A 57,671-nucleotide genomic window follows, 5' to 3' on the forward strand; every position below is an offset into this window, starting at 1 on the left:
GCCTGCACGCCGATCACGAGGGGCCGACCCTCATCTTCAATAAAGCATCGCAGCGGCCGATACTTCGGCTTTTGCGTTCTTGACACACGGCGGCAGATAGTGGAGTTAGAAGACCGGTGCCAATGGAGAAATGCCGGCAGCCCTCGAAGGGGCTCCCCGCTACCGCCGCCCGCTGAAGGCGCAACAGTAGACACACGAACCGCATTGCGCGGTTTGTGTGCATTGGCATCCAGGCTTCTAAACCTTATCCCTGATTTTTGTTCTCAGGGACGGAAGCGACTATAGACGCTATCGAACGCTATGGCAATTATTAGCGTCCTGCTATTTTTAGATGTGCTGCGGGAAACCGATTTGATCCCGTTGAATATAAAAAAACCCAGCGCAAGGCTGGGTTGTGGTTAGGTGCCCCGAATCGGTACGTTTGGCTGTAACTAGGCGACGTTATCCCGATTCTTGGGTTACGTAAGAGCACGGCAGCCGTGCAACTTCAAAGTAATCCGTGATGTCTCCGCGTCAGTTAGCAGCGCTTCGTTACGAACCAGGCAGACACCCATTGCCAACAATAGATAAACGAAGAGCCGCAAATCGCAGCCCTTCTGTTTATTGCCAATACTTATTTTCCTTTACGTAGCTTTCCTTAGCCACCGTATAAAACAGTCCTGAGGTTGTTTTGAATACCTTCTGTGCTCTCATCGAAGAAGCCGTGCTCAGAGGCGACCACATAAATAACTCCGTTCCCCTCAGATCGCACATCAAGCCAGTCAGAAGAAAGCAAAGTGTCTTTTCGAGTTTCGCCAACATACTTCCAGAATGGCATGCCAAGCCACATAGTTGAACCGATGGCCTCTACATAGCCCGAATGCAGCGACCAGCGACCAGGATTATTGGATGTATCAATTTCAATCTGTTCTAGAGGCGGGGGCAAGCCATTTGATTTTGTCGGCAAATGCGAAAAACTGCGCCCAACTGCTTCATATTGAAGCGGGTCCTTCGCATTTTGCCAATAGTCATACTCGACGTCCGATACCCACGCTTGAACAAATCCATCTTCAGTTAGAAACGGGGTAACCCAATCTGCCCAAGACGTTATCGAGCCAGCATTAATTTCCTCAATCGAGATGAAGCAATGTTTGAGGGCGGGTACTGAGCCAGCGCGAAATGAAAATCCTCCAGCCTCTGCCGTTCTACCCCACGTACCACGCTTTTCAACTAATTTTAGGAATGATTCGGCGGAGTACTTTTTCTCACGCTCAATGAACTCCATAGGCATATGCAAGTGCCGCATGATGCCAATAATCATCCGTAATGCCTGAATCTCGCTGAAGCCACCTGCGGTAATAAGTCGGCCCAATTTGTTAATGCCGATCTGAATTTCCTCAACGTCAAATTCGCAATCTAGCTCAAAGACTATATCCAGCTTCTGTCGCCTGTGTTCGCTCATTTGAATTCTTTAATAATTACAGTCACATTGTTCTTGGCACCGTATTGGATTAACGACTGTAAAAAAACCCAATATCCTACTGAATAAACTCAACGAAATATCACAGAGCCAAGTAGCTGGCGGAACGTATTCTTATTACGAATCTGGCGGGTTGATAAAGTCATGTCATTAATCAAGTAAATTAATTAATGACGAAACATCATATGAAAAATCAAGAAAATTCATTCAACATCATGACGATAACGGAATCAGTCGATCAAAAATATTTTGAGTAGAATGTTGGATCTTCATTATAATGATTGCAAAATCTTTTGCGCTTCTCGAAGAATGACTTTAGCTTCGAATACCGGCATTTCACTACTTGTTTCACTGAACTTTAATGCACTCTCATTGGGAAGTAACTCATCGATTTCCCTTATAAAATCAGCAGCATCAGCATTCTGAAAATAGTAAGAAATTACCAAATCATACCAAGGCCGACTCTCTTCAATCTGATGGTTAAGGACAAGCTTACCAAGTACTCTTGTTTTATCTTCAGACAATGAAGATATTAAATCACCGACAACAATATCCAATTTTTCAATTCATTACGCTTTTGATCATGAGAACCGTTGATAAAAAATACGATCCTCCCAATCGTCCGAATACGCGTCTATGATATGTGCCATCACTGTTGCCATTCGTTGTGAATAGAACTCTTTATTTTCCGAATTAGCAAATGTAAGCACTTCGGGCCATCGCAATTCATGCATGGCGTATGAAATCGCAGTACCAGGCAATAGCCGTCCCTTGGTTTCACGCGCTGTTCGATACTTTTGCATAATGCCGACAATAAGTTCTATAAGCTCTTGTCGACATTCTGCATTGTTCTTAAGAAATTCTAGAAATTCCACATATAGCGGCTCAAGCTGATCTTCACCAAATGTCGGGTCCGAACAAGCAGTTACGATCTTTTGTGAAATAAATTCAAATTCGCCGATAATAGATTCATTCATTTCTTCACCCATCTTCCCGCGCTAAAGTCATATATTTTTTCAATATATGCATTTTCCGGAACATTAAATCCAGCATTTCTAAATGCATTAATAGCAGCCTCCTGCGCCGACGCTCCTTGCGGGAGATAATGACCAGACGCATTATCAAGAGACTTTACTTGACCTGAAAAAATCCTACCCTCCCCACCCGCGATAATATTCTCACCTTTTGCCAAATCAAAATGTCCAAATAAATTGTCATTTGTCATCCGACCTATTATTAAGGAGCCGTCCTCCTTCACCACATAGAGAATTTTTCCAGGTGTGCGAAGAGCTTGCTCTGCGTTAAGCAACGGGACAGGCTCGATACTGGATATCTCATCTGGAAAATGATTAGCAAAAGACGTATATGATTTACCTCCAATAACAACAGTAGTTTCTCCAGCTGTTTTTGCAACCGCACCAGCTTCAGCAAGCCCCGTTATTGCCTTCACTGCCCCAACCAGTCTCCCCACCCCTCCGAGGAGACCCGAATAAATATTGAAATCCCTCTCTTGCTGACGAGCCAGCGCCTCCTGATAAGCCTTCGTCCCCGGATCGGCAATCGCATAAGCAATCGAATCGCCATTGGTGCAACTGGCCGCCGGGCAATCGGCGGCTAACGGGAAGTAGGCATATCCGTTGACCGTGGTGGATACTCGATGCGTTCCTTGCGGCGCCGCTGGCAGGTCGCTACTGTAGCTGGTTTGGGTTTGCTTCGGTGCGTTGAAGAAATAAGGACTGTTCTTGCCGCCGGTCTGCGCAACAATAAAATCCATCAAGTCTTGCGATGGTGGTGTCATTGGCAAACGCTCTATCGTGGTCGTGGAATCGATTCTATCCACGCCAAACGGCGCGTTTTGCCGCTGGTTATCCGCCAACGACAAATCCGATGTCGGATTGATTGGTCGGCCATTGACATATGTTTCTACCGTACCGGCCGGGATAATCACATTGCCATTCTGGTCTTTCAAGCCGCTATACCGCAGCGCGTCGCGAATTTCTTGCTCGCTATAGCGGCCCTTGGCGGCAAGCGTCTTGGCGGTCGACCGATCCACCGTATGCAACATCCGATTGTTCGTCACCGCATTCGCCGCAATACCCGCCCCGACACTGGCATCCAGCATCGAACCGCCTGTCGCGCCCGCCACCAGCGCACCGACGCCGGCCGACAGCGCCACCACGGTTTGTATCTGGTTAGCGTTTAACCGTTCCGGATGGAAGCTGCCATCGGCATCGTAAGCTTGTGGATACAGCTCGCGGCTCAGCACTTGCGCGGCGAGTTCGCCCGATGCAACGGCACCGACACCGGCTGCGGCACTGCTGCCATTGGCGACGGCGAGGACAGCGCCCAGCACCGCGTGGGTTAAGAGTTGCGCCGTCTGATTCTCATGACCGGCTTGCGAGAAATAATCGCCAATCGCTTCCGCCGCATACGGCGCGCCGGCATTAGCCGCAATCTGCCCCACGCCTTGGCCGACACCGCCGCCAACCAAGACTCCGGTCACGACTTTCACCGCACGGGTGTAGTCGCCGGTCGGTCCCCAGTTCTTGGCTGTTGCTTGGGCATCGCTGGCGGCTTGCTGCGCGTTGTCGCGGGCTTGGGTGGCAAGGGTCAGGGCTTGCTGGGCTTTATTTCTGTCATCTAGCGTGCTGTTGCTGTCTTTGTTCAGAGCATCCACGGCCTCTTGCGCCCGCGTTACGTCGCTATTGGCCATTTTGAGGTCGTGGTTCGCTTGCTCCCCTTTCAGTTGCGCTAGCTTGCCTAAATCACCGGCGATTTGCGTGGCGGTCGCAATCACGGTGCTGGCCGCCGCCGCCATCGCCTGCTGATTGTGCATCACGTTTTTCAGATCGGGCAGGCGCGCAATCGCGGTATTGGCCGTAGCTAAATCGGTATGCGCGCCCAGTCCGGCGGCGCTCGTCATATGTTGGCCGCTGATGTTGATATGGCCGTCGGTCAGCGTGCCGTAGGTGGTCGAGCTGGCGCTGCCGCTCTCCTGCAACGCCAAGCCGGGGGTGAAATTGGGGTTGGCTGCGCCGCTGCTGGTTTGCGCCGGCGCTTCGCCGCCGGCTTGTGTCGGCGCGTCGCCTTTGCTGCTATTGCCGCCACCGCTCACGCCGCCCGACAAACTCACCGAATTGGCCTCGTACTCCATCCGGTTCGCAATGTTCTCGACAGTGAGCGCCTTGGCCGTCAACTCCGACTTGCCGGCATTACTGCTGGCAATCGCACCGCCTTTCAAGTCCACCGTATCGGCCGTGACGTGATAGCCGCCATCGCCGGCAAACAGGCCCGACTGTTGATTGACCACATGGCTGGTGCCGTTGGCCGTCGATTGCGACAAGCTACCCGAGGCTTCCCACGCGGTGCCGATGGAGACCTGGACTCGGCCGCCGATACTGCTCTGTTCGTTGTGCTGGGTCAGCACATCTTGCACCGATTCGATCGCAAGTCGGCCGCCGACGTTGGCGTTGATCGTGTCGGCTTTGACATCCGCGCCTTTTAACGTGGTGTCGCCCTTCGATTGCAACGTGACGGTGTCGCCGCTCAAATGCGTGTTGCTATTGGTCGTCGCGCTATTGTTGTAATTGCCGTTGCCGACGTTGGCCGAGATATAGGCGTACACGCCGGTTTGCGCGCCGATCGAATAGCCGACGCCGACTTCGAGGCCCGCGTTATGGTTGCTGCCGCTGATCGCGGCGCTGCTCTGGCCGGCGTCGAGCAGGATGTTTTTAGCCGAGTCCAGCGTCAAGGTTTTACCGGCCGCGATAGATGCGCCGGTAGCGTGGATATCGCCGTCGGTGCTGGTCAAGTTGACGTTGCCGCCGCCCTGGATCGTGCTGCCCTGGGCCTGGCTGCTGCTGCCCCGGTCCTGGCTATTGGCGCTGGCAAAGCCGATCCCGACTTCGCCCTTGATCAACGCGCCGCTCATGCCGGTGGCGGCACTGACCGCTTGGTAGGCGTTCGATGCCGCCGCCAAGCCTTGCATCGCTTGCAGGCGTCCGTCGGATTTCTTCGCGTTCTCGATATTGTTGGCCAGGTCGATCAGCGGCGAACTGATTCTGGCAAACGCGCCCACTTTGAGACTGGCGCTGCTTTGCTCGTTGCTGCCGGTACTGGCGGCGTTGGTCAGGTCTATCGATTTGGCGACGATGTCGATATCGTTCTTGGCCAGCACGGTGCTGGCGCTCTGCGTGTATTTGTCGCCGGCGCTGAGGCTGACATTGCCTTGCAGGCTGGCGACGTTGCTGCCGACCTGGGTGACGCCGAGATCGCTGTCATGGCTTTTCTCGGTGTGGTAGCCGGCAAAGCGCTCGGTGTCCGAGATCACCACTTTACCGATCGCCTGGTTGTTGCTCTGGTTGGCGTTGTCGAACGTGTTCTGGCCGCTTTGGATCGTCAGGTTTTTGGCGGCGCTGATGTTCAGGTCGTTGTTGACCGCCAGATTGCTGGCCGTCAGCGTGATGTCGCCGGTGGTCGTCGCCAGCGACGCCTTGCCGCCCACCGACAGGCTGGTGCCGCGGACGGTGTCGGTCGTGCCGTCGCCATTGCCTTGGCCGTGGAACACCCCCATCGGCAGGCTGCCGCGGTTGTCCATGCTCCAGCCTTTGCTGGAGTTGGTTTGACCCTGGCTTTCCAGCGTGTGCGCGACATCCAGGTTGATGTTGTCGCGGGCGATCAGCAGCGCATCGCCTTCGGCGCTGAGGCTCGCGCCCTGGCTGGTGATGCTGCCGCCGGTGGCCAGGATCGTCAGCTTGTTGCCGGCAGTGAGCGTGCTGACCTGGGCGCTGCTGCTGGCGTGGTCCTGGTTGCCGCTGGCGCTGCGCGAGCCGGCTTGCACCACCACCGGCGTCATCGCCGCCAGCGAGCCGTCGGCCATCGCATCGGCATGCTTGCTGCTGCGGCCCAGGAAACTGGTGCTCTTGTTGTTGCTGGCGCTTTGTTGATAGGCGTCCTTGAAGGCAGCGAGAGGGTTGAACGTCGCCCCGACCGATAGTCCGCTCGAGCTTGATTGTTGCGCCCCGTATTCGACGCTGGTGTTTTGCGCGGCGCTGAGGTCGACGTTTTGCGCGATCAGCGTCAGATCCTTGCCGGCGCCGAGGTCGGAGGCGACCACGCGCAATTGCTGGCCGGCCTGGATCCGCGTGCTGCCGTTCTGCGAGGCGACGCTGGAGCCGTGTTGCGTCACAGTGTCCTCGCTATGCTGACTGTTGCCGCTGGCTTTGCCGAAGCCGACGCTGGCGACCCCGGCCGAGAAGCCCCCGGTGATGCCGGATTTGCTCTCTGCCCGGCTCGCTTCCGTGTGACTGGTGTCTTGCGCCGAGACGATCGCGACATTGCCCTTAGTGGCGGTCAGCGTCACATCGTTCGTACCGGCGATATTGCTGCCGGTCACACCAATATCTCGACCGGCCTGAACCACCACCGAATCGCCCGACAAGGTGCTGCCGATGGCGGTCGTGGTGTGCACCGTGTCTTGCGAGCGGCTGGATGACGACGACAGCATCCCATGCGACGTCGTGTGGATCGCTTGATCGAGGCTGGTGCTTTGGTCCACGCTGCCGAGCTTGACGTCGCGCCCGGCCGCCGCTACCAACTGGCCGCCGGCGCTGGCGTAGGCCGCCGCGGCGTTGATGTCTTGCCCGGCGTTTAACACCAGTTTGCCGCCGGCTTGGACGGTGCTGCCATTGACCTGGGTCTGGCCTTCGTTCAGGTGGTTGTCGCTGTTGTAGCGGACGTTGGAGACGCTTTGCGTGGTCGCGGCCGTCAGGTTGAGGTCGCGCCCGGCGACCAATGCCGCGTCGCCGGTGGTCGTGACCGCTGCCGCTGCCAGGTTGAGGTCGCGCCCGGCTTGTACCGATAACTGATCGGCGTTGATGCTGGCGACCGGACCCAGTCCGATGTTGGTGCCGTTTTTGCTGGATGCCGAGACGGTATTGGTGTTCATCGTGACATCCCGTCCAGCCAGGATGCCGACGCGGTGGCCTGAAATGTTGCCGCCGTTGTTCAGGATGTCGTTTTGCGCGACCAAGACCGTATTGCCGTCTTTGGCGGTGCTACGGATGTTGCCGCTGTTGGCGATGTCGTCGGCATGCACGATCAGGTTATTCGAGGCTTGCAGCGTGCCGCCGTTGTTCAGGCTGCCGTTGAGCTTGAGGTCAATGTCCTTGCCCGAGATCAAAGCGCCGGTCGGCGCGATGTCGCCGGCATCGGCGCGGGTCAGGTAGACCACCGGCGCCAATACCTGGGTATGGCTGCCGTCCGGCAGGGTCACGTCTTGCGCCACCAGCCACACGATGTCCGAGGTCAATGCCGCCATTTGCGCGGCGCTCAGCGCAATGCCGGGGCTGAGCTGGAATTGCGCGGCGCTGGCGATGCCGGCATCCATCAATGCTTTGTACTGTTCTTCGTTGCTGGCGTAGCTGCCGAGGTAGCGTTTGCCGGTCAGTTGCGTGATCTGGTCGTTGATCAGCTTTTGTTCATAGAAACCGTCGCCCAGGCGCTTTTGCGTCTTTTGCGGATCGATCGCCAGGCGGCCCAATAGGTAGTCGCTGGAGATGAAGTGTTGGTAGTTGGTGAACTTGGGATCGGTTTCGACCAGGTAAGGCTGGTTCGGCTGGGCGTGCACGATGAACAGCTGGTTGTTCGGCAGCACCAGGTTCGGCAATGGCGATCCGGCGCTACCTATGGTTTGACGGCTGCCGCTGATGGCGGTATTGGCGCCGGCGCTGCCGCTTGCTGCGCCGACTGCATTGGCGTTGGCGCTGCCTACTGTATGACCTGACTGATTGGCGCTCAAGGCGCTGCCGGCTACGCTCGCCAGCGCGCTGGTGCCGACGGTGTTGCCGACTGCCTGGTTGGGGCCGGTCACGGGCCGGGTGTTGTCTTGCGTGCTCCAGACTTGCAGCGCCAGCGGGCTCGACGGCAACGGCACATCGTAGGCGGCGCCGTTGTTGTCTTTGATGTAGTGGTTTTGATGGGGATGGCCGTCGACCCAGTGATAGTAGTTCTCGCCGGCCGTCATCTGCTGGGTGGTGTCGATTTCGCCGGTGGCGCCGATGTTGTTGATGGCGCCGGTACTGCCGCTGATAGTGCCGCCGGCAATGATCGTGCTCTTGTCGTTGGTGACCGTGCCCGACAACAGCATGCTGCCGCCGGCGCTGATCTTGCCGGGGTCGCTGCTCTTGACCACGGTTTGCTGGACGATCTGGTTGTAGTCGCGTTTGTAGAATTTTTCGAAGCGGCTGCCGTCCGGCAGTATCAGGACCCTGCCGCCGTCGCCGCTATCGCCCCAGGTGACTTGGTCCGGGGTGTACCAGGTGCCGTCTATCCACGAGCGGTATTGCGTCACGTGTTTGGTTTGCGTCGGGTCGACTTGCAGCTCGGTCGCAAAGTGATTGTTCTGGTTGGTCAGCGCCGCCGTTTGCAGCCGCAGCGCGCCGCCGGCGTCGATGGTGGCGGAGGCGTTGAGAATATTGGCGGCGTTGCCGATGGCTTGATTATTCGCATCCAGCGCCCCGCCCAGGGCCATGTCGCCCAGGCTTTGCAGCAGCGCGTGTTCGCGGTTGGTGATTTGCTGTGCGCCGATTTGCAGCGTGTTGCGCGCGGCGATGACGGCATCGGCGTCGTTGGTCAACGTCTGCGCGCCCAGTGCGATGTCGTTGCCGTAAATCCGGCCGCTGTTGGCGATGCCGTTGGCGGCGTGGATCACGGTCGCACCATTGCCGGCATTGATCAGGCCGCCGCTTTGATTGGCGACATTGACGGCGTTCAAGGTCAGGTTGCGCACCGCTGAGAAATTGCCGGTATTGCTGAAGTTGCCGCTGATAGCAAAGTTCAGGTCGCGGTTGGCGCTGATCGCGTTGCCCGCCGTGTTGGTGTAGTCGCCTTGCAAATTGATGGTCGCATCTTGCCCGGCAATCACCGCGCCGTCGCCGGCCAGTGTATTGGCGGTGAGGCTCAGATTGCGCTTGCTGGCGATGCTGCCCAAGGTGTTGGTCAGGATGCCGCTGGTCGATAGGCCGAGGTCGCCGCCTGCGCCAGCGGTGCTGCCGATCAGGCCGGCGGTATTGTCGAGGCTGGCGGCGTTCAGATTGAGGTTGCCGGCGGCGCCGATATTGCCGCCGACGTTGGTCAGCACGGCTGCGGCTTGATTGAGCTGTAGATTGTTAGCGGCGTACAGTTTGCCGCCGTTGTTGTTGAGGCCGTTGCTGGTATTGAGCGTCAGGTTGCCGGCGGCGACGACTTGGCCGTGCTGGCTGTTGTCCAGGTTGGCAGCGGTCAGCGCTACGTCGCCATTGCCGCCTATCGTGCCGCGATCAGCTGTGTTGGCGGCATTGGTGTTGATGATCCGGCTGCCGCCGTTGACCTGAGTCAGACCGCTGCCGTTGTTGGCGATGCGGCCCGCTGTATTGTCCAGACTGCTGCCGGAGACCGTCAGCGTCGCGGCGCTGCCATTGGCTTCGATGCGGCCATTGTTGTTCAGCAGCGCGCCGCTGGCGCTGGCGCTGAGGTCGGCGACGCTCTGGATGACGCCGCCGGTATTGGTCAATTGACCGTTGGCTTGCAAGGTCAACGCGTCCTTGGCGTAGAACGTGCCGCCGCTGTTGTCGACTGCGCCGGCGTTGATGTTGACGGCGCCGGCACTGCCGATAAAGCCGCCTATGCCGTTGGCAACGCCATTGTTGATGCCTTGTGCGGTGGTGATGGACAGCGGCGCTGCGCCGACGCTTTGCACGGTGCCGGCAGTGTTGGTCAGGCTGTTGGCGTTGATCGCGAGACCGGTTTGCGTGCCTTCGATTTTGCCGGCGCTGTTGTTGACGTTGCCTGCGGCTTGCACCGTCAGGTGACTGCCGCCCAGGTAGCCGCCGGCGCTGTTGTCGAGGTCGCCGCGGGTTGCGGTGACGGTGCTGGGCAGTTGCCCGGAGATGCTGCCGCCTTGGTTGTTGATGCTGGCGGCGCTGATGTTGGCCGCGCCGTTGCTGCCTATGTTGCCCTTGTGATTGCTCAGCGTGCCGCTGCCGTTGCCGGCATTGACGGTCAAAGTGCCGCTGCCGGCATGGGCGATCGTGCCGCCGTCGTTGTTCAAGGTTTGCGGGGTCAGCGACAGGTCGTTGCTATTGGTTTGAATCAGGCCGCCGCTGCTGTTGTCCAGTGCATTGGCCACCGCGATGGTGCTGGCGGCGCTGCCCAGTTGCAGCAGTTGACCGGATTGATTGCTCAGGTTGCTGCTGTTGACGGTGAGTTGATCGGCGCTGATTTTGCCGTGGCTGTTATCGAGTTGGGGAATGCCCAGCGCGACGCTGGCGGCATCGACCACGCCACCGTTGTTTTTGAAATTGGCGGCATTGGCTTGCAGCGTTTTACCAGCAGCCAGACGGCCGTTGCTGTTGTCTAGCGTATTGCCGACATTGGCCGTCAGATTGTTGCTGGCGGTGATTTTGCCGCCGTTGCTGGCGTTGACCGCATTGATCGTGACATCACCGTTGCCGCCGATGATGCCGCCGGCATCGCCGTTGGCAGTCGTTCCGGCAACGTTGGTCAATTGGCCGCTGCTGGTCAGGGTCAAGCCGTCGGCGCTGAGTGAAACGATGCGGCCGGCGTGGTTGTCGATGTCGCCGCCGCTCACGGTCAGCGCGGCGCCGGATTGCAGCGTGCCTTGCTGGTTGCCTATGGCGCCGGTGGCGTGGACCGTGCTGCTGCCGACTGAGCTCAGCATGCCGCCTTGATTGTCGACGCTGGCGGTGGTGATGCTGAGCTGGCCGTTGCCGGCGATGCTGCCGCCGTGGTTGACCAGCGCGCCGGTGTTGATCGCGAGTTGCCCTGCGCCGGCATGGTTGATGTGGCCCTGGTTGTTGCTCAGGCTGCCGGTTTGCAGGGTCAGGTTTTGGGCGTTGACGGTCAGGGTGCCGCCGCTGTTGTCGAGCAGGCCGCTGGTGGCGATGGTGGTATTGCCCGCGCCGGATTGGGTCAGGGTGCCGCCGGCATTGCTGAGGCTGGCGGTATGGCTGGCCAGTTGCGCGCTGTTGACGACGCCTTGATTGTTGTTGAGCGCGCCGCTAGCGTTAAAGCTGGCGGTCCCTGCGGTCTGCAGATTGCCGCCAGTCAGAACGATGTCGCCGCCGCTGGCGGTCAGCGTGGCATTGCCGGCGACATTGGTGCTGGCTTGCGCCAGGCTGAGGCTGGCCCCCGTCATCTGCAAGTTGCCGCCTGCGGTGTTGCGGCCGGTGGCGGCCAGCGCGCCGCTGGCGCTCAGGTTCAGGTTGGCGGCCTGGGTGGCTTTGCCGCTGCTGTCGACGCCGGCGCCCAAGGTGCCGCTGGAATTGACGCTGCCGCCGTTCAGGCTCAAGTCGTTTTGCGCGGCCAGCATGCCGCTGTTGCTGATCTGTCCGGCGCTGCTGATTTGCACCGCTTGCTGGCCGTACAGGGTGCCGCTGTTGGCGACGCCGTCGCTGCCGCGGATCGCGATCTGGCCGCTGGCGTTGGTGTTGCCGTTGAGCGTGACTTTGCCCTGGCTGTCGATGTTGACATCGCCGGCTTGGGCGGCGATGTTGCCCAGGCTGGCGACGCCGACCCCGGCTTCGGTGCCGATCAGGCGGATCTTGTTGGCATACATCCCGCCCAGTTGGGCGACGTCGATGCCGACTGTCGGCTTGCTGCCGTCGCCCTGGATCACTTGCACGCCGAGATCGGCGTAGTTGACCTGGTTGCTGCCGGTGACGACGTTAAGCTGGCTGCCCCACAGCTGGCCGTTGACTTGCACGCTGCGCGCGATCAGGTCGAGTTGATCGAGGTTGTTGCCGTTCAGGCCGCCGGCGCCGATCTGGATGTCGCCACGCGTGACGCGGAACGCGGCCAGGCTACCGTCGCCGCCGAACACCGGGGTGCCGGTAGTCAGCACGCCGCGGCTGGTATTGATAAAACCGCAGCCGTCGCAGCTGATGCCGTTGGGGTTGGCGATGATGACCTGGGCGCGCTGTCCCGCCACTTCGGTGTAACCGCTCAACTGGCTGCGGCCGCTGCCGGTGACTTCGTTCAGGATGATGCGGGCGGCGCCGTTGGCGAGGTTGGCATTGCCGTCTATCAGTCCGCCCAGCTGGGTTTGGGTGATGGTGCGGGAGTTGTTGAGGATCGCGCCGTTGCGATCGACGTTGTAGGCGTTGAATTGATTGTGCGAGACGCCGGCGGCATTCGGCGCGGCGATCTGCACCAGCGGCCGGCCGTTGGCGGTTTGATCGACGGTCGGGCGTTTGCTGCCGGCGTTCGGATTGGCGACGATCTGGGCCTGAACGATGGTGACGCCGCCGAACAAGGCGGCAATCGCGACGCTCAGGTGGACCAGGCGCATCAGGGGCGCGCTGTCGCCGTTTGAAACGCTGCCGGACTGACTGGCTTTACCCTGGCTCGCAACATTTTCTGAAACAGCCATCAATGCGCCGCGCTTTTTGTTGAAGATGACGCGATAGGTATGTTTGTTCATGTTGTTTGTCCTGGGTAAAGAAGGGTGTTGCGCGTTGTGCTGCGCTTTGTCGAACGCTTAATACTGGTAGCTCAGGCTGAAGCCGACGGCCGGGGTTTGGGTGCCGAAGTGCTGCGGCTTGTACAGCGCCCAGCTGGCGAACAGGTCGTAAGTCATGCCCAGCGCGCCGCCGCGCATGCCGAGCGTGGCCCCGGCCAATTTATCGCCCAGTTGTTCGTGATCGCCGGGGGCGTGGCCGACGACTTTGCCGAAGTCGATGCCGGCATACGCCGACTGCGCGCTGCCGGCCAGCGGCAGGTCGAGTTCATTGCGCATGAAGAAGCCGCGTTCGCCGGCCAAGGTCAGTTCGCCATCGAAGCCGCGCACCGTGTAGCGACTGCCAATCGAGATTTGATCGGCCAGATAGAGCTGCGAGCGGCTGGTCTGGCCGTGCAGCGTGCCGCTGTAGGTCAGCGCCTGTTCGGCCAGCTTGAACGGGACGGTCAGCGTGGCGTCGATGGTTTGCAAGGTGTAGCGATGGGTGGCGGCGCTGCCCGGCTGGTCGCCCTGGCCGTTGAACCACGACACGCCCCAGCGATTGGCCAGGGTCAGGTCGAGTTGGGCGGCGCCCAGGTAATGCTTGTGGACCCAGGCCAGTTCGGCCGATGTGGTGTTGAGCGCGTTGTTGCCGATTTCGGTGTCTTCGATAAAGGCTCGGCTCCAGCGCTTGCCGAGCTTGAACTGCCAGCTATCTTTTTGCGTTTGGTCGCGATAGAACAGATGCTGGAGGTTGAATTCGAGGTTTTTGGATTTACCGCTGGAGACGACGCTCTGGTTGGGCGCGGCCACCGTTTGGTGATAGTCGTAGCTGCTGGCGGACAAGGCGAAAGTCGAATAGCCGTACGGGATCGCATAGTAAATGCTGTTGCCGGTGGTGCCGCGCTGGTCGCCTTTGCGATCGGCGTCGGTGTTCAGGCCGAGGTTAAATTGATCGTTCAGGCCAAGCGGGTTGTCGACGGCGAGCTTGACCCCGGATTGCAATTTGCCGGTACCTTTGGCGCCGCTATCGTCCAGGTTGACGGTCAAGGTCCACGGCTTGCTGCGCTTGACGTCGATCACAACATCGCTCTCGCCCGGCACCTCGCCGGGGACGATTTGCATGTCGACTTCCTGGCTGGCGACCCGCTTCATTTGCTCCAGGCCCTGCTCCAGGTCGCGCAGGTTCAGCAAGTCGCCCGGGCTGGCGGGGAACGCGGTTTTCCAGGTGCCGACCAGGCCGGGATCGGCAAAGCGAATGGCGCGGATCACGCCGGGCACCAAGGTCAGGATCAGCGTGCCGGTCGCCAAATCTTGCTCCGGGATGCCCAGGCGGGTGGTGGTATAGCCCTTGGCCAGCATGCGGTTGGTCAGGCGCTTGACGATCAGGTTGATGCCTTCGCGGCCGACGCACTGGCCGGCGTATTGGCGCAGATAGTCTTGCGCAAAGCGGAACGGGTCCAGCGGCAAGTCGCTGGCGCCGGCGGCGCGGTTGCGGGCCGGCAGCTGGCTGGGCACCTCGAGTACAAATTGCTGCAGCGTGAAACACGGAGTTTCCGCGGGCAGCGTCAGCGTGTCGGCTTCTGCGGCGGCTGGGGCCTGCCCTTGCAAGTCGACGTTCGGCTCTTGCTGCTGCCGTTGTCGCTGTTCCGCTTCAGCCTGGTTGCGGCGGCGTTGTTCTTCGCTGGCGGGAGTCTGGACCGTTTGCGCTGCCGCGCCGTGCAGCGCTCCGCCCAACAGCAAGCCGAGGACGATTTCCTTTCTCAAGGCCGATATGCGACCGCTATTTCCACCCGATATGGCCCGCTTCCTCATTTATTGCCTTTTTGCTATTCAGAGGCAAGATTCTAGCGAATAGCTTACTTTCTGACAATTACTTAATGTGCGATGCAACAAAATTTGTTGCAGGGCAACACCTGATCGGCAATATTTGCATATGGGAAATGGAAATCCGATGAAAGCTCGCTTGCGGACTGCTCATCATTGGTCAAAATGAGACCTGATTTTTAGTTACCTTTTGCCAATAGATACTGCAATTCAAGGTATGATTCTGATCGCCTGCGCGGCAGTGGATTTGCACTGCAACATGCGCCATAAGCAAGTAGGGCGGATGAGCGCAGCGTTATCCGCCGTTGGATGTGCCACAGGTGTTTGACGCATCCAGAACGGCGGAAGGCGCTGCGCTTTTCCGCCCTACAGCCCTTGCAAATTTTGAACAAGTTCCTGGAAGTGCCCTTCCTTCAGAAAAAGAAAAACAGTGACACAGCAACAAAAACAAATAGTCGTAATCGGCGGTGGCGTGATGGGGATCTGCACCGCTTACTTCCTGGCCGAGGCCGGACATCAGGTGGCCTTGATTGAACAACGCAGTAATGTTGCCGAAGAATCAACCCTGGGCAATTCCGGGCTGTTGTCGGCCGGATCGGCAACGCCGTGGGCTACACCCGGCATGCGCAACAAAATCCTGGCCGGAATGTTTAGCCAGGAAGCGCCAAACGTCCTCAATGCCCGCCTGAGCCCTGCCCTATGGCGCTGGCTGCGGCGCTGGATATCCGAATCCGAACTTCCGCGCTTTCGCTCCCATGTGCAGCAGATGCAACGCCTGGCGTCCTACAGCCAGCAGTTATTGCAGCAGCTGCAACAACATTTCCAGCTGGATTTCGAGCAAAGCTCCGGCTTGTTGGCGCTGTTGCGCACCGAAGCTGAGCTGGCTGCGCATGCGCCGCTCCAGGCCCTGCTGACAGAATGCGGGATTGCGCACAGCGTGCTCGACGGCGACGCCGCGCGGACGCTGGAACCGGCATTGGGCGGCGCGGCCAGCGTTGCCGGCGGGCTGTATTTTCCCGATCTCGGGGCCGGCAATTGCACCTTGTTTACCAAGCAGCTGAAAGCCATCACGCAAGCGCTCGGGGTGCAGTTCCATTTCGACACCGCGGTCGGTGCGATTGATGCGCAAGGCGCGCAGGTCGGCTTGCAGGTCGGCAGCGAACAGCTGCAAGTCGATGCGGTGGTGGTCGCTGCCGGCGCCGGCAGTGCGCGGCTGCTGAAGCCGCTCGGGGTGCGGCTGCCCTTGTATCCGATCAAGACATATACCGCCACCGCTGCGGTCAGGAATCATGAAGTGGCGCCGCACATGGCTTTGCAGGACGCCAACTATCAAGTCAGCATGAGCCGCATCGGCGATCGGCTGCGACTGGCCGGAATTGCCGAGTTTGGCGCCAAGGACATGCGGATCGACGACAAAGCCCTGCGCACCTTGCTGAAGGTGGCGCAGGACTGGTTCCCGGATGCCGCCAATTTCAATCACGCCAGTTTCTGGTGCGGCCATACCCCGATGCTGGCGGACGAGGTGCCGCTGCTGGGCCGGGTCGGCGCCGGCAATGTGTTCGTCAACCTCGGCCACGGCGGCTCCGGCTGGAGCATGGCGCTGGGCGCCGCCAAGATAGTTGCCGACCAGGTTTGCGGCCACGCGCCGGAGATAGACCTGGATGGCTTGACGCTGGCGCGATATGGTTTATACGGTTTATAAAAACGCTCGGATGACCTAAACTCAATGTGGTTCGGTTGACAAATAAATCCCCTTATTTGCGTACCGACAGGCACTAAAGGGCACCTCGAAAAACCGTAGCGAGCGGCCCAAGGTCGGGATGACGATGTTGCAACACCTGCAGCCGTACGGAGGTACGGTGAGCATCGCAGTCCCGAGATTGGCGGGCTTGCCAAACCCTGCAGTAGGTTTTTCGAGGTGCCCTAAAGCTGGACGGATTCGATATGCGTGCAATATACCCAGTGGCCGAAATCCGGACGATAGAGCAAACCGCGTTGCGCGCCCTGCCGCCCTATACCTTGATGCAACGCGCCGGTCATGCTGCGGAGCAAGCGGCGTTGCGGATCTTGCCCGACCCGCCGCATAGCGCGCGGATCCTGGTCTTGGCCGGCCCCGGCAACAATGGCGGCGACGCGCTGGAAGCGGCGGCCAATCTATCCAAGGCGGGCGCGGAAGTGGTGGCGCTGCTGGCCACCGAGCTATCGCAACTGCCGCACGATGCCGCCAACGCTCTCAGACGCGCGCAACAGCACGGCGTCCAGCTGATGCCGGCAGCACAATTTTCCGAGATCGACAGCGCCCATTGGGCCTTGGTGATCGACGGCCTGTTCGGGATCGGCCTGACCCGAGCGCTGGACGGCGAACTGCGCAACCTGGTGCTGACCATCAATGCCATGCGCTGCCCGGTGCTGGCGCTGGACGTGCCGAGCGGGCTGGATGCCGATACCGGTGTCGTGGTGGGCCCCAACGGGGTTGCCATCAAAGCCAGCCATACCATCACTTTCATCGCCGATAAAGCCGGCTTGCACACCTGCGACGGCCCCGATTATGCGGGCCGGGTCGAAGTGGCGTCGCTCGCGATTACCGACCATCACTTCCCGCCGCCGCACGCATGGCTCAACGCCAGCACGCTGTTTGCCGATTATCTGCTGCCGCGCCGCCGCAATTCGCATAAAGGCAGTTTTGGCGAAGTCACGGTGATCGGCGGCGCCGAAGGCATGATCGGGGCACCGGTGCTGGCGGCGCGCGCTGCCGTCAATTGCGGCGCCGGCCGGGTCCTGATCGGCTTTGTCGACCATGCGATGGCTTATGACAGCGGACAACCCGAGCTGATGTGCCGGCACGCGGCCGATCTCGACTTTACTTCTGCGGTGCTGGTGGCCGGTCCCGGCCTGGGCCTGTCGGATGCGGCGCAAGCTTTGCTGTCGCGCACGCTGGACGCACGCAGCTGGCTGGTATTGGACGCCGACGCCTTGAACCTGATCGCGCGCGAGCCGGTGTTCCAGCAAAAAGTCATGCATCGGCAACACACGGCAATGATGACGCCGCATCCGCTGGAAGCGGCGCGCTTGCTGGGGGTCAGCGCCGCTGCGATCCAGGCCGATCGGGTCGCTGCCGCGCGTGCGCTGGCGCGTCGTTTCAATGCGGTGGTGATTCTGAAAGGCGCCGGCAGCATCATTGCCCGCGCCAACGGTGAAGTGGTGGTCAACGCCACCGGCAATCCGGCATTGGCAAGCGCCGGCAGCGGCGATGTCCTGTCCGGCATTTGCGGCGCCTTGCTGGCGCAAGGCTGGCCGCAATGGCAGGCGGCGCTAGCGGCGGTATGGCTGCACGGCAGCGCCGCCGATCAATTGGTGGCGCAAGGCATCGGGCCGATAGGCTTAACCGCCGGCGAGCTGATTCCGGTGGTGCGTTCGTTGTTGAATGGGTTGGTGCGGGATGCGGCTAACGCCGGCCGTTGAGTTGCATCCGGCAGCTTCACAGCAAGTAGGGCGGAAAAGCGCAGCCCTTGCAGGGCGCATATCCGCTTGCAAGCGGATACCGCTCCGCAGGCAGATGGCATGCCATCTGAGACCCCTGCTACACCCTTCCGCCGTTACCCCACCCAAATCCACCGCAGGCGGCGCATCATGGCGGATAACGCTGCGCTCATCCGCCCTACAGGCGGTTGCAGATTTTGAACAGGCCGTTAGAACGCTTCACAGCAAGCGCTCAGACACCACCTTGAACTTGGTGCTAGGCACCGCAAAGCAAAACGGCGCTTGTTCCTTGCTGATCGCACGCACGAATCCGCACTCCAGCGAATCCGAAACCAGCTCGAGCGGCAGCACCGACTCCAACGCGATCGGCAGTTCGATGGTGGCGTAGGCGATGCGCGCGATGTCGTCGACGTGCGCGATGGCCGAGTCTTGCAGCGACAAAAATTCCACCGCCGCCGACCACGACGGGAAGACGGTCTCAAACTCGGGTGTCAATGCTTTCTGCTGCGCGACTTGGGCCGCATAGCGCAGGCTCGGCGCGCTGCCGCTGCCGCTTGTAATGCTGGTCTGGTACGACTGGCCGTTGCGCTGGTGCCGGAAATCCGCCGCCAGATGGGTCGGCAGCGCATCGCTGAACAAGCGGCTGCTGATTGCATACAACGCGCTGCCCATGATGTTCTTGACGAACAGCACCACCCCTTGCGCCGGTCTACCGTCAGGCAGTTCGTCAACGTAAAGCCGCCAGTTGCTCTGCAGCGGCGACGGGAAGATCGCGCGCAAGCCGCGTGCGGCTGCCGGGCCGAAATGTCCATGCGTGTAGGTCAGGATGGTGAACGGCGTCTTGCCCTCGCGCTGCCAAAGCTTCACCCCCGGCGGCACCAGATGCGCAACCGCGTCGACCTCGACCAGCCAGGTCAGATAGACCACGTCGCGGACATCGCTCTCCAAAACCAGAAACGGCACTAGAGAGAGGAAGAAGCGACGCAGGCGCAGCAGGCCCGAGCTGTTGGCGATGCGGGCCAGCGCTTTGCCGAACAGGCTCGCTGTCGGATAGACGAAGACGTTGTTTTCCATAGGGACTTGGGGCGATGTAATGATTGGAATAACGGCATGTAGGTCGGAAAAGCGTAGCGTCTTCCGCCGTTCTGGATGCGTCAACCACATGTAGCACATCCAGCGGCGGATAACGCTTCGCTCATCCGCCCTACCGGCTATCGCAGATGTTGAACAGGCGCTTAAGCACCTCTAATTCACCGCCAGGTTATACGCATAAAACACCTCGTCGCGCACCCAGCCCAACGATTCGTACAGCGCTTGCGCCGGCAGGTTGGTTTTGGCCGTGGTCAGATCGAGCCGAGCCATGCCCTGACTGGCCGCATGACTATGCGCGGCCATCAACAGCGCCTTGCCGGCGCCGCCTTTGCGTGCCGTCGGCGCGACGAACAAGTCGTACAACACGTAGATAGGCGCAGCCTGGACCGAGCAAAAACTGGGATACAGCTGGCAAAATCCGATGATTTCCCGGCCTTCGTTTTCGGCGACCAGGATCACCGATTCCCGGTTCGCGATGCGTTGCCGGATAAATTGCGCGGCCAGGGCGGGATTCGATTCCTGCTCATAAAACTGACGGTAGCTATCGAACAATGCCGACACCGCGGCCAGATCGTCCAGCGATGCCGCGCGGATAGCGGGCGTTGTCATGGTAGGTTTCCTTTTTTTAGTTATTGATACCGAGGGGCGGGCCGAACCTCATTCGCCCGCCCCCGAGCCGACATCGATCAATGCGCCAGAATCTCTTGCGTCAGATCGGTCGCGCCGTAGACCTTGCCCAGCGTTTCCAGGATCGCGCCGCTATGCACCGCCACCGTGCGGTTGTAGCGTTGATCGAACCAGAAAGCGCCGCCCAGCGACTGGATATTGCCGTCGAAAACCAGGCCTACGATTTCACCCTTGCGGTTGATCATCGGGCTGCCGGAGTTGCCGCCGATGATGTCGTTGGTGGTCACCAGGTTGTAGGGCTGCGACAGGTTCAGTTTGTCTTTCGCCGCGTGCCAGGAAGCCGGCAACGCGAACGGCTCGGCACCGGTGTCGCGCTCGAAAGCGCCGCCGATGGTGGTGAACGGCGCCACCTTGCGGCCGCCTTGCTGATAGCCTTTGACTTCGCCGTACGACAGGCGCAGCGTGAAGGTCGCATCAGGATAAGCGTTGGTGCCTTGCTGGATGAAGCGCGCCTGGGCGATCAGTTCGGTATTCTTTTGCAGCACCGACTCGACATCCTTTTCATAACGTTGACGGATCGCACGCGCGGCCGGATCGACTGCCAGCGCCAGCTTGATGAAAGGATCGCTGGATTTTGCGATCGCTTCCTTGCCGCCCTGCCACAAGGCTTTGCGCACTGCCGGATCGCCCAGCTTGGTGCCGTCGATTAAGGCCGCGCTCAATTGATCCGGCGACTGCTTGCCGAGCACCTGTTTGACGAAAGCATCGTCGGCGCCCAGGATTTCGCGCATCTTGGTCAAAGAAAGCGCCAGCGTCACTTTTTCAAACGCCGGATACACCGGCGCGGTGGAGAACAATTGCTGCTCCAGTTCCGGCAGCTTGGATTCGGCGAACTCCGGCAGGCGCTCGCCATTCGGCTTGGCGCGCTCTTCGGCAGCGCGCACCAAGTCCCGCGCGTAACTGAAATATTTGCTGGAGAAACCGCGTTCCGCTTCGATCATGCCGAACTGCGGCTCGATCTGACGATAGACCTGCTCCGCCGCCGCAATCGCATCCCAGGCGCCGCCGATTTTGGCTTGCAGTTCTGGCTTCTTGGCCACGAATTCACGCAAGGCGGTTTCTTCGGCCTGTTTCTGCTGCAGCAGCGCTGGATCGAGCAAGGTGTCCAAGCGCCCTCTCAGCGCCTTGTAACCGTTTTCGACGCCGAACAAAGCGTGTTCCGCGGTGCGCTCGGCTTCCGGGCTGGTCTTGCTGTACTGCTCCAGCACGCCGCGCAGTTCAGCCAGCCGCAACACGTTGTTGAGCAGCGAAACATCGCGCAAGGTGGTCAGTTGCGCCACGGTCAGCTGGCGCTGGGTCGAGCCGGGCTGACCGGTGACGAACACCATCTCGCCCTCGGCCGCGCCGTTTTTGCTGAACGGGAAGTAGTTCTCGATCTTTGCCGGCTGGCCGTTTTCGTAAGCGCGCAGCAGCGTGATGTCGAGGTCGTAGCGCGGGAAATTGAAGTTATCCGGATCGCCGCCGAAGAAGGCGATAGCCTTTTCCGGCGCCCACACCAGGCGCGTGTCCTGGAAGCGGTGGTATTTGTACAGCTGATAGCGGCCGCCGTGATACAGATCGACCACGTCGCAGCGCACGATGTCTTTTTCAGTGCCGACGCAAGCCGCTGTCAGCTTGGCCTTGATCGCGGTCTGGGCACTCTTGAACGCCGCGCCGTCGAGGCCGGCGGTGGCGCTCTTGACCTGCTCGGTGACATCGGTGATTTGCTCAAGGCGGTTCAGCTCGATCTCGGGGCAGCTGAGTTCTTCTTCACGCCGTTTGGCGATGAAGCCGTCGGCCACCAGGTTCTTTTTTGCAGTCGACATTTGATCCAGGCACTGCGAGGCGCAATGGTGATTGGTCATCACCAGTCCATCCTTGGAAACGAACGAGGCCGAACAACCGCCGGCAATCCGCACCGAACCCAGCATGGCCCGCTTGATCCAGCCGCTGTCCGGGGTAAAACCGTATTCCGCCTGCATCCGCGCGGTCGGCGGATTATCCAGGGTCCACATCCCCTCCGCCGCCATGCTCAGACCGGGTATCGCAAGTGCTGCAAAAAGCCAATGAAATCGCATCGTTCTTTCCTGTAGTTAAGAAAAATCAAGAGCGAAACATTACCACAAAGTAATGACAAATCATTGAATTATGCGCAAGGATGGTGGGCGGAAGGCGAACGGAACGAATTGGCATTTGTAGGGCGGATGAGCGTAGCGTTATCCGCCGTTGGATGTGCCGCGGCATGTAAAACGGCGGAAGGCGCTACGCTTTTCCGCCCTACTGACTTCCAACCGCCATGCTGCGACGATGCAGCACTATTTCCACCGCCACCACCGCCAGCGCCGACAACGCCAGCAGCGGCATCGCCCCCAGCAAAACCGCCGCCGTCGCCCAAGCCGTCAGAGAACCCGACTTCCACGCTCCCGGCAGCAGGCGCGGCAAACCAAGCGAACCCGGCTGACGGCGCTTGAAGAACATCACCCAGCCCGACACCAGCGAAAACAGGACGCCGACCCCGAAAACCAGCAGCAAGGCCTGATTCCACCAGCCGAACTCGCCGCGGTGGAACGGAATCCCGATCGCCGTCGCCTTACCAAACGCGGTTTGCTTATCCCAGCCGGAGTAATACAGCGCCTGTCCGCTGTACGCATCCAGCAGCAAGTCGAAGCGTTTCTCAGGCTGGCTGCGGTCGGCGCTGCTGGCGCTCCATACCCCTTGCGGCCCGCCAGGCGCGACCAATTGCAGCTTGCCGTCCGGGGCCTGTCGGCGAGTGGCGTCCCACACCGCCTGCCAGCTCAACGGCGCTGCGCCGTCCGCCGCGATCGACTGCACATCGCGCGGCACTTTCGGCGCGGCCTGACCGAGACTGTCGGTCGCCATGCGAATCTGGCCGCCGGCATATTTGCTCCAGGTCAGCCCGGTGCTGAGGATGATGGCGCTCATCACGCTTAGTACGACGCCGATAAAGGCGTGCCATTGCTTCCAAGCGATGCGCCCTTTGGCGCCGGCTTGCGGCAGCGCCTTCTGCGTGCCGCGCGGCCACCAAAGCGCGATGCCGGTGATCAGCATCACCATCAGCCAGCTCGCCGCCAACTCGATCATCCAGCGCCAGCCATCACCTTGCAGCAAGCTGGAATGCAGCTTTTTGGCCCAGCTGCCAAAGCGCTCCTGGTTGACCAGACTGCCCACCGCCTCGGCGGTATAAGGATTGACGTACACGGTAATGGCTTGCGACGGTGCGCCGAACGCCCGTTTAGGTGCAGGGACAGGCGCTGCCATGCCATGGTTATGCCCTGCGTGTTCCGCCGCCGGTTCGGCTGCCTTGGCCGGCGGCGAGAAAGTCGCCTTGACCGTATCGCCCGCCGCATAGGCCGGCACCACCGAGTGCAAGGCCCAGCCGGCAGGCGCAGCCGCCCTGGCCGCAGCAACGGAGTCATCCAGCGGCCGCATGACGCCGCTTGGCGCAACGTGCTCCAGCGCGCCATACAGTTGCGCCTCGATTTGCGGCGTGAAGATATACAGAATACCGGTCAACGCAGCCGCCAGTGTAAACGGCGAGGCGATCAGCGCCGCCCAGAAATGGATGCGCCAGAACAGGCTTTTGCGGCGTGCCAGCAATGCTTGTTTTGCAGCCGCAGCATCGTGATGTGATTGGTTCATAGTTTCCTTATCAAAAGACTTTCAATACCTCAGCGGCAAACAAGTAGGGCGGAAAAGCGCAGCGTCTTCCGCCATGCATACCTCTGTCGCATGATTTGCGGCCGTTGCGGCGGATAACGCTACGCTCATCCGCCCTACGAATGGAGCCATCATTATTTGCCGTCGAACGTATAAGACAGCCCCAGCATCACGCTGCGCGGTGCGCCCGGCGTGTACTGGTTCTGCGTGTTGGGCGAATAAGCGCCGATCCCGGAATAAGAACTGGTCGCCGATTCCGCATAATGTTTGCCGGCCAGGTTGCGCGCATGCAGCCACGCCTCCCAGCCCTTGGCAAAGCGATAGCTGGCGCGCAGGTTCAGCAGCGTGTGGCCGGGGTATTTGACGGTGTTCGCATTGTCCATCCAGTAATGCCCCTGATGCACCACCTCCAGCGCTACACGCGCTCCTTGCAGCGGCTTGTAGCCGATCTCCGCCGTTGTGATATCGCTAGGCGCCTGCGGCATGTCCCGGCCGCTGTAATCCAGACTGCCGGACACCTGGTATTTCAAGAAGCGATGACGCGCAATCGTGGCGCCGAAGCGCGCATCGAACGGGCCGCCATCCCAGTTCAGCCCCAGCTCCAATCCCTGGCTGCGAGTGCGGCCGGCGTTGCGGTTTTCGCTGTTGCCCGGGGTCGTGGTATAGCTGACGATCGTGTCCCGTCCATCCAGCCGGTACAGTGCCGAATCCAGTTTCAGCGCGCCGTTCAGGAACGCCATGCGCAAGCCTATTTCGTAGTTGTTGTAGGTCGCCGACTTCAGATCCGGAATCCCGGTTTTGCCGTACATCTGGCTCACCTCGGGCGGCGTGAAGCCCTGGCTGATATTCGAGTACACGCTGGCTTGCCGGCTCAAGGCATAGGTCGCGCCGAGTTTCGGGCTGACATGAGAGAAGCTGCGCGATTCGTTGGGCGCGCCGAAATTGGCGCTGCCGCCGGGCGCGAGATTGTTGCGGTAGTCGTAGCGGATGCTATCGGAACGGCCGCCGAGCACCACCCGCATGCGCTCGACCGGCGAGAACTCCCACTGCGCAAAATAGGCCGTGTTCAGGATATCGGCTTGATAATCGCGCACGCCTTTTGGATCTAGCTTGTCGGCCAGCGTGTAGTCCAGGTATTGCCCGCTGACCGGGTCCCGGCGGATGCGCAGGTTGTGGCTGACGTAAGGGTTATCGCTTTTGTCCAGATACACGCCGGCGATCAGGCGTGAGCCCAGCCAGTCGAACTTTTGCTGATGCTTGACATCCAGGCCCAGCGAATCGACATGGCTGTTGTTCAAAGTGCCGGTCGCGTTGCCGGCGCAAGGGCCAGCGTTGCAATTCATGATGGTGTAGCTCGGAATCTGCCCGTGGTCGTTCTGGCGCTTGAACAGCGTCAAGGTGCTGACGCCCTTGTCCGTGGTTTGCCCTTCCCAGGCCAGATTGGCGCGCGTGGTTTTATCTTTGCGATAGGTAAAGGTATTCAAGCTCTTGCCGGGATCGGTGCGGTAATCGTTTTCAAACACGCTGCCGGTCATCGCCGCATCGAGATCGGTATGCACCAAGGTCGCGCGCAGCACTGAGGTTGGCGTGAGTTCATAGTCGGCCCGCAGCGAAAAAGAATCCTTGCTGCCGTTGCTGTAATGCTGCCAGTTGTCGGCCGTGCGGCGCGAACTGTAATGTGAGAAACGCAAGCCGAGACGGTCCCAGCTATCGCTGACGCTGGTGTCGTAGCGCGTAAAGCCCGCCACCGCATCATGCCGCACGCCGAGGCTGGCATACGGCGTTGGCGACGGCGCCGCCGTCAGGAAATTCACCGCGCCGCCGACCGCATTGCTGCCGTACAGAGACGAAGCCGGCCCCTTCACCACTTCCACGCTGCCGCTGCCGGCCAGATTCATTTCGTTCAGCGCGTTGTGGTTGAACACGCCCAGCGGCCGAATCGGAATCCCGTCTTCCAGGTATTGATACATGGCGTTGGTGCTGATCGGCTGGCGGATGCCCATGCTGTGCTGCTCGTTGCCGAGATCGTTCCAATAGACGCCGGGAATGCGGTTGATCACCTCGCCCATGGTCTTCGGTTTGTCGCGCTCCAACTCCTTGCCTTTGACCACGCCGATTGCCGACGGCGTCTCCGACAGCTTGCTGGCGGCACGCGAGCCGGAGATCACCACCTCTTCCAGCACGGCTTCTTCTGCGGCATAAGCGCCATGGCCGATCTCTGCCAGCGCCGCGATCAGGGCGATATAAAGCGGTTTGTAGTTCAACTTCATTTGCTTGCTCCAGTGCTGGCGATGGCTATCAGCTCGACGGTCACGGTCGGTGCCGGCTTCAAATAGAACAGATAGCCGTTCCAGACGGCCAGGGCTGTGATGGCGGCAACGTTAAAGCAGCGCATGAAGGAAAACATCATCGAAATTTTTTGCTGTGTCTTGTTGGTTTTCATGGGACGTCGTGAAATAAGCGCGCGATGCATCATCGCGGCTGGCATCCGGGCTTGGTTGGGCTGCAAAGCTCAACGGTTCTTTAATCGCGAACAGACGTTGGGCTTTCCAGCCCAATCTACGAACCAGCGCCGGATGCGATTGAGAAATCGCCGGTCACGCGCAAGCGCGGCATCGGCACTCAGAATCGATCAGGGAAAACGTTCAGGAAACAGCGGGAGGAGCGCGCGGCTGCGCCGCGGACCACGCAAACAGCGGGTGCGACGACTGGTAGAAAAGGGAGGGCAGCAAAGACGTGCCGCTGACGGCGGGAACAGTCAACGCATCGGCAGGCGGCAAGCCCAGCGATCCGCCATGCGTGAAGCAGAATGGGCAGTGTTCAAGGTGTATCCCATGCTCGGCCGGGGTCGGCGAGCTTGGATCCTGGCCGTCGGCGGCGGGGACGAACTTGTTGCCGCCGGTGGTGCAAATTTCGATCCAGGGCGTGCCGCCCTGCGCGGCGGCGATGGCATGGGAGATCGACGGCGCAAGCGACGCCAACAGGATCGCAAAACATGCAATCCAGCTGGCAAAGCGGCGCGTTGATCGATTCATCCTCATGGGCGCGGATTCTATCATCGGCATTTACTTGCGGCAATGCGGATTCTGGAGTGTTGGGTATGGCGGGCCTGTTGGCGGAACTGGCCGACAGCAATATCGAGCGCCTTAACGTGGAGGCCAAGCCTGACGGCGACGGCAAGAGGTAGCTCGCCGGGATCCGAATGCAGCGATGACATAGTTAAATGAGGTCAGAGTTTTTTTTCGTCGGCAGTTTGACGAAAATTACTCTGACCCTTTTTAACGGGCTACGGAGTATGGGCGGTTGCTTTCGATCGTTCGTTCGCCGTTCGTCGTTACTTAAAACGGTTGCTACGCGACGAACGAACGATCGAATGCAAATGCACGCACTCCGCAGCCAACTCACACCAGCAAGCCGCAAATCATATCCGGCGTAATCGGCAACCGAAGCAAGCTGCCCCCTCCAAGCGGCTTCAAAGCATCCTCAATCGCAGATGCAAGCACCGCCCCAACCGCAATGCACCCCGCCTCCCCTACTCCTTTAACGCCCAGCGGATTCAGCGGCGACGGAGTCTCGATGTGAACGATGTCGAGGTTCGGCATTTCACTGGCGAACGGCATCAGGAAATCGACAAAATTGGCATTTTGAATCCGCCCCGATGCGTCGTACGCAAGCTGTTCGTAGAGCGCCCCGCCTATGCCCTGGGCGATCCCGCCCATCAATTGGCCTTCGACAATGGCTGGATTGATCATCCGGCCGCAATCATGCACGCACAGGTAGCGCAAAATCGCGACGCGCCCGAGTTCGGCATCGACCTCGACCACCGCCGCATGCGCACCGTAGGCCCAGGTGGCCCGCACCGGACTGAAATAGTCGCGGCTTTCAAGCCCAGGCTGCTGACCGTTCGCCAGCGCCGGCCCGCCTGCCGCGGCATAGGTGCCGACAAATTGGGTCGCGGCCCTGGCGGCTTCGTTGAACGCATAGCGCAGCGGATTGGCGACGGTCGCTACCGTCGCCAACGCAGCGGACCGACCGCTGCCCCCGTCCCAGACCCGGCCATTGCGCAATTCGATTTGCGCTGCCGGCACGCCGAACATCCTGGCCGCGGCGGCGATGGTCCTGGCTCGCAGATTGAGAGCCGTCTTATAAATCGCATTGCCGGCGACCACCGCAGCCCGGCTGGCATAAGTGCCCACGCCCCAGTCGAAAGCGCGGGTATCCCCTTCGACAAAGATGATGTCATCCAGGCCAACCCCCATCTGGTCGGCGACTGTCTGCGCGAAACTGGTTTCGTGCCCCTGTCCCTGCGACGTCAAACCGGTCGCGACGTGGATCTTGCCGGTGATCGGATGGATCCGCGCCGCCGCGCCCTCATACGGCCCCAGACCTGTGCCTTCCACATAAAAGGCCAGTCCAAAACCAAGCCAACGCCCCTGAGCACGAGCTTGCGCCCGCTCGCGTTCGAACTGCGCCAGGTCGAGCCGCTCGGCCAGCAGCGTCAGTGCGCGCAGGTATTGCCCACTGTCGAGTTCGACCGTGGCCCCGTCCTGAAACACCAGTCCGTGGCGGCGGTACGGAAACTCGTGATCCCGGATCAAGTTGCGGCGCCTTATTTCGAAACGGTCCAGTCCCAACTCTTCGGCCAGCCGATCCAGCGCCCGCTCGATCGCAAAGCAAGCGTGCGGCCTGCCGCAGCCGCGATACGGCGTCACCGGCACGGTCGGCGTGTAGATCGCCTTGAACTCGACATGCAGGTTGGGGATCCGGTACGGCCCCGCAATCGAGGTCGCCGCAACGTGGGGCACCACGATGCCGTAGGGCGTGAAAGCGCCAGCGTCGTGCAAGAACTCGTCGCGCAAGCCGAGCACCTCGCCCTGCTTGGTGGCGTACAGCGTTATCTGGTGGATTTGCGCCCGTTCCTGGCTGGAGCCGATGAAATTCTCGCGCCTGTCCTCGACGAACTTGACCGGCCGCCCAAGCCGCATCGCAGCGAAAGGGACCAGCACTTCATCCGGATAAAAGAACAGCAGTTTCTGCCCGAAGCCGCCGCCGACGTGCGGCGCGATGACGCGGATTTTGTGTTCGTCCAGTTCCAGCAGCGATGCCAGCCCGCTGCGCACGGCGAGCGGCGCCTGGGTCGTGTCCCACACGGTCAGCTCGCCGCTGCTGCGATCGAACACGGCCGCCACGGCGCGCGGCTCCAACGGCGCCGCGGTCGATCGCTCCACCCGGACCGTGAGCCGCGTGACGTGCTGGGCGCGCGCCGCCGCGGCTTGCGCATCGCCAGCGACTTGCACAAAATGCGCCGCCAGGTTGGCCGTCACGTCCGGATGCACCAGCGGCGCACCCGGCGCCGCCGCAGCCGCCAGCTCCACTGCCACCGGCAGCGGCTCGTAGTCGACCTCCACCAGCGCGGCGGCGTCCTCGGCGACATAGCGGTTAACGGCGACTATCATCGCCACGGTTTGGCCGACGTAGAACACATCGTCCCGCGCCAGCGGACGCTGCGTGCGGGCGGCGACCAGGGCCGGATGCGGAATCAACAGCGGGAACTCGGCGTCCAGTACGCCAATATCGCGCGCCGTGTACACCGCGATCACGCCGGCGCATTGCCGCGCCGCGCGCAGGTCGATCGACCGTATCCTGGCCCGCGCACAGGGGCTGCGCACGAAGGCCGCGCAGAGCGGATCGGCCAGCGCAATGTCGTCGACAAACAGCGCTGCGCCGCGCAACAGCGACGGGTCTATCCTGCGCTCGCTGCTAGTGCCGAAGTGGGGCGCCGTCATTTGGGCACCTCCGTCTGTTCGATAGCCTCGCGGCCGAGCAGCCGGGCTGCCCGGCGCACCGCGGCGATGATATTCAGGTAGCCGGTGCAGCGGCACAGGTGTCCCGCCAACATCCGCCGTACCGCGTCGTCCGACAGGTCCAGCCGACTGCTCTCTTCAAAATGGCTGAGCACAGTCATGATCACGCCCGGCGTGCAAAAGCCGCATTGCAGCGCATGGCAATCCTGGAACGCCTGCTGGATCGGGTGCAGGGTGCCGTCGCTGGCCGCCACCGACTCGATGGTGCGGATGCGGCAGCCGTCGACCTGGGCGGCAAGCGCCAGGCAAGCGCGCGCCGTGCGGCCGTCGATCAACACCGTGCAAGCGCCGCAGACGCCCTGCTCGCAGCCGACGTGGGTGCCGGTCAGGCCGAGTTCATAGCGCAACAGATCGGACAGCAGCATGCGCACCGGCACCCAGCGCTCCACCGCTTGCCCGTTCACGGTCAGGGACAGTTTGAATCGCGGCTCATCCGACGCCGCCGGCTGTGCGCTGGTTATCACGGCAGTCATCAGCCCTCCTCCCGGCTGCAACGAGCGGCTGCTTGCGCCACGCTGCGCATGATCAGTACGGCGAGGACGCTGCGACGGTATGCCGTCGAAGCCCTGAGATCGTCGCCGATCGTCACGCTGGCCGCTGCCGCCCGGCAGGCTGCAGCGACGGCAGGCTGGTCTAGCCAGGTGCCGTGCAGCAGTTGTTCGGCTGCCGCCAGCCGCACCGGCGTAGCTGCGATGCCGCCCGCAGCAAGTCTGACCTCGACCGCACGGCCATCGTGGTCGCGCCGCACGACAGCCCCGACCGCGCAGAGCGCTGGATCGTTCAGGCGGCGGCAGACCTCGTTGAAGGCCCAGCCGCTGCGTGGCTGGAGCATCGGAAATCGTGCTGCCGTGACGATCTCGTCCGGGTTGACGCTGGTTTTGCCATCGGCGACGAATAACTCTCGCGCCGGGATCAGCCGACTGCCTCTGCCGGATTGCGCCACCACGCCGCCATCGAGCAAAATCAGCAGCAGCGGCAATTCGGCATTGGCGGCAGCATGGCACAGGCTGCCGACCACCGTACCGCGGTTTCGAATCGCTGTATGCGCGACGTGCTGCAGCACCGCCGGCAACAGCGGGTTGCGCCGGCATACGGTCTGATGACCCTCGCAGTCGCGTTGCCGCACCATCGCGCCCACCGCGATAGCGTCGTCGCCTATCGTGATATCCCGCAGTGACGGCAGGTGCTGGATATCGACCAGCATGTCCGGCATCAGCGAACGAGCATTCAACATCGGCAGCAGGCTTTGGCCGCCAGCCAGCACCCGCGGCGCCTCGCTTGCCGCGAGGATAGCGAATGCTTCCTCAAGCGAGTGCGGTGCGCTGAAATTGAAACGGGGCGGCTTCATCCGAGTGCTTTCCCTGAGGGACGATTCAATCGGCGCGTGCGCCGGCCAGTATCCATTGCCCGATGCGCGCGCGTTCGGCATCGGTGATCCCAGTCAGATTAGCGGGCGGCATGGCGCTGCTCAGAAGCGCTTCGCGATTGATGTCGGCCGCGTGGATCAGGATCTGTTCCGAGGTCTGCAACATCACGCCTTTCGGCGGCGCGCTGATTCCGGGCCATACCGGTTGTGCCGCATGACACATGCTGCAACGAGCCAGGACGATGGGCTTGATCTCGGCCAGGCGGACCGCTTGCGGCGGGCCGGCGGCCAGTACGGTCGACGCACTGCGACTGCCTAGCGCGCTGAGTCCGATCACGCACGCAAACAACGCAGCAGCGGTACACCACGGCCAGACCAGCTTGCGCCTGGTCGCATGCATGGTGTTGAAGAAATGCCGGATCGCAGCGCCGATCAAGACGATCAGCGACACGATCAACCACGAATAGCCGGTCGCAAACGCAAGCGGCGAGTGATTGCCGATCATCATGAAGACCACCGGCAGCGACAGGTAATTGTTGTGCAGCGAACGCTGGCCGTATTGCGTCAGCAGGTCGGGATCGATCCGCTGGCCCGCGGGGATAGCGGCCACCACCTTGCGCAGGGTCGGGATGATGAAGAAAAATACATTGGCCAGCATGACGGTGCCCATCGTCGCGCCCAGCTGCATGAAAGCGCCACGGGCCGAGAACACGCAGCTGCAGGCATAGGCCAGCGCCGCCAGCAGCAGGAAGGCGATAACGCCGAGCAGCCTGCCGTTGCGCACCAACGGCGAGCGGCACAGCGCGTCGTACACCAGCCAGGTCGCCGCCAACCCGGACACCGACAGCGCAATCGCAGCCCACGCCGGCACGTCCAGCACCGCGGGATCGATCAGATAGCGCTGTGCGCCGACGTAATACACCAGCGTCAACAACGCAAATCCCGACATCCACGTGGTATTCGCCTGCCAGCGGTACCAGACCAGCTCCTCCGGCGGCGGCATGGCCTTGGGCGGCGCCAGGTACTTGGCGATCTGGTAGAAACCCAGCCCGCGCACCTCCCACACATCGGCTTCGGCCTCTGCCGGCGTGGCGGCGCGGCGCTTGAATTTGCGCGCCAAGCCTTGAAAATAAAACGACGCACCGAGCCAGGCGACGGCTGCGATGACATGCAGCCAGCGCACCCCGGTTGTCAGCCACTCAATAATGAATGCCGCCATGCGCCCTCCTGCTCAGCCTTCACGGCTTTACCGCTTCGCCCGCTTCCGCATCGGCCGCAATCCAGCGCGCCAGGGTTGCCCGCTCGCCATCGGTCAGGCCGGTGACGTTCCCGGGCGGCATGGCGTGCGACAGCACCGCTACCCGGTTGATCTGTGCCGCATGGATGCGGATTTCCTGCGGCGTCTCCAACTTGATGCCTTTGGGCGGACTTGCGATACCAGGCCATACCGGCGCGCTGGCGTGGCACATGCTGCAACGGGCGGCGATCACGCTTTTGACCGGCGTGAAATCGCCCGATCCGCGCCGAGCCGGATCATCCATCCTGCGCGCCAATCGCGTGTCGGAACCTGGCGCGAACGCGCCAAAAGAAACCAGCAACAGCGTCAGCAGCGCGCTCACGCCCCAGGGCCAGCGCAGCTTGATCCCGGTCTCGTGCATGGTGTCGAAAAAATAGCGAATCACGCCGCCGATCACAATCACCGCCGCGATCAGCACCCAGGCATAACGGGGCGCGAAAGCCGACGGAAAATGATTGCTGATCATCATGAACACGATCGTCAGCACCATATAGTTGTTCTGCCGTCCACGCTGCATCCCCCTGGCAATCAGTTCGGCCGGCGGCGGCAAGCCGCTGGACAGCCCCGCCACCATGTTGCGCAAGGTCGGAAGGATCACGACAACGATATTGGCAATCACCAGGGTCGCCATGGTCGCCCCCATCTGCATCATGGCGCCGCGGCTGGAGAACAGCTGGCTGTATAGATAGGCAAGTACGACCAGGAGCAGGAAGGCGGCAGTGACGATCGCGGTCTCGCTATTGGCCAGCGGCGTCCGGAACAGTCCGTCGTAAATCAGCCAGCTGAGACCAAGCCCGGCGATAGACAGCGCAATCGCGGCCCAGGCCGGAAGCGCAAACACCGCGGGATCGATCAGGTAAAGTTCGGCCCCCCGGTAATAGACCAGCGCCATCATTGCGAAGCCGGTGATCCATGTCGTTTTGGCTTGCCACTTATACCAGATCAAATAGGCCGGCATATTCTTCGGCGGCACCAGGTATTTGACGGTTCGATAAAAGCCGAAGCCGTGGATGCTCCACGCCTCGCCGACCGCCCCCTCCGGCATCGCATCGCGCGGCTTGGTCTTGCGCTCCAGCTCGCGGGTGTGAAACGCGAATCCCATCCAGGCGATCGCGGCAACAACATGTAGCCAGCGCATGCCATAGGTCAGGATTTCCCAGAGAAAATCTTTGAGCATGGCGGCCTCCTACGATGCGCAATCTATTTATTCGTAATGATCATATTAGGCAAAAATATTTCCACATGGAATCGGTAATTTTCGCAAATGGGGCAAGCCCGCGCCTACTGCGCAAGCGACCTTATACCTGCTCCTCGTCGCACTGCCGTTGACTGCCATCGCCGGCGCGTGGCTTCATTGCGGAAGCAGCCGCCTCCCAGCAACGGTGTCAGGCGACCCCATTTACAGCAGCAGCCGGTAATAATGACAGTGGCAACCACTGTTGCTTATGGTGCATGATGCTGTCCATCCGAGGAATCTTGTGATTTGATTTTTTCTGCCTATACTTTTTATTCGCGCCTCCCTTCAACCGCTTCCAACCGCGGTTGTCTTGATTTCCTCTGATCCTAAAAATCCCCACATTAGAATGGGGCGATGTGACATGAAGGAGATGACATGCTTACCGCTACGTACGCTCTTCTCAGTCTTTCAATAGAACGAAAGAAGGTGCACAAGCTCTTGTCGACCGTCCAGCATTTATTCTTGAACAATTCGTCAGACACGCCCCAAATTGACCTGGCGACGCTGGAATCGATTGTCAGTCAGCTCGCCGCACTAGATCAGTCCTACTATCGACGAAAAATCGAGACCTACGTCATTCCAGCGATCAGGAAGGCAACCAACGAAGCGGATTCACTACTGACCGAGCTGGATTTGTTAAGCGCCGCGGGACTGCGGATCCTGATAGTCCTCCAGGAACGACTGGGGCAGGCTTGCGCTCATGGAGTGGCGGAAGTACGCGAATTGTATTTATCGCTAGAACTCTATTGCGATAACCTGCTTCAGCGCTTGGTCAAAGAAGCCGAGTTGCTGCCGCTAGCGCGGCGGTTCGTATTGAGCGAAGAGTGGTTTGCCGTCGGCGTGCAACTGCTGTCGCTGGACGCCGAAAGCAAGGCCCACAAACGAGGCGCGACGGGGTATTGACGGCATGGCGCCCGGCGGCGTCACGCCTGGCTGAAGTCTTCCAGAGCCGCTTGAGCCACACAATCTTTTCTTCGGCACCACATCCAGACATCTTGCCGTCCGCGTCGCGCCGCGAGAAGTCGCCTTCCGTGAACGCCCTGTGGTTTCCATCTCAAAAAAACAGCTATGAGATGCCACTGGATTTGCCCATTTTTTTGGACAAATCCCGACCATCGGATTGCGCTACCAAGAGCAGAGAGCCTGTCACATCTGACAGATACATTTTCAATTTTTTGAATTAACATCCTCCCCGCTCACATCGCGATTAGCGTACTACCTGGGAATATCGGTAGATATTGCTTTTCAAATTTCCCTAAGAAAGTCAAATGACGGCGCAATGGCGAGATGCTCTGTTATCGCTAACAAAACGGAACATTCAATGGGTTCACCGCCGCCCTCAGTGCAGCTTGTCACCCTAAATCAGGTAGCCAATTTATATGGAGCTGTATGCAAACAGAGAGTAATGCTGCTCGGAATATCGCGGCAGCCAATATGACAGACAACGAAGCTCGCGCCGACTTGCGTATTCGCCCCGGGACGGTGGAAGACGCCAACGATTTGGCAGAACTATTCTGCATAACGTACGGACAGACCACGCACCCTTGCCAAAGTCCCGACTTTATCCGCAATGGAATCGCATCGAATAATGAATTATGGTTTGTGGCCGAGGCCGACTCTTCGATCGAGGGTTCAATCGGGGGCTGTCTGTGTGTTGCGCGGCACTCCTGGAATCGAACATGGGAAACTTGCTACGCAATCATCCACCCGCGACTCCGATCCTCTTTATCAGGTCTTATTTATCGCCTGGTGCGGACAGGGCACGAAAATCTGCGTCCGGAGCCTTGGGAGCTGGGGTTCTATACACCGCGCACACCTGCTGCTCACCGGGTAATGAGCAAGACCAATGCTCCGGTGCTCGTAGGCCATGACGGCGGCCCCAATCTGGTTGACGGCTTGAGGGAGTACCACATGATGGCAATTCATCGGCCGACCGTGGCTGGGTTTTCCCATGTATCACCGCTGAACGGGCCGGTCGGTCGGTCTCCGTTTATACAACAGCACTTGTATGCACCGCTGGCACTCCAGCCAACGCCGGGTGCCTACCCCAGCGTGTGTTTCACCGGATCGCCCGGAGCCGAGAAGGACTCTCTGTTTCGATACTCTCACGATCAAGCTGCAAGCGCGATCACACTGAGCGAATACGTCGGGTCCGGCACTACAGAATGGGAAATTTGCGCCGATCTTGAAGCCTTCGCTGCACGCGACCGAACAATCGCATACATGGGCGCATACATCCTTGCCGACAAAGTAGAGCTTATTCGGAAAATGCTCGAAACCGGCTTCGTGATTACAGCTTATCTTCCAGCCTGGCACCTGCATCGGAATAGCCGCTACGACTGCGTGATGCTGGTAAAGCGCAGCTTTTCAAAAATACCGGAGAAGCGCGGCTTCGATGCCGACATCGAAGCGTTGGATCGCGCTTACGTGCAACTCGCTGCCGAATTTTGCCAGCCCAACAATCCATCATCCGCCAGAGATTTGGCCCGACGAACACCTTTTGCATTCCAAGATGCAGAGTCGATAATTTAGAGGATCCACGATGACAAAAGAAGAATGGCTCGCAATACGCCAACAACTTCCAGATGACACCCGAATTCAATGGACGCAGCTGTTGTACATCGTCGACCTTTGCGTTCTCGTTGCGGCATGGCTGATTTGGCTCAAGGCGCCTGTCTGGATTCGGCCCGGCGCGCTGATCCTGGCAGCAATCGCTACGATCCAGATATATTTGATATTGCACGAAGCGGCGCACGGGTCGGTATCAAACAAGCGTCGCATCAACGATCTCGTCGGCCATCTCTGTGGCTGGATGATCTTCCTCCCCTTTCTACCCAGGCGTAGATACCACATGGCCCACCATGCGTGGACGGCCCACCCGCTGCGCGACCCCGAGAACAAAAACATGATCGAGAAACTGTCGGTTATGACGGAGAAGCAAGGAAGAACGCTGGAGTTCATGTGGCGTCATTGGATTCCCATGATCGCTGCCAACCATTTCATCGGAAATTGGCGGGCACCGTATCAAGCGCGAGCCAAAGGCAACCATTCGCCGCAAATCAAAAAAGAAATCCGCTTCACATATATTTACCTGGCCGGTTATATCGCGGTTGCCGGCCTTGCCCTCACCTTCCACGCAGGATGGCAGCTGTTCTGTTTCTATTTTCCTGTATGGATCTCGTTGTTGATCATGGTGGAAGTGTTGAATCTGCCTCACCATGCCGAAGCACCGTTACAGGCGGAAGACGATGACCGTCTTTTCTTTTGGGACCAGGAGAGCGTATCGCATGATTGCGGGACACTCCCTATTTGGTCCCGATTCATTATCCTGAATTTCAATCTGCATATCGTTCATCACGCATTCCCTCGGGTTCCGTGGTATCACTTGTCGCGCGCGCGTGACCTGCTGGCGCAGCAGCGGGACAGTGTGGGTCCGGAACCCATGGACGAATGGCGTTACGCGCTGAAGAACCGACGCCGCCCGTTACTGACGCTGATGGGACATTTTTTTGACCGGCGTTCATCCTCGAAAACGAGGCCCGCCGAAGAGAGTCAAACGACCTTTTAAGAACTGAGCGATGACTTAAGGCGTCGAAATAAATATTGAGGATCGGGTCGAAGTGGAACTTGTTGTCGGCGAACGCGTTCTGGTAGTCATTCTGGCGCTCCTGCCCGGCCATACAAGTTCGACCCGCGCATGACTTTTACGTGATTTCCACTAGCGGCCGACGCTTGATGACGTAGATAACAATATTGGTATCGAGCATGAATTTCAGCATTAAAACAACCCTCTCTCTTGCTGTGTTTGCTCTGCACGTTCCGTCATAAAGTCATCAGTGACACTTTCGTACCCTATAAAAAAGCTATCCCAAGTATTCATCAGAGGCGCAATCACACGCTCTCTACCGACTGCGCGCACGGTGACTTTCTTTACGTTGTCGGGGAAGCGCAATTCTGCAGGCAGACGTACGGCCTGACTACGATTGTTAACAAAGATAGTGCTTTGAACCATAGTTACCTCCCACGTGTATATAGCATTTTCAGCAGCGCTCAAACGCTACGCTTTCGCGTTTGAGACTGTTGGCAGCGATTGGGTAACTTGCCAGGGACGTATTTCAGCATCCGGCTAACGCTGCGAGTATGTCTTCGCCGGCACGAAATCACCATTGGCGAACAGTTCCGCAGTCCATTCGACAAACGCCCTGACCTTGGTCGATAGATGACGATTTTGCGGATATAAAACGTACACCGGCAGGGTTTCGCACTTGCAGTCGGTGAACACGGCCCGCAGCTGTCCCGTCGCCAGATAGTCCTTCACCATGAATTTCGCCACTTGAATAATGCCGAGCCCGGCGAGGCCGGCAACGACGCAGGCATCCGCGTCGTTCAGCGCAAGGCGGCGCTGACCAAGCACAGCGGTCTTCACCCCATTCTCCAGATACTCGAACGGAAGAATTTTGCCGGTCTTCGACGAGAGGAAATTGACCACGGTGTGCCGTTCAAGATCGGCGGTCGCCATCGGTGTGCCGAATTTCTTGAAGTACGCCGGACTGGCGCAGGTCAACATCTGGATGTCTCCCAGCCGCCGCGCAACCAGCGATTCATCGACAATCTCGCCGCCGCGTATGACGCAGTCGACGCCTTCTTGCAGCAGGTCGACCGGCCGATCGGTGCAGCCCAGTTCAAGATCGATTTCCGGATAGCGTTCAAAAAAACGGGGCAACGCCGGGATGATGATCCGTCTGCCGACCGAGCCCGGCACATCGACCCGCAATCTGCCCTTGGGTGCGATCGTGGCCTGGCTGACGGCCGCTTCAGTTTCTTCCAGTTCGCCCAGCAGCCGCACTGCCCGTTCATAGTAGGCCGCGCCGTCCGGCGTCACGCTGACGTGGCGCGTGGTGCGGTTCAGCAGCTTCACTTGCAGCCTTTTTTCCAAGGCCTGAACCTGGGCCGACACCGTGGCCTTGGGCAGGTTCAGCGAGGCTGACGCTTTGGTGAAGCTGGTCAGCTCAACCACGCGCGTAAACGCAAGCATCGTGTCAAAACGGTCCATGAAGTTGTCCGGGGATTGAATACAGTGCACGGGATTTTAACGTATTTATCTTTAAATATTTGATGGTTTGTCGCGGTGACATGCGCTGGACGCCCGTCGTTAAAGACAGCTCTAAAAACATGCAAGACCGAAAACGGCCAGCCAGCGAATGTCGGGCTAGTGGACTGTAACAGCCGATTCGAGAGCGAAGGGCGCGTTCCCGGCTCGCAGGGCAAGGCGCAAAGCGCAGCAATAGCAAGACTATTGCGAGCATTTGCAACGCCGCCATGCGTGTCGGGTACGTGACAGGCGCTCTTGAATTGGTTGTTACAGTCCACTAACTATGATCGCCCCGCTTGCTGAGATTGCCCCGGGGAATCATGAAGAGCCCAATGATTATCCACTAAATCAATACAGTGCTTCCAAGATTGACCTATTTATCTTTGAATGGTGGATGCCTATACTTTCCACAAAGAAAATCATTGTCGACAGGAAAATCCAGATGAAAACCGCAATCTATCGCTTCGCCGTTGTTGCCGCAGTTGTGCTGCCGCTGTTCGCAGCTATGCAAAACACCGCTGCAGTGCAGCTCATTGCCGACAGCGCGCTGGCCGGCGGCGGCCTCTTGGCGCGGGCGACGATGTCTCTGGACGGTCTGGCGCAAGCGGGCCAAGTCGCTGAAGCGACAGCAGCACGCAGCAATTTTTAATGCGAGGTGAATGATGAAACGATCGCAGATCTCTTCCGACGCGGCATGGACTACTTCCTTCCTCCGCTCATCGACCAACGATGAGGTCGCGCTGCGGGTTTTTGGCAAGAAGCCGAGGCCGGCGTCGGCGCCGATCATCGTGTATTTCCACGGCGGCCTGTTTAATTGCGGCACGGTGGCGGATGCCGACAGCATCGCCCGCGCATTGGCGGATCACGCCGTGGTCGTGTGCGTCGACTATCCGCTGGCGCCGAAATGCCATTTTCCAGACTCTGTGGAAGTTGCCTTCGAGGCGCTGCAATGGGTCTGGGGCCACGCTGCGGAACTCGGCGGCCATGCCGCTCGCGTGATCGTCGCCGGCGATCAGGCCGGCGGCAATCTGGCGGCCGCGGTCGCCATGGTGGCGCGCGATCGGGCGGCGTCGGCCGCCAGCGGCGCTGCGCTCAAAGGCCAGATCCTGATTACGCCGATGCTGGATCCGCAGCAAACCACGCTGTCGATGCGCGCGGCGCCGGACTGCCCTTGCCAACAGGCTTGGGCCGACTATTTGCCGTCAGCCAGCGACGCCATGCATCCGTATGCCGCTCCGCTGCATTCCCGGCGTCTCGGCGGGCTGGCGTCGACCCTGATCATCACTGCCGAACTGGACCCTTTGCGCGACGAAGCCGAGCTGTATGCCGCCAGGCTGATTACGGCGGGAGTCCCGGTCCAAGTTCGCCGCTTCGAAGCCGTCGGCGGCTATCTGGTCACGCCCAGTCATGCGTGTTTTGCGGCCGTTGCAGAAACGATGGCGCAATTTATCTCCGATTCGTTTCAAAAATCCGTCGACAGTGTCGCGTCGACTTCATCACCTAGCAAGGATCTACCATGAAAGCCAGCACTCCCCTTTTTTCGCGTAAAGCCATAGCGATTGCCGTTGCCATTCTCGCCCTGGGCGCAGTCGCCAGCGTCACGCTGACCAGCCGCGCCGCCAAACCGGCCATGCCTGCCGCCGCGCCGGCATCGGTCTCGGTCGCCAGCGTGCTTGAAAAATCCGTCACCGAACTGGACGAATTCTCCGGACGGGTCGAAGCCGTCGAGCGCGTCGAGATCCGGCCTCGCGTCTCCGGCACCATCGACGCGGTGCATTTCCAGGAAGGGCAGCTGGTTAAAAAAGGCGATTTGCTGTTCACCATCGACCCCCGTCCGTATCAGGCGGAACTGGCTCGCGCTGCAGCCACCCAGGCCGGCGCCGAGGCCCGTCTCGCCTTGTCCAAAACCGAACTGGAGCGCACCCGCCGTCTGCTTGAAGAACACGCCGTCGCGCAACGCGAACTGGACCAGCGCAACAACGCCTTGCAAGAAGCCGACGCCAGCCTCAAGGCAGCGCAAGCCGCGGTGCTGACAGCCAACCTGAACCTGCAATACACCGCGATCACGGCGCCGGTCAGCGGCCGGGTCTCGCGCGCCGAGATCACGGTCGGCAATCTGGTCGGCGCCGGCGCGACGGCTCCTGCCCTGACCACGGTGGTGTCGGTCTCGCCGGTCTATGTCAACTTTGAAGTCGATGAGCAAACCTATATCCGCTACGCCGCCAACGGCGCCGCCGGCAACTCCGGCATCAGCCGGCTCCCGGTTGCGATCGGACTGGCCAGCGAAGAAGGTTATCCGCATCAAGGCAAGATCAAATCATTCGACAACCGGCTCGATACCGCCTCCGGCACGATGCGGGTGCGTGCCGTGTTCGACAACGCCGACGGCGTGCTGACTCCAGGCATGTATGCGCGGGTCCGCACCGGCGGCTCGGCTGCGGAAACCGCGGTGCTGATCGACGACAAGGCAGTCGGCACCGATCAAAACAAAAAGTACGTGATGGTGCTGGGCGCCGATAACAAGGTGACTTATCGCGCGGTCGCGCTGGGTCCCATCGTCGACGGCTTGCGCATTGTCCGCTCCGGTCTCAAGAAAGATGAGCGGATCGTCGTCAACGGCTTGCAGCGGATACGCCCCAACGATCTCGTGACGCCGGTGACAGTGACTATGGATGGCGCCGTCAAGCCGCTGACCGTCGCCGGCGCCACTACGGTCACAGCCAAATAATTCAGATTGCTTTTGCAGAAATTCTCTCCATGAATATTTCCAAATTTTTTATTGACCGCCCGATTTTTGCGGGCGTGCTATCCGCACTCATCCTGATCGGCGGTTTGATCTCGATGATCAACCTGCCGATTTCCGAATACCCGGAAGTGATTCCGCCTTCAGTCGTGGTCAAGGCGCAGTATCCGGGCGCCAATCCGCAAACCATCGCCGAGACCGTCGCGGCGCCGATCGAAGAACAGATCAACGGCGTCGAAGGCATGCTGTACATGGCGTCGCAAGCGACTTCCGACGGCCTGATGACGCTGACCGTCACCTTCAAGCTGGGCACCTCGCCCGACCAAGCTCAGCAACTGGTGCAGAACCGCGTCAACCAGGCCCTGCCGAGATTGCCGGACGTGGTGCAGCGGCTTGGCGTAACGACCGTCAAGAGTTCGCCCAACCTGACCATGGTGGTGCATTTGCTGTCGCCCAACGATCGCTACGACATGGCGTACCTGCGCAACTATGCGGTGCTGAATGTGAAGGACAGGCTGGCGCGGCTGCCCGGCATCGGTTCGGTGCAACTGTTCGGCTCGGGCGATTATTCGATGCGCATCTGGCTCGATCCGCGCAAGGTTGCCGAGCGCGGCCTGGCCGCCAGCGATGTGGTCACCGCGATCCGCCAGCAAAACGTTAACGTCGCCGCCGGCGTGATCGGCGCTTCGCCTTCCGCCCCCGGCGTTGCCTATCAGATTTCAGTCAATGCGCGCGGCCGCCTGGCATCCGAAGAAGAGTTCGGCAACATCGTGATTCGTACCTCGCCGGACGGCGTCGTGACCTATCTCAAGGATGTCGCCCGGATCGAACTCGGCGCCAGCGAGTACGCATTGCGCTCGCTGCTTGACAACAAGCAGGCGGTCGCGGTGCCGATCTTCCAGGCGCCGGGTTCCAACGCCCTGGAAATCTCCGACAACGTGCGCCGCACCATGGCCGAGTTGAAGAAAGACATGCCGGAGGGCGTCGATTACAAGATCGTCTACGACCCGACGCAATTCGTCCGCTCCTCGATCGAAGCCGTGGTCCATACCTTGCTGGAGGCGATCCTGCTGGTGGTGATCGTGGTCATCATCTTCCTGCAAACCTGGAGAGCCTCGATCATCCCCTTGCTGGCCGTGCCGGTGTCGGTGATCGGTACTTTCGGCGTGATGATGGGCCTGGGCTTTTCGATCAACGCGCTCAGCCTGTTCGGCCTGGTATTGGCGATCGGGATCGTGGTTGACGATGCCATCGTGGTGGTCGAAAACGTCGAACGCAATATCGAACACGGCCTCTCCGCCAAGGAGGCGACCTACAAAGCCATGCGCGAAGTCTCGGGCCCGATCGTCGCGATCGCGCTGACCCTGTGCGCGGTGTTCGTGCCGCTGGCTTTCGTCAGCGGCCTGACCGGGCAATTCTTCAAACAGTTTGCGTTGACGATTGCCATCTCGACCGTGATTTCCGCGTTCAACTCGCTGACCCTGTCCCCTGCCCTGGCAGCTCTGCTGCTGAAAAGCCACGGCGCCAAAAAGGACGGTTTCCAGCGTTTGATCGACCGCTTGTTCGGCTGGTTCTTTGTCCGCTTCAACAGCGTATTCCACCGCAGTTCGGAATCCTACGGCGGCGGCGTGACCGGCATCCTCAAACGCAAATCGGCCGCCCTCGCCCTGTACGCACTGCTGATCGGCGCCACCATGCTGCTGTTCCACACCGTGCCGAACGGCTTCATCCCGGCGCAGGACAAACAGTATCTGGTCGGCTTCGCCCAGCTGCCCGATGCAGCCTCGCTGGACCGCACCGAAGACGTGATGCGCCAGATGTCCGAGATCGCCTTGAAGCAGCCCGGCGTGGAATCGGCGGTCGCCTTCCCTGGCCTGTCGATCAACGGCTTCGTCAACAGCCCCAACTCCGGCATCGTGTTTACCACGCTCAAACCGTTTGACGAGCGGCGCAGCGCGGATCTGAGCGGCAACGCCATCGCGCAGCAACTGAACCAGAAATTCGGCGCGATTCAGGGAGCCTTCATTGCGGTCTTCCCACCGCCGCCGGTACAGGGGCTGGGCACCATCGGCGGCTTCAAACTGCAAATCCAGGACCGTGGAGCGCTCGGCAGCGAAGCCATGAATGACGCATTGCAGGCCTTCATGGCGAAAGCGCAAAAAGCGCCTGAACTGGCGGGGATGTTCTCCAGCTTCCAGATCAACGTGCCGCAGCTGTATGCCGATGTCGACCGGGTTCGTGCGCAGCAACTGGGCGTCTCCATCCCTGCCGTGTTCGACACCTTGCAGATTTATCTGGGTTCGCTGTACGTCAACGACTTCAACAAGTTCGGCCGCACCTTCCAGGTCCGGGTCCAGGCCGATGCGCCGTTCCGGGCTCACGCCGAAGATATCGGCCTGCTCAAGACGCGCAATGACAAAGGCGAGATGGTGCCGCTGTCGTCGCTGCTGAAAATGACGCAAAGCCACGGCCCGGATCAGGCGGCGCGTTACAACGCCTTCCCTTCCGCCGATGTCAACGGCGGACCGGCGCCGGGTTACAGCACCGGCCAGGCGCAGGCAGCCGTCGAGCGCATCGCTGCGGAAACCCTGCCGCGCGGGATCGGTTTTGAATGGACCGAAATCACCTATCAGGACAAGATTGCCGGCGACACGCTGTTCTTCATCCTGCCGTTGTCTATCCTGCTGGTGTTCTTCGTGCTGGCTGCGCAATACGAAAGTCTGGCGCTGCCGCTGGCGGTGCTGCTGATCGTGCCGATGGGTATTTTGTCCGCGATCACCGGCGTCTGGCTGACCCATGGCGACAACAATATCTTCACGCAAATCAGTCTGGTGGTATTGGTCGGCCTGGCCTGCAAGAACGCGATCCTGATCGTCGAATTTGCACGCGAGCTGGAACATCAGGGCCGTGGCATTTATGCCGCGGCAATCGAAGCGGCTCGTCTGCGCCTGCGTCCGATCCTGATGACCTCGATCGCCTTCATCGCCGGCGTGGTGCCGCTGATCGTGTCGAGCGGGGCCGGCGCCGAGATGCGTCACGCGATGGGCGTCGCGGTCTTCTCGGGAATGATAGGCGTGACCGCCTTCGGCCTGTTCCTGACCCCGATCTTTTATGTGCTGTTGCGTACGCTGGCCACCAAATTGACCAGCAAAGGAACGTCCGCCGACGAGGCGTCAACCGCCTTGCCGCATGCAGCGCCTGCGGTACAAGCAAACGGAATCTGAACATGAAAACTTTTAACTTATCACTCACCACCCTGGTTGCGGCCCTGGTTCTGGCCGGCTGCTCCACCACCAAACCGCCGGAGCAGGTCGCCGTCGACTTGCCGTCTCAATATCGCGAATCGGCGCCGGCGCTGGATGGCGCATGGAAGGTCGCGACACCGGCCGATCAGGTCGATCGCGGCAACTGGTGGTCGGTCTTTGGCGATGCCCAACTGAGCAATCTGATTGCCGACGCGACGCAGGCCAGCCCGACCCTGGTCATGGCCATGGCGCGAGTCAAGGAGTCGCGCGCTACGGCCGGGCTGGCCGATGCCGACCGCGCATTCCAGCTTGGCGCCGGCATCGGACCAACCCGTCAAGGCAACGCGGCCGGGGCTTCCACCCAGTGGCGCGCGCAGCTCAACGCCTCGTATGAAGTCGACCTGTTCGGGCGGCTGTCCGACAGCAGCCGCGCCGCCCGGCTCGATGTGCAGGGACAGGAAGCAGCCTATCGCTCGGTACTACTGGCCTTGCAAGCCGACGTGGCGCAACAGTATTTTGCGATTCGTTCGCTCGATTCGGAGCTGGATGTGCTGCAACAGACGATCAAGCTGCGGCAGGATGCATTGCACCTGGTCCAGCGCCGCTATGACGCCGGAGATACCAGCGAACTCGACGTGGCGCAGGCAAAAACCGAACTGTCGGTGACGCAGGCGGAACTGGAAGGCGTGCAGCGCAACCGCTCGCAGCGGGATCACGCGCTAGCCATTTTGCTCGGCAAGACTCCGGCGCAATTCACGCTGGCGGCAACGCCGCTGCAACCGGTAACGGTGAGCGTGCCGGCCGGCCTGCCTTCGGATCTGCTGGAGCGCCGCCCGGACATCGCGCAGGCACAGCGCCAGCTGGCGGCGGCCAGTGCGCGGATCGGGGTGGCCAAGGCCGCCTTCTTCCCTAGCCTGGTGCTGACCGGATCGGCGGGCTACGAGTCCAACGCGCTGCACAACCTGTTCCAGTGGTCGAGCCGCAGCTGGCTGCTTGGCCCGCTGGTCGGCACCGTGCTGAACCTGCCGTTGCTGGACGGCGGCCGCAACAAGGCGAATCTGGCGAAGGCCGATGCCAACTACGAAGCGCTGGTTGCCAATTACCGCCAGCAGGTCTTGGTCGGCTTCCAGGATGTGGAAGACAATCTGAGCGCGCTGCGCACGCTAGACAACCAGATTCGTTTTCAGGACGAGGCCGTGAGTTCGGCGCAACTCGCTGCGCGGCTGGCCGATTCGCGCTATCGGAACGGCTCCGCCAGTTATTTCGAAGTGATCGATGCGCAGCGCTCAAGTCTTTCGGCCCAGCGCGCAAAGAGTCAAAGCGTGGGGCAGCGCGCAGTGGCGTCGGTGGGCTTGATACGCGCATTGGGCGGCGGTTGGGGCGAAGGATCGGCAACGCCAGCGGCTAAGGAAGCGCGAAGCTAGCCGATTTGCTTTAGGGCGCCTCTAAAAACCGTAGCGAGCGGCCCAAGGTCGGGGCGAGAAGCGCAGCCGTACGAAGGTACGGTGAGCATCACAGCCCCGAGATTGGGTCGCGCAGTAGGTTTTTAGAGGTGCCCTTTATCTGAAAGAACTCTTTTTCCCCGTCTTGATATTCAGGGAAAAACGCACCCCATTTTCGGTGCACGGCATATCGTCGGGCGGCTCGTCGCCCGCCAGTGCGCCGGATACGACTGGCAAACCTTCGCCTTTGCGCAGCAGTTCATCCGAACGTTCATACACATTGCGGCAACCGGTTTCGGCGATCAGGGCTTGCACGATGGGCACTTTCCAGGCATCGACGCCGGCCGCCTGGAACTGGCACACCAGAAAGCCCTTCTCGCCGCCGAACCAATCCACCACCAGGCCGGACAAGCCGTCTTCCTCGCCCAACACCAGATGCAGCGGCTGGCCGGAGCTGGCGCCGGCCTTTTTGCCTTTGGCGCTGCGTGCCGCAACCGCTGCCTTGACGCGGCGCTTGATCAGCGCATGGTCGACCGCCTCGTTTGGATCGAAGGTCCAGACGCGGGCGCGGATTTGCGATTTCGCGTTGTACGCGGCGCGCGCCAGGAATTGAGCGGAAGACGACTGTATCAGCGCCGTCGCCCCCGATTTCATGTGCTCCCCCGGTTTGCCGTCGACCCGCTCAACCGCGGACGCGTAAATCCAGGGTTGACGATTCAGCAGGCTTTTTTCCTTGCCTTGTTTGATGGTGACGATGAGCATAAGAATGTTTTCCAGACAGGACTAATGGGGATGTTGAAACATCGACGCACCGGGCGGCAGGTACAGAAGCGCCACGGCAAGATAACAATTACGCGCATTGTAAAACGGAACGCTGCAGATTGTTACGCAAGATAGCGTCGCGCTATAAAGTTCCACCTGCAATGTGATAACTTTGAGTTCCATTGCTTTCCTATAATCAAGTCATGCCCCAACATATCGGTATTGTTGCCTGCTCCGCCGAAGGCGCAGCTCTTTGTTATCGGACCATCTGCGTGGAAGGCTCACATTTTCTTGGTCCGCACGCTCATCCCGAGGTTTCGATGCACACCTACTCGCTCGCCGAGCACGTGCAATGCATAGCCCGCGGCGATTGGCAGGGCGTGGGGGAGCTGATGCTCTCATCTGCCGAAAAGTTGGCAAAAATCGGCGCCGATTTCCTCATCTGTCCCGATAACACTATCCATCAGGCGCTTCCTTACATTGAATCGCGGTCACCGCTGCCCTGGCTGCACATTGCCGAGGTCGTCGCCGCACAGGCCGTCGAGCGCGGGTTCCGTTGCGTCGGGTTGACCGGAACCCGTTGGCTCGTCGACAGCGAGGTGTACCCGGAAAAGCTCACAGCGCGACGATTACGATATGTGCGTCCGAACGCCGCCGAACGCGAAGAAATCAATCGCATCATCATGGATGAATTGGTCTACGGCATCCGCAAGCCAGAGGCGGTAGCTTACTTCCAGAGTGTTATCGGACGGATGAAAGATGAAGGTTGCGACGCTGTCGTACTCGGCTGCACCGAGATCCCGCTGATCATGAACGACCTGAATTCCCCGCTGCCGACCCTCGACTCCACACGCTTGCTTGCGCAGGCGGCGCTGCGCCGGGCGGTGCAAGGCGCAGCACCCGACGCATGATCGAGCCAATTCTATTCTACAAATGCTCCAGCGAGCGTGACGCACTTTGCTGGTCGGCCAACCTCAGGCTGTCCTGATGCAGCGCCCGGGCAATCGGGCAACACAGGTCCAGTTCATGCGCTTGATAACCGCGCTGCATCAGGCCGTACCATCCTCGATCGAGAGCGGGCATCAAGCCGCCGTAGACGAAGCCGGCGCGGCGCAGCTGCTGCATCGCGGCCGGAGAGCGCTGATCCAGTCCGAGCTTCAGATAGACCAGGCGCCCCTTCGGTATGTGCGCGACTTCATGCAGGTGGTCCGGGTGCAGGTCGTTCAGCGTGACTTCGATACGTTGTTCGTGGGTCGCCACAACGATAGGCGCACCGCTCGTGGGGTGGATATCGGAGCTGGTGCCGAAATGCCGTTCCATCGGCGCGATCCAGTCGCGGCATGCCTGCGGCCATGACAAGGACGGTATCGGGCACGGCTGCAACGGCAGGCAGCCCAACACCACGCTTTCCCGGCTTTCGTTGCCGAACGGCGAAGCGACATAATCCAGCAGCAGGCCGGTGGTGAAAAAACCCAGCGTACGCGCCAGGCGTTGGCTTTGCGTGTGGGATGACACCTGTTTGATGGTCAAGCAACGCAAGCCCTGCTCGCGCGCCTGTTCACACAAATGACGGCCCAGGAGAGTCGCGATGCCCATCCCGCGCGCGCTTGGATGTACCACGTTCAGCGCCAGTTCTGCGTTTTCAGGGGAATCGGCATGCATCCACAAGACGGCGTGGCCGACGATTTCTCCGTCGATACAGGCGACCGCGGACTGCCACCGCTGCTGCTGGTTGTTACGGTGGATCATCGACGGCAGATACACGTCCGGATAGACGTAGCAATCGCCGTACACCGCGCGGAACAAGGCGCTGACGCTATCGGCATCGTCCGCCGCAAAGCTGCGAACGGTCACGACTGCTTGCTGGCTCATGCTGGCTGCTCCGGTTGGGCGGCATAGTCGCGCTGATCCACTACCCGCAATAATTTGCCGGAGCGCGGATGGAGGCTCAGACTGCCAACCGGGCAACAGTCAACATTCAACCGTAGCTGGCCTAGCTGGATACAGGCGGCGATCTGCGGGTAACGCGTCAGCAGGGTCGCGCGCAGCCTGTCTGTCGCGGCGGCATCGGCGTCTTCGCTGCATGCAATGCGCAAGGTCAGCTGATCCATGCCGTCGGCAAGGCCGACCGCCATTTGCCACGGGATGGGGCCGAACTGCTGCTGCACGATGGTGCCGATCTCGCTTGGGAACAACGATAGCGTGCCGACCCGCACGCGATGTCCCTGGCTGGCGCGGCCACGCAATGCGAACTTGCGCTGCGGGCTGCCGGCAGGCTCGCACCAGGCCGCCAAATCGCCGGTCGGATAGCGAATCAAAGGCATCAGGCGGCGCTGCAGATTGGTCACCACCAATATGCCGTTCTGGCCGATGGCATCGATTGGCTGGCCGCTGGTGTCGTCGACGATTTCCACCAACGTATCGCCATCGAACACGCGATGTTCGCCCAGTGCGCAATCCGGCGTGCTGGCCCCCACCAATCCGGCATCGACGCTGGCGCAGCCAACCGAGGCGAAAATCGCGTTGGGGAATGTCTGTTTCAGCACCGATATCTGCTCGGCAAACAGGCTTTCGCCGCCGTACAGCACGGTAGTGACCGATGGCAGCATTTGCTTGGTTGCCGCCAGGTGGCTGGCAAAGCGCATCAGCTGCGCCGGCACGCAGGCGAGGACGTTGATCTGATGCGTGGCTATGGCCTGCGCCAGCGCGGCAAGGTCCATTGCGCCGGTAAACGGGAATTCGCAGACCGGCACCGGCGACTGCGCCAATGCACTGTGGATGAACAGGAAGCTGGTGTACAAATCGCCGGCAAAGAACAGATTGGCCACCCGATCGCCCGGGTGCAGACGGGTACTCAGCGCACGCCCGAAGGCGCTGACGAAGTTGTGCCATTCGGCGCGGGTATACACCGACAATTTGCCGTCGCCGGTCGAGCCGCCGGTCTTGAAGACATGGCCGTCGACGATAGCACCAGTCAGTACCGGCCACGATGACAACGGAACCGACTGTTGCCAATAGTCGGCCGGATCGATCAGCGGCAAATCCTGCAATTGCCAGCCGCTAGCGGGCAAATCCCGATACAGCGCGGCATAAAAGGGAGCATGTTGGCGCGCGTAATGCACCAGGTTTTCAATTGGAGAAGTCATGCGTCACATCTCGCTGTCGTGGCTGGCGGCCAATCGCCGGTCCAGCAGCAGCGGTGTTTTGCCGCTTTGCGGATGACGCTTGAAGTGAGTGGCAGGCGTGCTGACAACCTCCAGCTCCAGCAAGCCGCATTCAAGTACTTCAAGCAACGCGGTATCCTGCAGCAGCCGATGCCGGGTTTGCTCGACGTCGCCGTCCACCTGCAACCGGATGCGCTCACGGCCGTTGCCGGTGTGGTCGATCAAAAATTGCACCGGGACGCCGATTTGTTCCGCCAATTGGGCCGGATTGAGGAAGATCGTGCCGACCCGGATCAACTGACCATGGCGTCCGCACAGCTCAAAGCGCGGCGTCGGCAGCCCGCATGAACAAGGGCCCGGCACCCAGCGCCCAAGATCGCCCAGGTCGTAGCGCGTCACCGTTTGCCCCTCACGGGCGCGGGAAGTGAACAACAGACGGCCGACAGCGCCCTGCTCTGCCGCACGGTCGTGTTCGAGATCGGCGATTTCCAGCCATTGCGTGTCGGCCAGCAGATGGAATATGCCGTCCCCGGTAGCGCCGCAAGCATGTCCGAGCGGACCAGCATCGACCGAACCGTACATGGCCGAGCGAATCAGCGGTATGCCGAAGCCCGACAGGAACTGGCGCTGGCCGTCATTCAAATGTTCTCCGCCCAGCAAAATCTTGCGCACGCCGCCGTATTCGCGCAACAGTGCTTCGTGTTGCACGAACAGCCGGTGAATCGTGCCTGGCATACCGATCAGCGTATTGATTTTCTGGTCGACAATCAGGCGGGCAATCTCGCTGCAATCATCGGTGTTGGGGCCGCCCATCGGAAAATGCAGAGCGGACATCTTGTCGAGAATGGTGAAGAAGCTCAGCAAGCCGCCATACAAGTTACCGCCGTACAGCAGGTTGATCACTCTGTCGTTGGCCGGATCGAGTCCGGCCGCGAACAAGCCATCCGCCGCACTCTGCATTTGCCGGTGGTAATCGCGGTAGCTGAATCCTGCCAATTTGGGTTCGCCGCTGCTGCCGCCGCTGCGGAAGAACAGTTGAGCACGGGCGGTCGCGCCGTTCTGCTGGAACGCGGCCTTGTCCATGATCGGCTGAAGTTCCAGACCGCTTGGCGCCGGCGGCGGCAGATCCAACGTGGCATGGCGGGCAAGCATATCTGCCGGCAGGCTGACCGACACCCGCTTGGTCAGGCGCGCCAGTGCATACACGCCGTCGTGCGGCTCGCCGTCGTAACCGTCGTGCATGGCGCCGGCCGGCGTAACCCGGCTGACGCCGGCGGCCAGCAGCAATTGGTTCAATTCGGCCAGGTCGTGCGCCTCAACAATCAAGCCGCAGGTTTGCAGCTGCGTGCGCCACGGCTGCAATGTACTGACCAATTGCGCACGCGGCAGCGGCCGCAGTTGCACCGTGCGGAACAGCGGCGAGCCGGCCAGCGCCGGCGTATGCGCCCAGATGATGCGCCAGCCGTTTTCTTGCCAGACATGGCCGGCGATGCCGGCAAAGCTCTGGTCCAATCGGGCAAACGCCGTTTGAGTGCTGATTTCCGCTGCTTCCTGTTCGCTTGGGACCAGCGCCGGCCAGTGCTGCGAGCGACGCGACAGGGCCGCGGCCAATTGCTCGCCGACGGCGCGTAGCACAACGGGGTCGTCGCTATCGACCAGCACGCATTGCGGGCTGGAGCAGGCTTGTTGATCCAGGCGGCAGACTTCATCGGCCAGCGCATCCAGTTGCTGCGCAGAAGCGGCGGCGTCAGGCGTCAAGTAGGCAAAACTGATGCGATGGCCCCAGTCGATCCAGCGGCAACCGGCCGGAACCTGCTGTTGGATCGCAGCCAACGCCGTATGGCCGCCCCACGCGGAAATTGCATCGGCCTGCCTGAACAAGCCGCTCAAATCGTGGCCGGGTAATGGGAGTACAGCAAGGTAATCGGCCAGCGTACCGCTACTGTCATGGCTGAGAAAAGCCGCCAGCAGCCGCGCGGTCAGCCCATCGTCGCTGCTGCTGGGGCGCAGCCAGTTGACGTTGCCGACCAGCAGACTTTCCAGCATCGCGAAAAACGCCAGCAGCGGCGCATTGCCAGGGGTGATATGCACCACCAGTCCCAATGGCCGCCAGCTTTCGAAATGCGGGCTGCGGTAATCGATGCGGCGCAACGAGAACGGCGTCTCGCCCAGTTCGCGCTGCAGCTTGGCGACAAGCGCATCGCGCCGGCAGAACGCATGCAAGGCTGCGCGGCTGGCGGCATCCAGCTCCAGCGCCTGCGTGTCTTGCAATACCCAATCGGAAAATCGTTCGGCGCAGGCCAGTACGGCCTCGCCATCGAAGCGCGCAGCCAGCGTCGTCGGCAGTCGCGCTTGCAGCGACGTCAGCACCTGGTCGGCCTCGGCCGCGGGCATCATCGTGCCATGTGCGAGAAACATATCAGGACTCCTTGATCAATTCGGATGCCGCCAGCGCACAGCTGCGGCTTTTACTGGTGCCGGCGCGTCCGTGCAATTCGAACCAGTCGGCTTCGATGCCGCAGCCGCATTCGCTGCCGGCATGCAGCGAGGCCAGGTCGCTCATCACGACGCTGTGGGCCGGGCAAGAGGTAATAAACGGCGAGACGAAATGCAGAAAGCCGCGTTCGCCGTACGGCTGCTTGGCCAGCGTCGCCGGATGGCGGACAAAGGCGCGGGCATAGCTGGGAATATGGAAGCGATGGTGCGGGCATTCGATGTAAGGGACCGGATGCTCGACGGCGCCGTAACCATCCCGGCAGCGGATATCCGGAATACCCAGTTGCTCGCCCAAGCGCTGGTACAGCATGGATTTGGGGATCTCTTGGTCGGCATGGGTTTTCCAGCCGCCGCCGAGAAATACCAGCGAGTCGGCATGCAGCTGCAACGGCGGCAATCCCATCTCGCGCATGCGCTCCAGCGCGAACCACAGGAAGGCCGGGAAACCGAAAATGCGTACCGGCAGTCCCTCTTCCGCGAATTCCTGCAGCGCGCGGATCACGCCGAACGGGTCGAATTCGTTACCGCTACCATTGTGGCGCAAGGCATAAACCACCCGATTGACCGGCGCGTACTTGCACAGGAACTGGTCGGTGTAAGCCGTGCCCAAGGTGATGGCGCCGGCCGGCTCGTAGCTCAGCAGCAGGTAATTGCACGGCGTGTCAGGGGTATTCCAGCCGTAGTGATCGAAAATGCGATCCACCATGGCTTGCGCGGCGCCGATGCTGCGGTCGTCGTAGCGCATGCGGCTTTTCTGGCCGCTGGTGCCGGACGATGTCAGCTCCAACGCCTGCTCGCCGGTAGTGCTTGGCAACAAGCGGCGCTTGAAATAATTGGCAAAAATCGGCGGCAGTGTCGACCAGTCGCTGACCTGCGCCAGCGCATCTTGATCCAGGCCGTTGGCGGCCAGCCAGTCGGCATAGCCGGGCGATTGCGCACAATGGTAATCGGTCAGCTCGCGCATGGCGGCATTAAACAGCTGATCGCAGGCGGCATCGGCGCGATAAGGGGATTCGATGGCGCATAGCGCATCGACATGTGTGAGTGGACTCACGATAATCTCCGGTGGAATAGGAAACGGAATCAGGTAAAAAGAGCAGCGTCGCCGTCAGGCGACGGCGACGGCAGGCTTCTGCCTGAGCAGACGCCACAGCGGCCACAATGCCAAGCCCACCGAGGCGCTGGCGGCGACCGCAAAAGTCTGCAGGCTGGTGCCCGCGCCCAGCACCGACAGCGCGGCGCTGCCCAGGCCGATGGTGGCGATCGACACCATCCCCAACATGGCCGCGACCGTGCCTTTGCCGCTCTCGCTAGCAAACAATGTCAGGCGGTAGAGCGAAGCGTTGCAGATGCCCATGCCGAAGGCGTAGATCGCCATGCCCGGTATCAGCGCCATCAGTTTGACGCCGGCCAGCGTCATTCCCAACATCAGCAGCAGGCCGCCGACAATCGGCACCAGCGCCAGCCGGATCAACGCATCCAACTCAAAGCGGTCGGCAGCGTAGTTCAGCACCAGGTTGCCGGCAATCAGACCGCCGAAAATCGGCAGTTGCCACAAGCCGTACGCAATCGTATTGAGCCCCAAATCGTGCATCAGCAGTAACGGCGACAAGCCGATCCAGCTGATCAGAGGAATGCTGATCAAACCCAGCGCCAGACTTCCCTGCATGAATCTGGCATTGCGCAGCAGCTCGCCATAGCTGCTCAGGATGCTGGCAAGGTGCAACGGCGTCGGCGCCAGGTGGCTGCCGTCGGTACGGGTGACGCCTATGGTTTCAGGCATGAAGCGCCATAGCCCGAACCAGGTCAGGACGGCCAGCAAACCTACGCCGACGAACAGTGCGCGCCACGAAAGCACTTCCAATAACAGGCTGCCCAACAACGGCCCCAACAGCGGCGACAGCAGCGCGATATTCGCCAGGATTGCCATCAGGCGCACGGCTTCCGTTTCGCGGAAAGCTTCCTGCAGGACCGGGTAGCTGACCACCACGATAAAGCCAAGACCGATGCCCTGGATAAAGCGCAAGCCATGGAAAAAGTAGATGTCGCCTATCCACGGCGTAACCATGCACGCCAAAGCAAAGCCGGCGACGCCGATCAATAACAGCGGGCGGCGGCCGAAACGATCGGACAGCGGGCCGATCAACCATTGGAAGGCAACTCCGCCCAGCAAGTAGGCATTCAAGGCCATAGGCACATGGCTGGCCGGCACTTGCAAATCGCGGACGACATACAACATGGCGGGCATCACCACGTCGCTGGCGACATAGGTCAGCAATTCGAAAGTGGCCAGCAGAAGACAGAAGAACAGAGCGCGACGTGGGGAGATGGGGAGCAGTGAGCGAGAAAAGAGTGACATCTAGTTATCTTGCATTTTTGAAGCGCGGATTATATTTGCCCAAATGCAAATAAACAACTGTTAATTTTCTCAGCTGCAATTTATTTCGACTATGGTGTAAGCGGCGCGGCAGGCGTTGATGCATCGGCCGCCCAGGCGTTTTTTGCGGCCGATCACTCCTAATTCCGACAAGCTCCTAATTGCCAACGGGGCAGACACGAATGCGATGCCCGTCCGGATCAAGGGCGACGAAGGTGAGGCCGAAAACATCGGCGTTCGGCGCTTGTTCGATCTTGACGCCTCGTTCGCGCCACTCTCGATGAAGGACTTCCACCGCAGCGTCGTCTGCAACAGTGAAAGCCAGTTCCGTGCGATTGCCGGTTTGCGGCGGCGCCGGGTTTACCCTGTGGCTAGCCCAGAGACCCAGCGTGAAACCGCCATCCAGAGCGAATGCGACGTAGGTCGGGAACGAAGCGATCGGGTCGCGGTTAAGCAACTCACGGTAGAACGGGATGCTTTTAACCGGATCGCTGACATACAAAATAATAAGATTGGGGCTAGACATGGTTGATCTCCTTTAGGTTGTCCTGAATGAAGGATGATAGGAGACCATACTGTCAGTTTCCGGCAGTATGGTTTATACCGACTTCACCTGTTTTTTTTGCCACTCCTTGAGCAAAGCTTGTTTGCTGCGCGGATATCGCAGATCCAGCCAGGCAAGGGAAGAAATCCGGTCCGTCCGGAAATGACGAAAATCGCCTCGCAGCTCACACCACGAAACGAGTATCCGGGTGCTCTCGAAGAACCCGATCGCAAATGGCCATATGGTGCGGCACGACTCAGCGCCCTCTTGATCGGCATAGGTGATGGTCATCTTGTGTTCGGTGCGGATTGCCTTTCTTACCAAGCCCAAGTCGATGTTCTCCAGAGTCGTCGTGTCGTGCGGCCCGACAAACAGCGCATTGGTCTCCATGTCGTTGCGGAGGTCTTCGGGAAGCACGGCGGCGATTTTTGCGAGCGCATTCGACGCCGCCGAAGCAAGCCGCTTGTCCGCGCGCTTGCTGACCCAGCGCGAGCCGAGTACCAGCGCTTCAATCTCGTCGTCGGAAAACATCAGCGGCGGCAGCATGAAGCCGGGCCGGAGAACGTAGCCGACGCCTGGCTCCCCTTCAATCATGGCGCCTTGCGCCTGCAGCGATGCAATATCCCGATAAAGGGTTCGGATGCTGACTCCCAACTCCTGCGCAAGCTGTCTGCCGCTCACAGGCAGACGGTAACGCCGCAGGGATTGGAGCAATTCAAGTAGGCGCTCGGATCGGGACATTTTTCAATCGTCTATCGAATCATTAAAAAAGCTTGCCAGTATAAATCCGTAGACGACGTTTAAGTGTTGACACCATCGAGCGCGATCAATCCGTTTCGTCAATATGCGTTCTGCTGGCACTTACCCGCCAGCGCATCGCAGCCGATGACGCTAGCGCCAGTGACCGTCACGGCGACTTTTGCCAACGCTCGGCCAGCGACGGAGCCGCCGGTCAAGGTGATCGCCCCATCGGTGGCGTTACCCGCGAGGATGTTGCCCTTGAGAGCCGAAGTCGTCATCGTCACGCCGGCGCCGACCGACCAAAACACATTGCACGGCCGCCCATGGTCGGCCATGACCACTGAGAAATTAGTGCCGGTAAGCGCTGCCCCGACTTTGAAAATCCAGATCCCGTTCGAGGGACCGATGAGCGTCAACGTTGTGTTCGTGAACGTCACACCTGCGGGAAAACAGTAGACACCCGGCGCAAGCGGACCGAGCGCCGGCACATTGCCCGTGAAGGCAGCGGTCGAGATGGTCTGGGTACAAGGCCGGGACTGGAGAGCGGAATATGCCCTGAGCAAGTCGGCTTGCGCCAGAGCTGCGGCCGCGTTGGTCGCAGGAGGACTCCCGCCCGCCATCGTGCAGCCGGTATTGGTAAAGCTGCCCGGGTAAACGCCTATGTCTCCGGTAACCACCGAACCGGAGGTACAGGTTACATTCGTGCCGCCCAGGATAGAGAATTCCGACGCCGCACCCAGTGACACCTGGGCCCATGCCGGGGAGACGCCGCCAGACAGCGCGACGATCCCAAGTATGCATATCGGTACGAACTTCCTGATCGGTTTGATTGAAATTGCGGATCTGTTCATGTCTTACTCCCTTTATATTTCAGCGGAAAGACACCGGCATGTGGCCGGCCTCTTGCGGGCGCGAACCCACTTCAAGATGATCCGCCTTCGGCTGGCAATGCTTTGTTCGTTGCCACACGTAAAGAGAAAAATTTACGCGATTGGTACGCTTAACGCGCCACTCATGGCCGTCTCTGGTGCACTTTTCGGTAATTTATTTACGCGGCATTTATACGCCTTGCTCCTGGCGAAGGTCTTCAAGCTCAAATTTGACGGAGCGGGATCGACTCGCACGATCCAGTCGAGAACGGGCTGCTTTGACATGAGGAGGATCACGTTGTGATTATTTGTGTAGTGAGGATGGTCGTCCATGCCTGAGTAACTTGCACTAAAATCACCGCCTTGGCGCCCGCCACAAATCATTCTGTCAAGACGGTTCAGGCTGGCTGCTGCAAAAGCTTCACATGAATAAAATTGTCCGACTTGGTCTATCCAATCCATGAAATGTTTAATACATCATTCAACGTGAACGCGCATGCGCGCCAATTAACTTAACAATTCACAGTTATGACCACTGAAGATTCCAAGGCTATACCCGAGTTACTTGAAAAGTCCGCGCTGCGAGATTTACATGATGCTGAGTTGCGATCCAAAGCGCTCGAAGTGCTCGCGCAGAACAATAATTCGAGCACCTTTTTAGTAACAGTTTTTGGCGGCACAGCGCTCGCCGCATTCGCGGAATATATGCTCAAATCCAACGGACTACCGATAGCCG

41 protein-coding genes (1 of these 41 running past the window's edge) are annotated in these 57,671 nt (G+C 60.3%); 12 read left to right on the plus strand and 29 right to left on the minus strand.

The window, feature by feature from the left end; translation table 11 throughout:
- Positions 1 to 637 precede the first annotated feature (637 nt).
- The 5 genes from ACFPM8_RS12250 to ACFPM8_RS12270 form a co-directional block, all read right to left on the minus strand.
- Positions 638 to 1,441: a hypothetical protein gene (locus ACFPM8_RS12250; RefSeq protein WP_378997835.1), complete on the minus strand. Its 804-nt coding sequence runs from the start codon at positions 1,439 to 1,441 to the stop codon at positions 638 to 640.
- A 290-nt stretch (positions 1,442 to 1,731) separates the two neighbouring features.
- Positions 1,732 to 2,016, minus strand: coding sequence for a hypothetical protein (locus tag ACFPM8_RS12255; RefSeq protein WP_378997836.1), 285 nt, complete (start codon positions 2,014 to 2,016; stop codon positions 1,732 to 1,734).
- Positions 2,017 to 2,040: 24 nt separating this feature from the next.
- A complete protein-coding gene (locus ACFPM8_RS12260) occupies positions 2,041 to 2,436 on the minus strand; it encodes a hypothetical protein (protein WP_378997837.1) in 396 nt (131 codons plus the stop codon).
- Complete coding sequence (locus ACFPM8_RS12265) at positions 2,433 to 12,938, minus strand: two-partner secretion domain-containing protein (RefSeq protein WP_378997838.1); 10,506 nt, start codon at positions 12,936 to 12,938, stop codon at positions 2,433 to 2,435. Before ACFPM8_RS12265 ends, ACFPM8_RS12260 begins: the two co-directional genes overlap by 4 nt.
- Positions 12,939 to 12,995: 57 nt before the next feature.
- Positions 12,996 to 14,720 (minus strand): ShlB/FhaC/HecB family hemolysin secretion/activation protein, encoded by a 1,725-nt coding sequence (locus tag ACFPM8_RS12270; RefSeq protein WP_378997839.1) that lies wholly within the window; start codon positions 14,718 to 14,720, stop codon positions 12,996 to 12,998.
- A 490-nt stretch (positions 14,721 to 15,210) separates the two neighbouring features.
- Here ACFPM8_RS12270 and ACFPM8_RS12275 point away from each other — a divergent pair, with 490 nt between their 5' ends.
- Together ACFPM8_RS12275 and ACFPM8_RS12280 are read left to right on the plus strand one after the other, a co-directional pair.
- Positions 15,211 to 16,482: an FAD-dependent oxidoreductase gene (locus ACFPM8_RS12275; protein WP_378997840.1), complete on the plus strand. Its 1,272-nt coding sequence runs from the start codon at positions 15,211 to 15,213 to the stop codon at positions 16,480 to 16,482.
- A 242-nt stretch (positions 16,483 to 16,724) separates the two neighbouring features.
- Entirely contained in the window at positions 16,725 to 18,242 is a 1,518-nt protein-coding gene (locus ACFPM8_RS12280) for an NAD(P)H-hydrate dehydratase (protein ID WP_378997841.1), read from the plus strand.
- Between the two features lie 237 nt (positions 18,243 to 18,479).
- Here the strand turns inward: ACFPM8_RS12280 and ACFPM8_RS12285 are convergent, their stop codons facing one another.
- The 12 genes from ACFPM8_RS12285 to ACFPM8_RS12340 form a co-directional block, all read right to left on the minus strand.
- Positions 18,480 to 19,334: a DUF2071 domain-containing protein gene (locus ACFPM8_RS12285; protein WP_378997842.1), complete on the minus strand. Its 855-nt coding sequence runs from the start codon at positions 19,332 to 19,334 to the stop codon at positions 18,480 to 18,482.
- Positions 19,335 to 19,505: 171 nt separating this feature from the next.
- On the minus strand, positions 19,506 to 19,961 hold the full coding sequence (locus ACFPM8_RS12290) for a GNAT family N-acetyltransferase (protein WP_378997843.1): 456 nt from the start codon (positions 19,959 to 19,961) through the stop codon (positions 19,506 to 19,508).
- Positions 19,962 to 20,038: 77 nt separating this feature from the next.
- Entirely contained in the window at positions 20,039 to 22,096 is a 2,058-nt protein-coding gene (locus ACFPM8_RS12295; RefSeq protein ID WP_378997844.1) for a S46 family peptidase, read from the minus strand.
- A 199-nt stretch (positions 22,097 to 22,295) separates the two neighbouring features.
- A complete protein-coding gene (locus ACFPM8_RS12300; RefSeq protein ID WP_378997845.1) occupies positions 22,296 to 23,678 on the minus strand; it encodes a PepSY-associated TM helix domain-containing protein in 1,383 nt (460 codons plus the stop codon).
- Positions 23,679 to 23,830: 152 nt separating this feature from the next.
- Entirely contained in the window at positions 23,831 to 25,966 is a 2,136-nt protein-coding gene (locus tag ACFPM8_RS12305) for a TonB-dependent receptor family protein (protein WP_378997846.1), read from the minus strand.
- Complete coding sequence (locus ACFPM8_RS12310; protein WP_378997847.1) at positions 25,963 to 26,139, minus strand: hypothetical protein; 177 nt, start codon at positions 26,137 to 26,139, stop codon at positions 25,963 to 25,965. The genes ACFPM8_RS12305 and ACFPM8_RS12310 overlap by 4 nt, the downstream gene beginning before the upstream one ends.
- 202 nt (positions 26,140 to 26,341) lie before the next feature.
- Complete coding sequence (locus tag ACFPM8_RS12315; protein ID WP_378997848.1) at positions 26,342 to 26,731, minus strand: DUF2946 domain-containing protein; 390 nt, start codon at positions 26,729 to 26,731, stop codon at positions 26,342 to 26,344.
- 366 nt (positions 26,732 to 27,097) lie between these two features.
- A complete protein-coding gene (gene cutA / locus ACFPM8_RS12320; protein WP_378997849.1) occupies positions 27,098 to 29,482 on the minus strand; it encodes an aerobic carbon-monoxide dehydrogenase large subunit in 2,385 nt (794 codons plus the stop codon).
- Positions 29,479 to 30,033: a (2Fe-2S)-binding protein gene (locus ACFPM8_RS12325; RefSeq protein WP_378997850.1), complete on the minus strand. Its 555-nt coding sequence runs from the start codon at positions 30,031 to 30,033 to the stop codon at positions 29,479 to 29,481. The genes cutA and ACFPM8_RS12325 overlap by 4 nt, the downstream gene beginning before the upstream one ends.
- The gene (locus ACFPM8_RS12330; RefSeq protein ID WP_378997851.1) at positions 30,033 to 30,908 is read right to left on the minus strand and encodes an FAD binding domain-containing protein; all 876 of its coding nucleotides are present in this window, start codon (positions 30,906 to 30,908) and stop codon (positions 30,033 to 30,035) included. The genes ACFPM8_RS12325 and ACFPM8_RS12330 overlap by 1 nt, the downstream gene beginning before the upstream one ends.
- A gap of 25 nt (positions 30,909 to 30,933) precedes the next feature.
- Positions 30,934 to 32,145: a urate hydroxylase PuuD gene (locus tag ACFPM8_RS12335; protein ID WP_378997852.1), complete on the minus strand. Its 1,212-nt coding sequence runs from the start codon at positions 32,143 to 32,145 to the stop codon at positions 30,934 to 30,936.
- A gap of 19 nt (positions 32,146 to 32,164) precedes the next feature.
- Positions 32,165 to 33,400: a urate hydroxylase PuuD gene (locus tag ACFPM8_RS12340; RefSeq protein WP_378997853.1), complete on the minus strand. Its 1,236-nt coding sequence runs from the start codon at positions 33,398 to 33,400 to the stop codon at positions 32,165 to 32,167.
- A gap of 435 nt (positions 33,401 to 33,835) precedes the next feature.
- On the opposite strand from ACFPM8_RS12340, the gene ACFPM8_RS12345 reads away from it, so the two are divergent.
- The 3 genes from ACFPM8_RS12345 to ACFPM8_RS12355 all read left to right on the plus strand — a co-directional run bounded on the left by ACFPM8_RS12345 (position 33,836) and on the right by ACFPM8_RS12355 (position 37,028).
- Complete coding sequence (locus tag ACFPM8_RS12345; RefSeq protein WP_378997854.1) at positions 33,836 to 34,363, plus strand: hypothetical protein; 528 nt, start codon at positions 33,836 to 33,838, stop codon at positions 34,361 to 34,363.
- A gap of 486 nt (positions 34,364 to 34,849) precedes the next feature.
- Entirely contained in the window at positions 34,850 to 35,992 is a 1,143-nt protein-coding gene (locus ACFPM8_RS12350) for a hypothetical protein (protein WP_378997855.1), read from the plus strand.
- Between the two features lie 10 nt (positions 35,993 to 36,002).
- A complete protein-coding gene (locus ACFPM8_RS12355) occupies positions 36,003 to 37,028 on the plus strand; it encodes a fatty acid desaturase family protein (RefSeq protein WP_378997856.1) in 1,026 nt (341 codons plus the stop codon).
- 210 nt (positions 37,029 to 37,238) lie between these two features.
- Here ACFPM8_RS12355 and vapB read toward each other — a convergent pair whose 3' ends face one another.
- Together vapB and ACFPM8_RS12365 are read right to left on the minus strand one after the other, a co-directional pair.
- On the minus strand, positions 37,239 to 37,472 hold the full coding sequence (gene vapB, locus ACFPM8_RS12360) for a type II toxin-antitoxin system VapB family antitoxin (RefSeq protein WP_378997857.1): 234 nt from the start codon (positions 37,470 to 37,472) through the stop codon (positions 37,239 to 37,241).
- Positions 37,473 to 37,586: 114 nt separating this feature from the next.
- Positions 37,587 to 38,513 carry a LysR family transcriptional regulator gene (locus tag ACFPM8_RS12365; RefSeq protein ID WP_378997858.1) on the minus strand — a complete coding sequence of 309 codons (927 nt, stop codon included), beginning with the start codon at positions 38,511 to 38,513 and terminating at the stop codon, positions 37,587 to 37,589.
- A gap of 322 nt (positions 38,514 to 38,835) precedes the next feature.
- Here ACFPM8_RS12365 and ACFPM8_RS12370 point away from each other — a divergent pair, with 322 nt between their 5' ends.
- From ACFPM8_RS12370 to ACFPM8_RS12390, 5 genes are read left to right on the plus strand one after another with little or no spacing between them, the layout of a single operon-like run.
- The gene (locus tag ACFPM8_RS12370) at positions 38,836 to 39,201 is read left to right on the plus strand and encodes a hypothetical protein (protein ID WP_378997859.1); all 366 of its coding nucleotides are present in this window, start codon (positions 38,836 to 38,838) and stop codon (positions 39,199 to 39,201) included.
- Positions 39,202 to 39,211: 10 nt separating this feature from the next.
- Entirely contained in the window at positions 39,212 to 40,072 is an 861-nt protein-coding gene (locus tag ACFPM8_RS12375; protein ID WP_378997860.1) for an alpha/beta hydrolase, read from the plus strand.
- Positions 40,069 to 41,280, plus strand: a complete 1,212-nt coding sequence (locus ACFPM8_RS12380; RefSeq protein ID WP_378997861.1) for an efflux RND transporter periplasmic adaptor subunit — start codon at positions 40,069 to 40,071, stop codon at positions 41,278 to 41,280. The genes ACFPM8_RS12375 and ACFPM8_RS12380 overlap by 4 nt, the downstream gene beginning before the upstream one ends.
- Before the next feature lie 29 nt (positions 41,281 to 41,309).
- Positions 41,310 to 44,519 (plus strand): efflux RND transporter permease subunit, encoded by a 3,210-nt coding sequence (locus ACFPM8_RS12385; RefSeq protein ID WP_378997862.1) that lies wholly within the window; start codon positions 41,310 to 41,312, stop codon positions 44,517 to 44,519.
- Between the two features lie 2 nt (positions 44,520 to 44,521).
- Complete coding sequence (locus ACFPM8_RS12390) at positions 44,522 to 45,964, plus strand: efflux transporter outer membrane subunit (protein WP_378997863.1); 1,443 nt, start codon at positions 44,522 to 44,524, stop codon at positions 45,962 to 45,964.
- Between the two features lie 135 nt (positions 45,965 to 46,099).
- Here ACFPM8_RS12390 and ACFPM8_RS12395 read toward each other — a convergent pair whose 3' ends face one another.
- Positions 46,100 to 46,744 carry an SAM-dependent methyltransferase gene (locus ACFPM8_RS12395; RefSeq protein WP_378997864.1) on the minus strand — a complete coding sequence of 215 codons (645 nt, stop codon included), beginning with the start codon at positions 46,742 to 46,744 and terminating at the stop codon, positions 46,100 to 46,102.
- A 203-nt stretch (positions 46,745 to 46,947) separates the two neighbouring features.
- Between ACFPM8_RS12395 and ACFPM8_RS12400 the strand changes: the two genes are divergently transcribed.
- Positions 46,948 to 47,655, plus strand: coding sequence for an aspartate/glutamate racemase family protein (locus ACFPM8_RS12400; protein ID WP_378997865.1), 708 nt, complete (start codon positions 46,948 to 46,950; stop codon positions 47,653 to 47,655).
- Positions 47,656 to 47,671: 16 nt separating this feature from the next.
- On the opposite strand, the gene ACFPM8_RS12405 is transcribed toward ACFPM8_RS12400, so the two are convergent.
- From ACFPM8_RS12405 to ACFPM8_RS12445, 9 genes are all read right to left on the minus strand, one after another.
- Entirely contained in the window at positions 47,672 to 48,616 is a 945-nt protein-coding gene (locus ACFPM8_RS12405) for a GNAT family N-acetyltransferase (protein WP_378997866.1), read from the minus strand.
- Positions 48,613 to 49,890 carry a phenylacetate--CoA ligase family protein gene (locus tag ACFPM8_RS12410; RefSeq protein WP_378997867.1) on the minus strand — a complete coding sequence of 426 codons (1,278 nt, stop codon included), beginning with the start codon at positions 49,888 to 49,890 and terminating at the stop codon, positions 48,613 to 48,615. Before ACFPM8_RS12410 ends, ACFPM8_RS12405 begins: the two co-directional genes overlap by 4 nt.
- Positions 49,891 to 49,893: 3 nt before the next feature.
- Positions 49,894 to 52,326, minus strand: a complete 2,433-nt coding sequence (locus ACFPM8_RS12415) for an acyl-CoA reductase (RefSeq protein WP_378997868.1) — start codon at positions 52,324 to 52,326, stop codon at positions 49,894 to 49,896.
- A 1-nt stretch (position 52,327) separates the two neighbouring features.
- Entirely contained in the window at positions 52,328 to 53,458 is a 1,131-nt protein-coding gene (locus ACFPM8_RS12420; RefSeq protein WP_378997869.1) for a LuxE/PaaK family acyltransferase, read from the minus strand.
- 54 nt (positions 53,459 to 53,512) lie between these two features.
- Positions 53,513 to 54,763 carry an MFS transporter gene (locus tag ACFPM8_RS12425; protein ID WP_378997870.1) on the minus strand — a complete coding sequence of 417 codons (1,251 nt, stop codon included), beginning with the start codon at positions 54,761 to 54,763 and terminating at the stop codon, positions 53,513 to 53,515.
- A 175-nt stretch (positions 54,764 to 54,938) separates the two neighbouring features.
- The gene (locus ACFPM8_RS12430; RefSeq protein WP_378997871.1) at positions 54,939 to 55,307 is read right to left on the minus strand and encodes a VOC family protein; all 369 of its coding nucleotides are present in this window, start codon (positions 55,305 to 55,307) and stop codon (positions 54,939 to 54,941) included.
- Between the two features lie 72 nt (positions 55,308 to 55,379).
- Entirely contained in the window at positions 55,380 to 56,066 is a 687-nt protein-coding gene (locus tag ACFPM8_RS12435; protein WP_378997872.1) for a helix-turn-helix transcriptional regulator, read from the minus strand.
- A 98-nt stretch (positions 56,067 to 56,164) separates the two neighbouring features.
- Positions 56,165 to 56,917, minus strand: coding sequence for an ice-binding family protein (locus ACFPM8_RS12440; protein ID WP_378997873.1), 753 nt, complete (start codon positions 56,915 to 56,917; stop codon positions 56,165 to 56,167).
- 132 nt (positions 56,918 to 57,049) lie between these two features.
- Positions 57,050 to 57,397 (minus strand): hypothetical protein, encoded by a 348-nt coding sequence (locus ACFPM8_RS12445; protein ID WP_378997874.1) that lies wholly within the window; start codon positions 57,395 to 57,397, stop codon positions 57,050 to 57,052.
- A gap of 66 nt (positions 57,398 to 57,463) precedes the next feature.
- On the opposite strand from ACFPM8_RS12445, the gene ACFPM8_RS12450 reads away from it, so the two are divergent.
- Positions 57,464 to 57,671, plus strand: the 5' portion of a protein-coding gene (locus ACFPM8_RS12450; RefSeq protein WP_378997875.1) for a hypothetical protein. It continues 131 nt past the right edge of the window; only the first 208 of its 339 coding nucleotides appear in the window; it begins with the start codon at positions 57,464 to 57,466; its stop codon lies beyond the right edge, outside the window.

It is taken from the genome of Paraherbaspirillum soli (genome assembly GCF_042654985.1).
In the GTDB taxonomy this organism is placed as follows: Bacteria; Pseudomonadota; Gammaproteobacteria; order Burkholderiales; family Burkholderiaceae_D; genus Paraherbaspirillum; species Paraherbaspirillum soli.

Coding starts and splice junctions, on each gene's coding strand:
- ACFPM8_RS12250 (WP_378997835.1), bottom strand. CDS start 1,441: ATGAGCGAACACAGGCGACAGAAGCTGGATATAGTCTTTGAGCTAGAT.
- ACFPM8_RS12260 (WP_378997837.1), bottom strand. CDS start 2,436: ATGAATGAATCTATTATCGGCGAATTTGAATTTATTTCACAAAAGATC.
- ACFPM8_RS12265 (WP_378997838.1), bottom strand. CDS start 12,938: ATGAACAAACATACCTATCGCGTCATCTTCAACAAAAAGCGCGGCGCA.
- ACFPM8_RS12280 (WP_378997841.1), top strand. CDS start 16,725: ATGCGTGCAATATACCCAGTGGCCGAAATCCGGACGATAGAGCAAACC.
- ACFPM8_RS12285 (WP_378997842.1), bottom strand. CDS start 19,334: ATGGAAAACAACGTCTTCGTCTATCCGACAGCGAGCCTGTTCGGCAAA.
- ACFPM8_RS12290 (WP_378997843.1), bottom strand. CDS start 19,961: ATGACAACGCCCGCTATCCGCGCGGCATCGCTGGACGATCTGGCCGCG.
- ACFPM8_RS12295 (WP_378997844.1), bottom strand. CDS start 22,096: ATGCGATTTCATTGGCTTTTTGCAGCACTTGCGATACCCGGTCTGAGC.
- ACFPM8_RS12300 (WP_378997845.1), bottom strand. CDS start 23,678: ATGAACCAATCACATCACGATGCTGCGGCTGCAAAACAAGCATTGCTG.
- ACFPM8_RS12305 (WP_378997846.1), bottom strand. CDS start 25,966: ATGAAGTTGAACTACAAACCGCTTTATATCGCCCTGATCGCGGCGCTG.
- ACFPM8_RS12310 (WP_378997847.1), bottom strand. CDS start 26,139: ATGAAAACCAACAAGACACAGCAAAAAATTTCGATGATGTTTTCCTTC.
- ACFPM8_RS12315 (WP_378997848.1), bottom strand. CDS start 26,731: ATGAATCGATCAACGCGCCGCTTTGCCAGCTGGATTGCATGTTTTGCG.
- cutA (WP_378997849.1), bottom strand. CDS start 29,482: ATGACGGCGCCCCACTTCGGCACTAGCAGCGAGCGCAGGATAGACCCG.
- ACFPM8_RS12325 (WP_378997850.1), bottom strand. CDS start 30,033: ATGACTGCCGTGATAACCAGCGCACAGCCGGCGGCGTCGGATGAGCCG.
- ACFPM8_RS12330 (WP_378997851.1), bottom strand. CDS start 30,908: ATGAAGCCGCCCCGTTTCAATTTCAGCGCACCGCACTCGCTTGAGGAA.
- ACFPM8_RS12335 (WP_378997852.1), bottom strand. CDS start 32,145: ATGGCGGCATTCATTATTGAGTGGCTGACAACCGGGGTGCGCTGGCTG.
- ACFPM8_RS12340 (WP_378997853.1), bottom strand. CDS start 33,400: ATGCTCAAAGATTTTCTCTGGGAAATCCTGACCTATGGCATGCGCTGG.
- ACFPM8_RS12345 (WP_378997854.1), top strand. CDS start 33,836: ATGCTTACCGCTACGTACGCTCTTCTCAGTCTTTCAATAGAACGAAAG.
- ACFPM8_RS12350 (WP_378997855.1), top strand. CDS start 34,850: ATGCAAACAGAGAGTAATGCTGCTCGGAATATCGCGGCAGCCAATATG.
- ACFPM8_RS12355 (WP_378997856.1), top strand. CDS start 36,003: ATGACAAAAGAAGAATGGCTCGCAATACGCCAACAACTTCCAGATGAC.
- vapB (WP_378997857.1), bottom strand. CDS start 37,472: ATGGTTCAAAGCACTATCTTTGTTAACAATCGTAGTCAGGCCGTACGT.
- ACFPM8_RS12365 (WP_378997858.1), bottom strand. CDS start 38,513: ATGGACCGTTTTGACACGATGCTTGCGTTTACGCGCGTGGTTGAGCTG.
- ACFPM8_RS12370 (WP_378997859.1), top strand. CDS start 38,836: ATGATCGCCCCGCTTGCTGAGATTGCCCCGGGGAATCATGAAGAGCCC.
- ACFPM8_RS12375 (WP_378997860.1), top strand. CDS start 39,212: ATGATGAAACGATCGCAGATCTCTTCCGACGCGGCATGGACTACTTCC.
- ACFPM8_RS12380 (WP_378997861.1), top strand. CDS start 40,069: ATGAAAGCCAGCACTCCCCTTTTTTCGCGTAAAGCCATAGCGATTGCC.
- ACFPM8_RS12385 (WP_378997862.1), top strand. CDS start 41,310: ATGAATATTTCCAAATTTTTTATTGACCGCCCGATTTTTGCGGGCGTG.
- ACFPM8_RS12390 (WP_378997863.1), top strand. CDS start 44,522: ATGAAAACTTTTAACTTATCACTCACCACCCTGGTTGCGGCCCTGGTT.
- ACFPM8_RS12395 (WP_378997864.1), bottom strand. CDS start 46,744: ATGCTCATCGTCACCATCAAACAAGGCAAGGAAAAAAGCCTGCTGAAT.
- ACFPM8_RS12400 (WP_378997865.1), top strand. CDS start 46,948: ATGCCCCAACATATCGGTATTGTTGCCTGCTCCGCCGAAGGCGCAGCT.
- ACFPM8_RS12405 (WP_378997866.1), bottom strand. CDS start 48,616: ATGAGCCAGCAAGCAGTCGTGACCGTTCGCAGCTTTGCGGCGGACGAT.
- ACFPM8_RS12410 (WP_378997867.1), bottom strand. CDS start 49,890: ATGACTTCTCCAATTGAAAACCTGGTGCATTACGCGCGCCAACATGCT.
- ACFPM8_RS12415 (WP_378997868.1), bottom strand. CDS start 52,326: ATGTTTCTCGCACATGGCACGATGATGCCCGCGGCCGAGGCCGACCAG.
- ACFPM8_RS12425 (WP_378997870.1), bottom strand. CDS start 54,763: ATGTCACTCTTTTCTCGCTCACTGCTCCCCATCTCCCCACGTCGCGCT.
- ACFPM8_RS12430 (WP_378997871.1), bottom strand. CDS start 55,307: ATGTCTAGCCCCAATCTTATTATTTTGTATGTCAGCGATCCGGTTAAA.
- ACFPM8_RS12435 (WP_378997872.1), bottom strand. CDS start 56,066: ATGTCCCGATCCGAGCGCCTACTTGAATTGCTCCAATCCCTGCGGCGT.
- ACFPM8_RS12440 (WP_378997873.1), bottom strand. CDS start 56,917: ATGAACAGATCCGCAATTTCAATCAAACCGATCAGGAAGTTCGTACCG.
- ACFPM8_RS12445 (WP_378997874.1), bottom strand. CDS start 57,397: ATGGATTGGATAGACCAAGTCGGACAATTTTATTCATGTGAAGCTTTT.